The following is a 41075-nucleotide window of genomic DNA, read 5'->3' as shown; positions in this document are numbered from 1 at the left end:
GTATTAGGCACGCCGCCAGCGTTCATCCTGAGCCAGGATCAAACTCTCCAATAAAGTTAGTTTGTCTAGCATCTAAAATAAAAATTGACGTTTCACGTTGTTTGTTTCGTTTAGTTTTCAAAGTTCAATATCGCGTTTCAGCGACTTTTATAATATATCATAGTATATTATTTTCGTCAACAAGTTTTTTCGATAAGTTGTATCTCTCATTTGCTGACTCTGCCTATTATATAGGCTTTCTCTTCCCTATGCAAGTATTATTATAAAAAAATAAAGAGAGGGAAAATCCCCTCTCTTATTCTTCTGAAGAAACCTCTTCACTCGTTTCTTCCTCTTCATCTTTTTGTGCTTTTGCTACCGTCGCTACCTCTTGGTCTTCCTCTAATCGAATTAGACGAACACCTTGTGTATTACGTCCCATTTGAGAGATTTGATCAACTGGCATACGAATAATAACGCCTGCCGCTGTAATTAACATAATATCTTCTTCACCTGTAACAGACTTAACAGCTACTAATTTACCGTTCTTATCTGTAATGTTACAAGTTTTCAGACCTTTACCACCGCGACTTTGCAGACGGTATTCATCAATCGGTGTACGCTTTCCGTAACCATTTTTCGTTACAATTAGAACATTTACATCCTCTTCGACAATTTCCATACCTACAACTTGGTCTTCATCGCCCAACGTAATAGCTTTAACACCTGCAGCATTACGTCCCATAGAACGAACATCTTGTTCATTGAAACGAATTAGCATACCGTTACTTGTCCCGACAATAATATCCTTATCACCCGATGTTAAACGTACAGATATTACTTCATCCTCTTCACGAAGAGAAATTGCAATTAAACCATTTGTACGTATATTTGCAAATGATGAAAGTGGTGTTCTCTTAGAAACCCCTTGTTTTGTCGTAAAGAATAAGAACTGATCGTCACCAAATTCACGAATCGGAATAATAGCGTTAATCCACTCACCCTTATCTACCCCTAATAGGTTAATAATTGGTAGTCCTTTTGCAGTACGACTATACTCTGGAATTTCATATCCTTTCGTACGGTATACTTTACCCTTGTTTGTAAAGAATAAAATATGATCATGAGTAGACGTTGTTAATAAATGTTCAACAAAGTCATCATCATTCGTACCCATTCCTTGCACACCACGTCCCCCACGGTTCTGTGTTTTGTACGTAGAAGCCGGTAACCTCTTAATATAACCGTTATGAGTTAACGTAATCGCAATGTTTTGTTCAGGAATTAAATCTTCATCTTCAATAAATTCCATACCGCCAATTGTAATTTCTGTTCGTCTCTTATCATTGAAACGCTCTTTTACTTCTGTTAATTCTTCACGAATAATCTCAAGAACTTTTTCTTCATCTGCTAAAATCGCTTTTAATTCAGCAATTAACTTCATTAAGTCTTGATATTCTTGCTCAATTTTTTCACGTTCTAATCCAGTTAAGCGTTGCAGACGCATATCTAAAATCGCTTGCGCTTGTTTCTCACTTAAACCAAAACGTTCCATTAAGCCTTGCTTTGCAATATCTGCCGTTTTTGAACTACGAATTAACGTAATAACTTCATCAAGATGATCTAAAGCAATTCGTAATCCTTCTAAAATATGAGCACGTGCTTCTGCTTTTTCTAATTCATAAGCAGTACGTCTACGAATTACTACCTTCTGATGCTCTAAATAATGATATAGATTTTGTTTTAAATTTAGTACTTGTGGCTCCCCATTTACAAGAGACAACATATTAATACCGAAACTTGTTTGAAGCGCTGTATGTTTATATAGATTGTTTAATAGTACGTTTGCATTAGCATCACGACGTACTTCCATGACAATACGCATACCATTACGATCTGATTCATCACGTAAATCTGTAATACCTTCAATTTTCTTATCGCGAACTAATTCTGCGATTTTTTCAATTAATCGTGCCTTATTAACTTGATAAGGTAGTTCAGTTACGATAATAGATTGTTTACCGTTTGACTTCTCTTCAATTTCAACCTTAGCACGAAGCATAATGGAACCGCGACCTGTTTCATAAGCTCTTCGAATTCCACTTCTTCCTAAAATTAAACCTGCCGTCGGAAAGTCTGGACCTGGAATGTATTCCATTAATTCCGCGATAGTAATATCAGGATTATGACTTAATGCCAGCACACCATCAATTACTTCGCCAAGCTGATGCGGCGGTATATTTGTTGCCATACCAACAGCAATACCTGTTGTACCGTTTACTAATAAATTAGGGAAACGCGCTGGTAGTACTATCGGTTCTCTTTCGGAACCATCATAGTTATCTTGATAATCAATTGTATTTTTTGAAATATCACGTATTAATTCCATAGAAATCTTAGACATTCTTGCCTCTGTATAACGCATTGCAGCTGCTGAATCTCCATCTACAGAACCGAAGTTACCATGCCCATCTACAAGCATATAACGTTGACTAAAATCTTGCGCCATACGTACCATTGTTTCATAAACGGCTGAATCACCATGAGGGTGATACTTACCGATTACTTCACCGACAATACGTGCTGATTTCTTATACGCTTTATCAGCTGTAATTCCTAAATCATTCATCGCATATAAAACCCTACGATGCACAGGTTTTAATCCATCACGAACATCTGGTAATGCACGAGATACGATAACACTCATTGCGTAATCTAAAAATGAGGTACGCATTTCATGACTAATATTAATTTCTCGAATTCGTGCTTGTTGTTGATTGTCTGACATCAACGAGCACCTCCTCTTACATTTCCGTTACACATACATTGATTTATATGTAGAAGACAGGAATACTTAGATTCCTGTCATTACTCATTTAAATATCAAGGTTCTTCACGTATTTTGCATTCTCTTGGATAAAGTTACGACGTGGCTCTACTTTATCTCCCATTAAAATTTCAAATGTTTCGTCTGCTTCAATTGCACCTTGAAGGGAAACTTGAAGTAATGAACGTACTTCTGGATCCATTGTCGTCTCCCATAGCTGAGTTGGATTCATCTCCCCAAGACCTTTATAACGTTGAATTCCTGGTTTCGGCTGGGCTGGTAGCTCAGCTAAGATTTTTTCAAGTTCCTTATCGTTGTAAGCATATTGAATTTTTTTACCTTGTTGTATTTTAAACAATGGCGGCTGTGCAATATAGATATAACCACACTCAATTATTTGACGCATATAACGATAGAAGAACGTTAATAATAGGGTACGAATATGTGCACCATCAACATCGGCATCGGTCATAATAATAACTTTATGATAGCGTGCTTTTTCAATATCGAAGTCTCCACCAATATTTGTACCGATTGCCGTAATAATTGTACGAACTTCATCATTTGATAAAATCTTATCTAAGCGCGCCTTTTCCACATTAATAATTTTACCCTTCAGCGGTAAAATTGCTTGGAAATGACGATCGCGTCCTTGTTTTGCAGATCCACCCGCAGAGTCACCCTCTACGATGTAAATTTCACTAATTGCTGGATCTTTCGAAGAGCAATCAGCTAATTTACCAGGTAAACTTGAAACTTCTAACGCACTCTTTCGACGTGTCAATTCACGCGCTTTTTTCGCAGCTACACGTGCACGTGCAGCCATCGTACCTTTTTCTACAATTTTTCGCGCTACATTAGGATTTTCTAGTAAGAACTTTTCAAATGCCTCTGAGAATACAGACTCTGTAATTGTTCTCGCTTCACTATTCCCAAGTTTTGTCTTCGTTTGTCCTTCAAATTGTGGATTTGGATGCTTGATTGATACAATTGCTGTTAAACCTTCACGAACATCCTCACCAGTTAAATTACTGTCCGCATCTTTTAAAATGCTATTTTTACGACCATAGTCGTTGATTACACGAGTTAAAGCTGTTTTAAAACCTACCTCATGTGTACCACCTTCATACGTATGGATGTTATTCGTAAATGAGTAAATATTATTTGTGTATCCTTCGTTATATTGAAGAGAAACCTCAACCTGAATACCATCTTTTGAACCTTCTACGTACACAGGCTCTTCATGAATCGGTTGTTTTGAGCGATTTAAATGCTCAACGTATGATTTAATTCCACCTTCGTAATGGAATTCTTTCTTTTGCTTATGTTCACGTTTATCTTCAATTGTTAATTTAATATTACGATTTAAAAACGCTAATTCACGCATACGAGTTGCTAGCGTATCAAAATCGTATACTGTTGTTTCTTGGAAAATTTCCGGATCTGGTTTAAATCGAGTTATTGTTCCTGTTTGATCTGTGTCACCAATGACTTTTAAATCCGCAACCGGAATACCTCTTTCATATTTTTGGTAATGGATTTTACCTTCACGATGTACAAATACTTCTAATTCTGTTGATAGAGCATTTACAACCGATGCCCCAACACCATGTAAACCACCAGAAACTTTATAACCGCCACCGCCAAATTTACCACCGGCGTGGAGAACAGTCATAATAACTTCTACAGCTGGACGTCCCATTTTTTCTTGTATACCAACCGGAATACCACGCCCATTATCCGTTACACGAATACTATTATCTTCTTCGATACTAACATTAATTTCATCACAATAACCTGCAAGTGCTTCATCAATACTATTATCTACGATTTCCCAAACAAGATGGTGAAGCCCTTTTCCACTTGTAGATCCAATATACATACCAGGGCGTTTCCGAACTGCCTCTAGTCCTTCAAGCACCTGTATCTGACTTTCATCATATGCATTTTCTTGCATTTGCTTTTGTTCCATTGACACAAAGATCACCTACTTTTCCATTTAAACAGGGGTTATTCCCTATCTATTTCACAATCTACAGTGCCGTTCGTTACATGAATTGTTTTCGCTTCTTTTAATGTTTCGTGTTCAATTCCGTCGACACTCGTCGTTGTAACAAATGTTTGCACTTTTCCTTGAATTGTATTTAAAAGATGTGATTGACGATAATCATCTAATTCTGATAAAACATCATCCAACAAAAGGATTGGATATTCTTTAACCTCTGAATAAATCAATTCAATTTCAGCTAATTTTAGGGATAGTGCGGTCGTTCGTTGTTGTCCTTGCGAACCAAAGACTTGAACATTTTTACTATTAACGAAGAATTGTAAATCGTCACGATGAGGACCAATCAAAGTCGTACCACGGAAAATTTCACGTTGTTTCACAGATTGAAAACTTTCATAGTATACTTCTTTTATTTTCGACAAATCCATTGATTCTGATACATCTACACTTGGTTTATAGACAATTTCTAACTCTTCTAATCCACGGCTTATACCTCGATGAATTGGAGCTGCCCATTCCTGTAGCAAATGCAAAAATTCAAAACGTTTTTGCAGTATTTTCGCACCATGCTCAATTAGTTGAAGTGTAAATACATCCAACATCGTTTCCTCATTCTTACTATTCCCTTGCATTTTTTTCAACAAGTGATTTCGTTGCGTGAGCACCTTTTGATATTGACTTAATTCATACAAATATACAGGAGCTATTTGTCCTAATTCCATATCTAAAAAGCGTCTTCTTACTTGAGGGCTTCCTTTTACAAGATTTAAATCTTCTGGGGCAAACATGACAACGTTCATCACGCCAATATATTGACTTAACTTTTGTTGTTCAAGTTGATTTAATTTTGCCTTTTTACCTTTTTTCGAAATATTTAATTCCAAAGACAAAGAACTGTTTCTTTTTTGTAATTTCCCTTTTATTTGACCAAAATCTTCATCCCAGCGGATAAGTTCGCGATCATTAGAGGTTCTATGAGATTTCGCCATCGCTAAAACATAAATAGCTTCCATCAAATTTGTTTTCCCTTGCGCATTTTCGCCGATAATTACATTTACCTTATCTTCAAAGGAAAGCTCTAATTTTTCATAATTGCGATATTTTTTTAATTGTATTTCTGAAATAAACAAAGGGCTCCCCCTTTATGCCTGAACTTGGAAAGTTCCGCTTCCTGGAATTTCAATAACATCATTCGCATATAGTTTGCGACCTCTTCTATTTTCAAGTTCGTTGTTCACGTACACTTCATATTCTTGTAAAAACCATTTTACAGCGCCACCTGTATCAATTACATCAGCTAACTTTAAAAATTGTCCTAGTGTAATATACTCTGTTGAAATTTTAATACGTTTCATAAAATCGCTCACTTTCTGAAAGTGTTCATTCTTTCATTGTACTAAATAAACTAGCATTAGGAAAGTAATACCCAAAAATCAAATAAGGGCCACTAGCATCTTTAAACTAGCAACCCTTATTCCTTACCTAGTAAGTACGAACCGGTAAAATTAATTGAATAATTGAATCATCATTTACTGTACGAATTAAGAACGGTCTCATCGCCCCAGTAAAGCTAACTTTAATCTCTGTACTATCCAAAGCTTTCAATGCATCCATCATATATTTTGCACTAAAAGATATTTTTAACTCTTCTCCATCTACTTTTTCGCATTGTACTTCTTCGACAACTTTTCCGATTTCTGGTGAATTCGAAGAAATCTCTAGCATTTCTTGCTCTAAAGTTGATAATTTAACAACGTTATTGCGGCCATCTCTTGCTAATAGTGAAGCACGATCAATTGCTTGTAGGAATTCTTTTGTATTCACAAAAATATCCGTTTTACTCTCTGCCGGAATTAAACGTGTCGTATCAGGATAATTCCCTTCTAACAATCTTGAGAAGAATAATAAATGTTTTGTACGGAATAATACTTGATACTCCGTAATAACGATATCTACCATTTCTTCAGACTCATCTAAAATTTTACTTAATTCATTTAAGCTCTTACCTGGAATAACAACATTAGCTTGGAATTCATCTGCAATATTATGTCCTTCAATTTTTGCTTTTCGAAGTGCCAGCCTATGACTATCTGTTGCAATACAAGTTAACTCGCTGTTATATACCTTCCAGTTTACACCTGTCAAGATTGGTCTTGTTTCAGAAGTAGAAACTGCAAATACAGTTTGTCTGATCATATGTTTAAGTAAATCTGTTGGTATCTTAAATACATGATGTTCTTCAATCTGTGGCAATAACGGATATTCTGCAGAATCTAAACCATTTAAGTTAAACTCTGATTTTCCAGATTTTATTTTTGTCATAAAATGATTTTCTACAGAAATTTCGACAGTGTCTTTAGGTAGTTTTTTTACAATCTCACTAAAATATTTTGCCTGTAAAACAATGCTTCCTGATTGAGTTATTTCTACGATTTCTTTTCCAGCTTCTTCGACTGGAATAAACGATTCAATAGAAATATCAGCATCGCTTCCTGTTAATGTAACTCCTTCTTCAGTCGCTACAACTTTAATTCCCGTAAGAATTGGGATTGTTGTACGAGAAGAAACTGCCTTCATTACATCTTGTACACCTCTTACAAGATAATCTTTTTGTATTGTAAAACGCATAAAGAAAAACCTCCGGTAAGTATAAGATTTTATTTAATTAATAAAGATAAAAAATAGTAGTAATAGTAATAGGGCTTGTGGATATGTGGATAACTCCGCTAAAGGATGTAAAAACAGTCTATCTACATGTGGATAGACTGTGCGTAAAACAAGGTAAGTTATTCACACTATTCAGCTACTACTTTAAAATACCATTAATTTCTTCAACTTGCTTTTGTAATTGCGTATCGGTTTTTAGTAGTTTAGAGATTTTTTCATGGGCATGGATAACTGTTGTATGATCACGTCCACCAAATTCTTCACCTATTTTTGGTAAAGAGGAATCTGTAAGCTCGCGCGATAAATACATTGCAATTTGGCGAGGAAACGCAACTGATTTTGTACGTTTTTTCGCTTTAAAATCTTCTAATTTCACTTGATAAACGTCCCCGACAGCTTTTTGAATATCATAAATAGAGATAATTTTCGGCTTAGAATTTGGAATAATATCTTTAAGTGCTTCAGCTGCTAAATCAGCATTAATATCTTTATTAATTAAAGATGAATAAGCTACAACTCGGATAAGTGCACCTTCTAATTCACGAATATTTGAATCAATTTGATTTGCGATATAAAGCATAACTTCATTTGGTATATCAAGCCCTTCAGCTTTTGCTTTTTTGCGTAAAATCGCAATTCGTGTCTCTAAATCTGGCGGCGTAATGTCTGTAATAAGTCCCCATTCAAAGCGGGAACGAAGACGATCTTCTAAAGTTGGAATTTCTTTTGGTGGTCGGTCACTAGAAATTACAATTTGTTTACTTTCTTCGTGTAATGCATTAAATGTATGGAAAAACTCTTCTTGAGTCTGTTCTTTTCCAGCAAGAAATTGAATATCATCTATCAATAAAACATCTACGTTGCGATATTTATTACGAAAATCAACAGCTTTATTATCACGAATAGAGTTAATAAATTCATTTGTAAATTTTTCTGATGATAAATATACAACTTTTGCATTTGGATTATGTTCAATTACATAATGACCAATTGCATGCATTAAATGTGTCTTTCCAAGTCCAACTCCTCCATAAATAAAGAGTGGATTATACGCTTTAGCTGGCGCCTCAGCTACAGCTAATGAAGCTGCATGGGCAAAACGGTTACCAGAGCCAATAACAAATGTATCGAATGTATATTTTGGATTTAACATGCTCTGTGGTAAATGAGCTGAATCATCTTGTGCTGGATTCGGCTTAACTGGAGGCAGATCAATGTCCTCTTCAGCTTGACTTTGGGGAATAATAAAGCGAATTGCTAATTTTGCCCCTGTTAAATCGTATAGTGTTTCTGAAATTAGTTCGGAGTAATGAGATTCTAGCCAGTCACGAGCAAATTCATTCGGAGCTGTAATCGTTAATACGTCTTTCTTCAAGTTATGAGCGGTTGTGGATTTTAACCATGTCTCATAACTAGGCTTGCTTACCTTTTTTTCTAATTCTTTTAAGGCACTATTCCATAAATCAGAGATATTTTCCAAAGGTGTCCCTCCTTTACTAAGTTGGTAAAAGAATAAGGTTGCGCAACAAATGTACAACCTAATAAATATAAAATGTATATTTATACGAAACGTATTTTAAAACCTAAAAACGTCGTTTGTATATGAGATAGGGTTTTCGACAAAAAAAGCAAATGTGGACAACTATTTACCCACATGTGATTAAAACTGTCCACATGTTATACACAAATTGTGGATAAGATAAAGATGTGGAAAACTTATTCAAAGTGAAAACACAACTATAATATCAAAAAAAAGTGGCTATAGCAATGAATTTAAGAAAGTTATCCACAAAATCAATACCTTGTGGAATAAACTTGTCCACAACACGATATACTGTGTAAAAGTGTGAAAAAAGTTTGTGGATATAAAAAACGCGAAAAAATATTTATCCACAAGGAAATATAGGTGCTGTGAAAAAGTATGTGAATAGGTTCAAAATGAATATTTGATGAAAATTTCTAGAACCATTGACATTTTCCTAGTTAATTAACTATAATTTATAGGACTGTCTTTAACAGATATTCCTCAGGGAGGTGTCATATAATGAAAAGAACTTACCAACCAAATAAACGTAAGCGCAGCAAAGTACATGGTTTCCGCAGCCGTATGAGCACAGCGAACGGACGTAAAGTGCTAGCAGCTCGTCGTCGTAAAGGAAGAAAAGTATTATCTGCGTAGACCACTGATCGTTCAGTGGTCTTTTTTTCTAATAATAGTGAATTTCCGCTGATGAAATACAGGAGTGTCAATTGATATGAAGAAAAAACATCGTATAAAGAAGAATGATGAATTCCAGGCGGTTTTTCAAAAAGGAAAATCAAATGCAAATCGTCAGTTTGTTGTATACCAATTAGATAAAGAAGAACAGCCAAACTTTCGCATCGGCCTTTCTGTTAGCAAGAAAATAGGAAATGCAGTAGTTCGTAATCGAATTAAGCGCATGGTCCGTCAGGCTATTACAGAGTTAAAAGATGAGATAGATTCTGGAAAAGATTTTGTTATAATAGCAAGGAAGCCTTGTGCAGAGATGACATATGAAGAAGTAAAGAAAAGCTTAATTCATGTCTTTAAACGCTCTGGTATGAAAAGAATAAAAAAGTAGCGTAAGGAAATGAATTACACTATATACATACCGATACAAGGAGGAGTAGGCTTTGAAAAAGAAATTAGGTTTACTAGCCATGGTCGTTGCATTAATGGCGATTGCCACCGGTTGTAGTGAAACGGGTCAGCCGATTACATCGAAAAGTACTGGGATTTGGAATGAATATTTCGTATATCCGCTTTCTCAGTTAATCACGTATTTTGCCGACTTATTTAACAGTAATTACGGTTTAGCAATTGTTATTACAACTCTTATCATTCGTTTTGCATTATTACCATTAATGATTAAACAAACAAAGAGTACAAAGGCAATGCAAGCGTTACAACCAGAAATGGTGAAGTTAAAAGAGAAATATAGTTCTAAAGATCAAGCAACACAGCAAAAACTACAACAAGAAATGATGCAGTTATATCAAAAGAATGGTGTAAATCCATTGGCAGGATGTTTACCGATATTTGTTCAGATGCCTATTTTATTCGCGTTTTATCATGCGATTATGAGAACAGCTGAAATTAAACAACATAGTTTCTTATGGTTCGATTTAGGACATGCAGACCCGTTCTATATCTTACCAGTCGTTGCAGCAATTACGACATTTATTCAGCAAAAGCTTGCAATGGCAGGAACAGCTGGTCAAAATCCACAAATGGCAATGATGCTTTGGCTTATGCCGATTATGATTTTAATCTTTGCAATTAACTTCCCAGCTGCATTATCACTTTACTGGGTTGTTGGTAATATCTTTGGTATTGCTCAAATGTACTTTATTAAAGGGCCAGAGATTAAGGCTAGTAAGGCTGGTAAAGCTGGAGGCTCAAGCAAGTGAGTGTAATTACTGCTAAAGGACAAATAGTCGAGCTGGCAGTAGAGGATGCTTTAAGGAAATTAAATACATCAAAAGATCGAGTAGATATAAATATTGTCGATGAGGGTAAAAGGGGATTCTTAGGTTTATTTGGGAATCGCCCTGCAGTAGTAGAAGTTGTATTGAAGAAAGATCCAATTCAAGAATGTGAAGAATATTTAAGAAATGTTATTCACGATATGGGTGTGGAAGTCGAGATTAGTAAAATTGTAAAAGGACGCGAAATCGAATTCACAATTTCTGGTGATAATGTAGGTGTTTTAATTGGGAAAAGAGGTAATACATTGAACTCTTTACAGTATTTAACAAAACTTGTCGCGAATCGTAACACGAAGCAGTATATCGGTATTACACTAGATGCTGAAAATTATCGTAGTAAAAGAAAAAGTACGTTAGAATCACTTTCTTATCGATTAGCGAAACAAGTATTTAATACGAAAAAAAGAGTTATTTTAGAACCGATGCCATCTTTTGAACGAAAAATTATTCATCAGGCATTATCAAATCATCAAGGTATCAATACAACTTCTGAAGGAAATGAACCACATCGGCATGTTGTAATATCTCCTAAATGACCGGTTGCTCAAATGAGTGCCGGTTTTTTTGAGCGGAAAATAGATGTGGATAACTAAAAAACACTAAACTTATCCACTGTGAATAAGTTTAGTGTTTTTTACATGGGGATATAATAAAATGAGTTATTCTTCTTTTGTAGATAGGTTCGTTATGGTATCCTAATAATTTAGTGAAAGAAATAATCATGTTGAAATAGAGATAAATAAGCAAGTGAGGTGAAAGGACATGGAATTTGATACAATTGCTGCGATTTCCACAGCGCTTGGAGAGGGTGCAATTGCCATTGTTCGAGTAAGTGGGGATGATGCGGTTGAGAAAGTTGATCGTATTTTTAAGGGGAAGGATTTAACAGAGGTTCCTTCTCACACTATTCATTATGGTCATATTGTTGATTTAGATACAAATCAAGTTATTGAAGAAGTTATGGTGTCTATTATGCGCGCACCAAGGACTTTTACACGTGAAAATATAGTGGAAATTAACTGTCACGGTGGACTTGTTTCAGTAAATAAAGTATTGCAACTTATTCTAGCACAAGGAGTACGATTGGCAGAACCGGGCGAATTTACAAAACGTGCTTTTTTAAATGGACGTATCGACTTATCACAAGCAGAAGCTGTTATGGATTTGATTCGAGCAAAAACAGATCGTGCGATGAATGTAGCAATTAATCAAATGGAAGGGCGATTATCTAAATTAATTGGTCTTTTGCGTCAAGAAATATTAGAAACATTAGCTCATGTTGAGGTAAATATAGATTATCCAGAATACGATGATGTAGAAGAGATGACACATAATATTTTAATTGAGAAAGCGACGCATGTTCGTTCGGAAATCGAAAAAATATTAGAAACATCAAAACAAGGGAAAATTTTACGTGAAGGTATTGCTACAGCAATTATCGGTAGACCTAACGTTGGGAAATCATCGTTATTAAATAGTCTTGTTCAGGAGAAAAAGGCAATTGTAACTGATATTGCAGGAACAACTCGTGATGTTATTGAAGAGTACGTTAACGTGCGTGGTGTACCTCTTAAACTTATAGATACAGCCGGTATTCGGGAGACAGAAGATATTGTTGAACGAATTGGTGTGGAACGTTCAAAAGAAATGATGAGCCAAGCGGATTTAGTATTAGTTGTTGTCAACTATAGCGAGGCTTTAACAAATGAGGATAAAGATCTATTCCGTGCGGTACAAGGAAAAGACTTTATTGTTATTGTGAATAAGACTGATTTACCGCAAGCGATTGATATGGAACGTGTTACAGAGTTAGCCGCGGGAAATCGTGTTATTACAACATCCTTAATTGAGGAACAAGGAATAGATGAACTCGAAAAGGCAATAGCTGATTTATTCTTTGAAGGAACAATTGATTCTGCAGATATGACATATGTTTCTAATGCGAGACATATTGGATTATTAACACAAGCAGGAAAAACAATCGGTGATGCAGTTGAGGCGATTGAAAATGGTGTACCAATTGATATGGTACAAATTGATTTAACAAGAACGTGGGAAATACTTGGTGAAATTACTGGGGACACAGTGCATGAAAGCTTAATTGACCAGTTGTTCTCTCAATTTTGTTTAGGAAAATAATATAGTGAAGTTGTAGAAAGATAGAGATTATTAGGAGGAATAAACAATGGGATACAATGCCGGTTCATACGATGTCATAGTAATCGGTGCAGGTCATGCAGGATGTGAAGCTGGTCTTGCGGCAGCACGAATGGGCTCAAAAACATTAATGTTAACAATTAATTTGGATATGGTAGCATTCATGCCATGTAACCCTTCTGTTGGTGGACCAGCAAAAGGGATTGTTGTTCGTGAAATTGATGCATTAGGCGGAGAAATGGGACGTAATATTGATAAAACTCATATTCAAATGCGTATGCTAAATACAGGTAAGGGACCAGCCGTACGTGCACTTCGAGCGCAAGCTGATAAATTCGCTTACCAACATGAATTAAAGAAAACAATTGAAGAAACACCAAACTTAACGTTGTTCCAAGGAATGGTAGAGCGTTTAATCGTTGAAGAAGGTGTATGTAAAGGGGTAGTTACACAAGCTGGTGCAGAATATACAGCAAAAACCGTTGTAATTACAACTGGAACATTTTTACGCGGCGAGATTATCATGGGCGACTTAAAATATTCAAGCGGTCCAAATAATCAGCAACCGTCTATTACATTATCTGAGCATTTAGAAGAACTTGGATTTGATCTTGTTAGATTTAAAACAGGGACACCTCCGCGTGTAAACAGTAATACAATTGACTACAGTAAAACAGAAATTCAACCAGGTGATGATAAGCCACGTGCGTTCTCTTTTGAAACAACGAAATTTATTATGGATCAAATTCCATGTTGGTTGACATATACAAGTACAGAAACACACCGTTTAATAGATGAAAATTTACATCGTTCAGCTATGTATTCTGGTATGATTAAAGGAACAGGCCCTAGATACTGTCCTTCTATTGAAGACAAAGTAGTAAGATTTAATGATAAACCACGTCATCAAATTTTCTTAGAGCCAGAAGGGCGTAATACACAAGAAGTATATGTACAAGGTTTATCCACAAGCTTACCAGAAGATGTACAACGTGACATGCTTAGAACAATTCCAGGCCTAGAAAATGTTGAAATGATGCGTACAGGTTATGCAATTGAATATGATGCAATTGTGCCAACACAACTATGGCCAACACTTGAAACGAAAAAGATTAAAAATTTATATACAGCAGGACAAATTAATGGAACTTCTGGTTACGAAGAGGCGGCCGGACAAGGGCTTATGGCTGGAATTAATGCAGCATGCCGTTCTTTAGGTAAAAAAGAAGTTGTTTTAGGTCGCGAGGATGCTTATATTGGCGTCTTAATTGATGATCTTGTAACAAAAGGTACAAATGAACCATATCGTTTATTAACGTCTCGTGCAGAATACCGTCTATTATTACGCCACGATAATGCTGATCTTCGTTTAACTGAAGTTGGTCGTGAAATTGGACTAATTAAAGAAGAGCGCTATGAGCGATTTACAAATAAAAAATTACAAATTGAACAGGAAAAGGAACGTTTAAGCAGCATTATTATTAAACCACGTCCTGAAGTTCAAGAATTAATTCGCAATATTGGCGGAAGTGAATTGAAAGATGGAATACGTGCAAGTGACTTATTACGTCGTCCAGAGATGACATATGAGCATATTCATCTTTTAGTACCAAGTGAAGTAGAATTAAGTGATGAAGTTAAAGAACAAGTTGAAATTCAGATTAAGTATGAAGGGTATATTGAAAAATCTTTACAGCAAGTAGAGCGTATGAAGAAAATGGAGAGTAAAAAAATCCCTGTAGATATTGATTATGATGCGATTTCTAGCCTTGCTTCAGAAGCTAGACAGAAATTGAAAGATGTTCGTCCACTTTCAATGGGGCAGGCTTCACGTATTTCTGGCGTAAATCCAGCGGATATTTCCATTTTACTTGTGTATATAGAACAAGGAAAAATTGCACGCGTATCGAACCAATAAATAGTAAGGAGATATTGCTAGATGAACATAGAACAATTTCAATCTATGCTAGAAGAGAAGGGAATCACCCTCTCTTCTAGACAGTTAGAGCAGTTCAAAATCTACTTTGAAACATTAGTAGAGTGGAATGAAAAAATGAACTTAACGGCTATTACAGAAAAAGAAGAAGTATATTTAAAACACTTTTTTGATTCCATTACAGCTGCTTTTTATTATGATTTTTCAAAACCATTCTCAATTTGTGATGTTGGTGCAGGGGCTGGATTCCCAAGTATTCCTTTAAAAATCTGTTTCCCGCACTTAAAAGTAACAATTGTAGATTCATTGCAAAAACGTATTAATTTCTTAAATCACTTAGCCCAAAAGTTAGAATTAAGTGATGTTGCATTTTGTCACGATCGTGCTGAAACATTTGGGAAAAAAGAAGGTGTACGTGAATCATACGATATTGTAATGGCACGTGCAGTTGCGCGTCTTTCTGTATTAAGTGAGCTATGTTTACCACTTGTAAAAGTTGGAGGAACATTCATTGCAATGAAAGGTGCAGCAGCAAACGAAGAAATTGAAAATGGCAAGTATGCTTTAGAGGTGCTAGGCGGAGAGTTGAAAGAGATGTCTACTTTCCAATTACCATTTGAAGAGAGTGAACGTAATATTTTATTAATCGAGAAAAAGCGCAAGACACCAAAGAAATATCCACGCAAACCGGGAACACCCAATAAATTACCTATTGAAAAATAAATCTTATTAGACGTAAGATTAAATTATATAAATGAAAACGTAAATGTTTCATAGGAAACATTTTATGGAGAATAGTCAATAGGCCTAAAAGGTGGTGGAATATGTATGAAAAATACGTTTTCTCGTTTATTTGGCTTTGGAGATAAAGAGAGCGAATTCGAATTACAAGACGAAAGCCATGAAGAGATAGATAAAAAGGTATATGAAGAAATACAAGAAATTCCGATAGTAAATATTACCCCTAACCGTTATCAACCAAGAACAGTTTTTGATGATGCGCGTATTGATGAGTTAGCATTAACAATTCGTACACATGGACTTATTCAACCGATTGTTGTAAGGCAATATGAGGATGATAAGTACGAGATTATTGCTGGAGAAAGACGTTTTCGCGCGGTAACAAAGTTAGGTTGGGAAAAGGTTCCTGCAATTATAAAGAATTTAAATGATACAGAGACAGCTTCTGTAGCTTTAATTGAAAACTTGCAACGTGAGGAACTAACGGCAATCGAGGAAGCTGTGGCATATCAAAAGCTGATTGAGTTACATAATTTAACACAAGAAGCATTGGCACAACGACTTGGAAAAGGACAATCTACAATCGCAAATAAGTTGCGCTTGTTAAAGTTGCCTGAAGAAATAAAAAGTGCATTATTAGAAAAAAGCATTACAGAACGTCATGCTCGCGCTCTCATTCCTTTAAAAAATGAGGAATTACAACTGAAGGTTTTACAGGAAATTGTGGAGAAACAACTAAATGTAAAGCAAACAGAAGAACGAATTGCGAAGTTACTAGAGGAAGCGAAACCGAAGCGTAAGGCAAAGCAAAAAGCAGTAAGTCGAGATACGAGGATTGCTATGAATACAATTAGACAATCTTTACAAATGGTTACTGAAAGTGGTTTGAATGTTAATTCTGAGGAAGAAGAATTTGATGAGTACTATCAAATTACAATTAAAATTCCAAAGAAAAAATAATAATGACGTGCTAGAGACCTTATCCTATTGGAGAGGTCTCTTTTACTATATTTTCTTGTTAAATGAAGAAGGAGTTTAGAAATAAATTTTGAAGTTTAATAAAGGACGTAAAAGAAAAAGTTTTATTTCATGTTACAATAAACGTAATTGTTACTAGAATAAGATAGAAAGGTTGAAAGTAGGTGACATCATGGGAAAAATCATTGCTATTGCTAATCAAAAAGGCGGTGTTGGAAAAACAACAACATCTGTTAATTTAGGGGCTGGATTGGCGCAAGTAGGTAAAAAAGTCCTTCTTGTAGATATTGATGCTCAAGGAAATGCAACGACTGGTGTGGGAATTGAAAAATCTGAATTAGATCAATGTATTTACAACGTTCTTGTGGAAGATGCAGATGTTCAAGGGGTTATACAGAAAACCGCAACTGAAAACTTAGATGTTCTACCCGCTACAATTCAATTGGCTGGTGCTGAAATTGAATTGGTACCGACTATTTCCCGGGAAGTACGTTTGCAAAGAGCATTACAGCCAGTTCGTGATAAATATGACTATATTATTATCGACTGTCCCCCATCTTTAGGGTTATTAACGATTAATGCATTAACAGCAGCAGATTCTGTTATTATTCCTGTACAGTGTGAATATTACGCACTAGAAGGGTTAAGTCAGCTATTAAATACAGTTCGACTTGTACAAAAACATTTAAATAAAAATTTAGCAATTCAAGGTGTATTGTTAACAATGTTGGATGCCCGTACAAATTTAGGGATTCAAGTTATAGATGAAGTGAAAAAGTATTTTAGGGATAAAGTATATCGCTCGATTATTCCGCGTAATGTACGCTTGAGCGAGGCTCCAAGTCATGGGAAACCTATTATGCAGTATGACGCTAAATCAAGAGGAGCAGAAGTGTATATAGATTTAGCAGAGGAAGTGATTGCAGGTGGCTAAAGGATTAGGAAGAGGAATTAATGTGTTTTTTCCTGATTTAGATGTGAAAGAAGAGGAAACAATTCAGGAGATTCTTGTAACTGAATTAAGGCCGAATCCATATCAACCGCGTAAACACTTTAATAAAGAGGCGATTCAGGAATTAGCAATTTCGATTAAGGAACACGGTATTCTACAACCATTAATTGCTAGGAAGAGTATTAAAGGATATGAAATTGTTGCAGGTGAAAGACGATTTCGTGCTGCAAAAGAGGCTGGTTTAGAAAAAGTACCTGCGGTTGTAAGACAATTAACTGAACAGCAAATGATGGAATTTGCTTTGTTAGAAAACTTACAACGAGAAGATTTAAATCCTATGGAAGAGGCAATGGCATACCAGATGTTAATGAATGAGCTAAATGTAACGCAAGAACAATTAGCGAAACGTCTTGGTAAAAGCAGACCTTACATTGCAAATTATACTCGGTTATTAAGCCTACCTTCTTTCGTACAAGATATGATTGCAAATGGTCAACTTTCAATGGCTCATGGGAGAACTTTACTTACGATAAAAGATGAAGAACAATTGAAGTCCTTATTGAAACGCATTGAAAAAGAAGGATTAAATGTTCGTCAATTAGAGAAAATCGTCCAAGAGATTAATCAACACGTTTCACGTGAAACAAAAAAAGTGAAAAAAGAGCGAAATATATTTTTCGTAGAACGTGAAACGTTCTTAAGAGAAAAGTTTGGCACAGATGTGAAAATTAAAGAGACGAAAAAAGAAAAAGGTAAAATCGAAATTGAATTTTTTAATAAAGAAGATTTAAATCGTATTTTAGAACTATTAGCACAGAAAAATTAAAAAGCAAACCATCTTATTATTTATAGATGGTTTGCTTTTTTTAATGCGGATAATTTTTGATCCGTCTCTTTTATACTTTTTGCGATTACATCAGCCATTTTCATGACTAAACTTAATCTTGTATTTTGAAGAACGAAAAACTCCATAAACCCATTTAGATTGACGATACCGTGTATGTGCAAATCACCAACTGCGGGTAATTTCTTATTCATAGCAGCTCCAGGTTTACTAGGTCCCTTTCCAGTAGTGATTGATCCGATATTTTGGGACTTTCCTAAACATGCATCAACAGCAATTATAAATGCAGTAGGATATTCTTTCTGTATATTCTGAATTTTCTCTTCTAAATTTAGCGCATGTACTGGCTCATCTAGTGTACCGAATACTTGGAGGTTTTGGATGTCTATTTGTTCAAGTTTTGTACCAACTAATGGGCCGAGTGCGTCACCTGTAGAGCGATCTGTGCCGATACAAACGAGAATGAGTGGTATATTAGTTTTAATAGGAATATGGGTAAGTAAGAAATTACTGATTATCTCAGAGGCTTCTAGATCTTGGTGCATAACGTTTTGAGTTTCTTTCTCAAAAAATGGTAAGCGAAAACTTCCAATATTCATGAAGCACCCATCCTTTTAATAAATTTTCAATATATGTTATATGGTGAGGAAAATGGAAAGTTATAAGTGCGTAATTTTTGCAAAATGTGAATGAAAACGGAAATAATAGTACTAGTATATATATATTCGTTCCATTTTATACCTGGATGTCGGGGATAAAATAGGATTAAAATCATAAAATTTTTTCAGCAATTAGGGGACTTCTGATACAATAATAAGGGTAACTAAAAAGAAATTTTAGCTAGAGAGGTAGAGGTACATGGATTTATTAGCGAAGTGGTTTAATTCTATGAAACAGTATTTATTAGATGCTGATCGTTGGGCTCATATTGGAGTTGCGACATTAAAAATATGTATTATTTTAACAATTGGTGCAGTTGTTGTGCGAATTGCAAGGGCGGTTGTACGAAATGCGTTTCGTATGGGGAGTCGTTCTCCAATTCAAATTTCAGAACGTCGTACAGTTACAGTAGCGAAATTACTTGAAAATATTGTAGCGTACGTTGTTATGTTCATTATGCTAATTGCGATTTTAGGTGTGTTTGATATTAATGCATCAGGTTTATTAGCGGGTGCTGGGGTAATTGGTTTAGCAGTCGGATTTGGTGCTCAAAGTTTAGTGAAAGACGTTATTACAGGTTTATTTATTTTGTTAGAAGATCAGTTTTCAGTTGGCGATTATGTTAAAATCGGTCAATTTGAAGGAGTCGTTTTAGAAATTGGACTTCGTACAACGAAAGTAAAGAGTTGGACAGGTGAAATTCATACTTTACCAAATGGAAGTATTATTCAAGTTACTAACTACTCAGTTAGTAATAGTGTAGCGTTTGTTGATGTATCTATTTCATATGAGGCTGATATTGCGAAAGCAGAGCAAGTTATTGAAGATTTATTAGTAGAATTACCTTCAAAGTACGAAAAAATGGTAACAACGCCTCAATTATTAGGTGTGCAAACATTAGCAGCATCAGAAGTTATATTACGTGTTATTGCTGAAGTAGAACCGATGCAACATGCAGTTATTGCAAGGGCACTTCGTAAAGAGATTAAAAATCGTCTTGATTTACATGGAATTGAAATTCCATATCCACGTATGGTTTTATATAATCGTGAAGAATTAGTTAGTGGAAAAGCAATTTAGTATGGAGGGGAGTTTGGAGAATGGAGCAAAAGGAATATAACTTGTATGATGTTGTGGAAATGAAGAAAGCCCATCCATGTGGCGAGAATCGTTGGAAAATTATTCGTATGGGAATGGATATCCGCATTAAGTGCGAGGGGTGTGACCATTCAGTAATGATTCCTCGAAGAGAGTTTGATCGTAAGGTGAAAAAAATACTTGTGAAGCACGAAGAATAGAGGGAGAGTAACAGTTACAGTAGGTAACTGTTACTTTTTTTCGTTTGGCGGAAACTTGTCATTTTTTTCGTTACTATCTATAATGATGAAAGATTGAGACATAGGAGTGAAAAATATGGGATTAACGGCTGGGATTGTTGGATTACCTAACGTAGGGAAGTCCACTTTATTTAATGCAATTACACAAGCAGGAGCAGAATCTGCGAACTATCCATTCTGTACAATTGATCCAAACGTAGGGATTGTAGAAGTACCAGATGAGCGTTTAAATAAATTAACGGAATTAGTAGAACCGAAAAAGACTGTTCCGACTGTATTCGAGTTTACTGATATTGCAGGTATCGTAAAAGGTGCTAGTAAAGGTGAAGGTTTAGGAAATAAATTCTTATCTCACATTCGTCAAGTAGATGCAATTTGCCAAGTTGTTCGTTGTTTTGAAGACGAAAATATTACGCACGTTTCAGGGAAAGTAGATCCAATTGATGATATTGAAACAATCAATTTAGAGCTAATTTTAGCGGACTTAGAGTCTGTTGATAAGCGTATCGAGCGTGTTGCGAAATTAGCAAGACAAAAAGATAAAGAAGCGGTATATGAGCATGAAATTTTAGTTCGTTTAAAAGAAGCTTTTGAAGAGGGAAAACCAGCTCGTACTGTTGAATTTACAGAAGAGCAGATGAAGATTGTTAAAGGCCTTCATTTACTTACAACAAAAGAAATGTTATACGTAGCGAATGTAAGTGAAGACGATATTATCGATCCTTCGGAAAATAAATACGTACAAATGGTAAAAGAATTTGCAGCAAATGAAAATTCTCAAGTAATCGTTGTATGTGCAAAAATCGAATCAGAAATCGCTGAATTAGACGAAGAAGAGAAAAAAGTATTCCTTGAAGAATTAGGAATTGAAGAGTCTGGTTTAGATCAATTAATTCGTGCAGCATATGACCTATTAGGACTTGCTACTTACTTTACAGCTGGCGTTCAAGAAGTACGTGCTTGGACATTTAAACAAGGAATGAAGGCACCACAATGTGCTGGTGTTATTCATACAGACTTTGAGCGTGGATTTATTCGTGCAGAAACAGTTTCTTACGATGATTTAATGACAAACGGTTCTATGACAGCTGCAAAAGAAGCTGGAAAAGTACGTTTAGAAGGAAAAGAATATATCGTAAAAGACGGAGATGTTATGCACTTCCGTTTTAACGTTTAATTTAATATTTCCTAGGAAAAATAAAGATATGAGCTTGGCAAATATATTATATGTTTGCCAAGTTTTTTATGTATTGGTGAGTTGATTCATATAACTTACTATGATATAATCTAAACTCGTGAGTAATTACTATAAATTAATTGCTCCTTGCCCATTACGGGCCGTTTAGACCAAAAGGAGGTGAAAGTGTAATGAGAAAGTACGAAATTATGTACATCATTCGTCCTGGCGTTGAAGAAGAAGCTCAAAAAGCTTTAGTTGAACGTTTTGCAGGTGTTTTAACAAACAATGGTGCAGAAATCATTAACACGAAAGAGTGGGGTAAGCGTCGTTTAGCTTACGAAATCAACGACTTACGTGAAGGTTTCTACATGATCTTAAACGTGAAATCTAACGCAGAAGCGATTAACGAATTCGACCGTTTAGCTAAGATCAACGAAGACATCCTTCGTCATATCGTTGTTAAAGAAGAAGAAAAATAATTGATATATAAGGGAGAGTGGTTCGATTGATGAATCGTGTTATCCTCGTTGGTCGTTTAACTAAGGACCCTGACTTACGTTACACGCCCAATGGTGTCGCAGTAGCTACTTTTACGTTAGCTGTGAATCGCGCATTTGCCAATCAGCAAGGTGAGCGTGAAGCTGACTTTATTAATTGTGTAATATGGCGTAAACAAGCAGAAAACGTAGCAAATTATTTGAAAAAAGGTAGCTTAGCAGGCGTAGATGGACGTCTTCAAACTCGTAATTACGAGGGACAAGATGGTAAACGTGTATACGTAACAGAAGTTCTTGCGGAAAGCGTGCAATTTTTAGAGCCGCGTAATGGCGGTGGGGAGCAACGTGGTTCATTTAATCAGCAACCATCAGGAGCTGGTTTCGGTAACCAAGGCTCTAACCCATTTGGTCAATCTAGTAATTCAGGTAACCAAGGTAATTCTGGATTTACGAAGAATGACGATCCATTTTCAAATGTAGGTCAACCGATCGACATTTCCGACGACGATTTACCGTTCTAATACAGTAAATTTGTTAGTTTTAACAAAGAATGGAGGGAAATAGACATGGCAGGACGCAAAGGTGGACGTGCGAAACGTCGTAAGGTGTGTTTCTTCACAGCTAACGGCATCACTCGCATTGACTATAAAGATGTTGATTTATTAAAACGTTTCGTTTCTGAGCGTGGTAAAATTTTACCTCGTCGTGTAACAGGAACAAGCGCAAAATACCAACGCAAACTTACAGTTGCAATTAAACGTGCTCGTCAAATGGCACTTTTACCATATGTTGGTGAATAATAGCGTATGAAATGCACAGTAGAGTGGGACTCTACTGTGCATTTTGCTATGCTTTTCTTTTTGAAAGAGAGGTTAAAATGTGAAACAAACAAAGTTTATTACAGAAGGTGCAGCATTATTAGCTATATATGCAATTTTATTGCTTATATCTATGTATGTTCCGATTTTGGGTACAGTTGTAACTTTTGCGTTGCCGTTACCATTTATACTATTAATGATAAGACATAAACTATCTAATGTGCTCGTGATTTTTGTAGCGGCACTTTTTGTTACTATTATTGTGAGTCAACCGCTGAATTTAGTGAAGACAATTATGTTTGGATTGATAGGGATTGTTTTAGGATATATGTATAAAACAAGAAAAAAGCCAGTGGAAATCTTAATAGCGGGGACGCTTGCATACTTAATTGGTTTTGTACTTATTTATGTTGCGAGTATAAAGTTTTTCAACATAGATATAATGAAGCAAATGCAAAGTATGTTTAGTGAAAGTATGGCGAAAAGCGAAAAGATAGTAAGTGCTACAGGTATGCCGATTAGTAAGGAACAAAAAGAGTTACTTGCACAAATGAATGATATATTACAATCGTTACTTCCAAGTATACTTGTGCTAGTTTCAGTATGTTTTTCTTGGATTACAGTGATAATATCAGGTAGTGTTTTGAAAAAGTTAAAACATGAAGTTATATCTTGGCCTAAATTTAAAGATATACAATTACCAAAGAGTATCATTTGGTATTACGTTATATTTATTTTGTTAGCAACTTTTATAAAAGTAGAACCAACATCATATTTACATATGGTATTTTCTAACCTAAATGTCATATTTGCACTATTGCTTGTACTGCAAGGTCTGACATTTATCGCCTTTTTAGCGTATAGAAAAGGTTTTACTAAAGGGGTTCCTATTATTAGTTTTATTGCATGCATGTTTATTCCGATGCTGTTTCCTCTTGTGACAATCTTAGGTATAATTGACTTAGGGATTTCATTGCGTTCTAAAATAGGGGGATAAAATAATATTCCTTATACTATTTTAATCTGTTTAACTAACTGGAAGGTAAGTTAGTTTTACTTTATAGGAGTTGTATACATGCCTGAATTTGATAAGAAACAGTGGTTTTTATATCCTGTTTATGTATTGGCATTTTTTGTGTTTGTGCTCATTTCAATTCTCTGTTATTTTCATTTAATTATGGGTATAGCTGCTTTTGTCATTTTTTGTATCGTATTCTTTATCGTTATACGATTTGAACTTAATTTTCAAAGGAATTTCGAAAAGCATACGACAGATATGATTACAAGAGTAAAGAAAGTAAGTAATGAAGCATTTAACCAAATGCCGATTGGTATTTTGTTATACAATAAGGATTATGGGATTGATTGGGCAAATCCTTATTTATCTTCATGTCTGGGACAGCACGCATTAGCTGGATGGCACCTTTACGATGTATCAGAAACATTACTTCTTTTCATTAAAGGAGAAACTTCTGATGATATAGTCTCTTTAAATAATCGAAAGTTTCGCGTTTTTGTAAGGAAAGAAGAAAAGTTAATTTATTTCTTTGATGTAACGGAACAAACAGAAATCGAAAAGATGTACGAGGATCAAAGGACTGTTTTAGCTGTCATCTATTTGGATAATTATGATGAAGTTACACAAGGATTAGATGATCAATTACGTACGAATATAACAAGTCTTGTGACATCGCGACTAAATGAATGGGCACTTAAGTATGGTGCTTATTTAAAACGTGCATCTTCAGAAAGATTCTTCGTTGTGCTAAATGAAAGTATTTTGACGCAGATGGAGAAAGGGAAATTTAGCATTTTAGATCAGGTGCGTGAAGAAACATCTAAAAGGAATATACCACTTACATTAAGTGTGGGTGTCGGATCAGGTGATTTACCTTTATCAGAGCTTGGAGCAATGGCTCAATCTGGTTTAGATCTTGCGCTTGGGCGTGGGGGAGACCAAGTAGCTATTAAACAAGCGACAGGTAAAGTTAAGTTCTATGGAGGTAAGACAAATCCGGTTGAAAAACGTACCCGTGTACGCGCCAGGGTCATTTCGCATGCGTTAAAGGATTTAGTATTAGAAAGTAGTAATGTCATTATTATGGGGCATAGGGCTCCTGATATGGACGCAATTGGTGCTGCGATTGGTATTTTAAAAGTAGCTCAATTAAATGAGCGTAAAGGATATATTGTGTTAGATGAAAATGATTCCGATAAAGGAATTAAGCGTTTGATGGACAAAGTGAAACAAAATGAGGAGTTATGGTCTCATTTTATTACTCCAGAGCAAGCGATGGAATTTGCAAATGATGAGTCGTTACTTGTTGTTGTCGATACGCATAAACCTTCTATGGTGATGGAGCAAAAACTGTTACATAAAATTGAAAATGTGGTAGTTATTGATCATCATCGCCGTGGAGAAGATTTTATTGAAGACCCATTGCTAGTTTATATGGAACCATATGCTTCTTCAACAGCAGAATTGGTTACAGAATTACTTGAGTATCAACCTAAAAATTTAAAGATGACAATGTTAGAAGCGACGGCATTGTTAGCGGGTATTATTGTCGACACGAAAAGTTTCACATTCCGGACAGGGGCTCGTACATTTGATGCTGCTTCTTATTTACGCTCACATGGTGCAGATACTGTACTTGTACAAGAACTTTTAAAGGAAGATATGGATCAGTATTTACGGGTTGCAAAAGCTATAAAAAATGCGTACATTTATAAAAATGGAATTGCGATTGCTAAAGTTGATAGTGATGATTACTACGATCAAGTGCTTATTGCGCAATCGGCAGACACGTTATTAACGATGACAGGGATTATTGCATCATTTGTTGTTGCGAAACGTGGCGAGAACCTCATTGGAATTAGCAGCAGGTCTTTAGGTGAAGTGAATGTGCAGCTAATTATGGAAAACTTAGGCGGTGGCGGGCATTTGACGAATGCAGCCACACAGATGAAAAATGTTACAGTAGATGAAGCTGAGGAGAAGCTTCGATTTGTTATTGATGACTATTTACAGGGAGGCACACAATCATGAAAGTAATTTTTCTAAAAGACGTAAAAGGTAAAGGTAAAAAAGGAGAAGTAAAAAACGTACCAGATGGCTATGCAAATAACTTCTTACTGAAACAAGGATTAGCTGCTGAAGCAACAAATAGCAGTATGAAAACTTTAGAAGCTCAAAAGCGTAAAGAAGAAAAAGATGCAGCAGCAGAGCTTGAAAATGCAAAAGAGTTAAAAGAGACTTTAGAGAAATTAACTGTAGAATTAAAGGCGAAATCTGGAGAAGGTGGCCGTTTATTTGGTTCTATCACAAGCAAACAAATCGTAGATGCAATGCAAAAATCACACAAGATTAAACTTGATAAACGTAAATTTGAAATGGACGATGCAATCCGCGCGTTAGGTTATACAAACGTTACTGTGAAATTGCATCCACAAGTAACAGCAACAGTAAAAGTTCATGTTAGTGAACAATAAAAATAAATTAAGCAAGGAGGATTGCGTATGAGTGATGTACTTGCTGATCGTACCCCTCCGCATAATATAGAGGCTGAGCAGGCGGTTTTAGGGGCCATATTGATTGATCAAGATGCGTTAACTTCAGCATCAGAGTTATTGGTACCTGATTCGTTCTATCGAACGAAACATCAAAAGATTTTTGAAGTCATGCTTGGGCTATCTGATAAGGGAGAGCCGATTGACTTAGTAATGATGACATCAGCAATGGCTGATCAAGGATTACTAGAAGAGGTTGGTGGGGTTTCTTACTTAGCAGAGTTAGCAGAAGTTGTGCCAACTGCAGCTAACGTAGAATATTACGCACGCATCATCGCTGAAAAGGCGCTTTTACGTCGTTTAATTCGCACGGCGACTCATATTGTATCGGATGGATACGAGAGAGAAGATGATGTGGATGGTCTTTTAAACGAGGCTGAGAAAAAAATATTAGAAGTATCCCATCAAACGAATGCAAAAGCATTCCAAAACATTAAAGATGTTCTTGTAGATGCTTATGACAAAATTGAACTTTTGCATAATCAAAAGGGTGAAGTTACTGGGATACCAACTGGGTTTACTGAATTAGATAAGATGACAGCAGGTTTCCAACGAAATGATTTAATTATCGTGGCAGCACGTCCATCAGTAGGGAAAACGGCATTTTCATTAAATATTGCACAAAACGTAGCGACGAAAACGGATGAAAATGTAGCGATTTTTAGTTTGGAGATGGGTGCTGATCAGCTTGTTATGCGTATGCTTTGTGCAGAAGGGAATATTGATGCACAAAGACTTCGTACTGGTTCATTAACTTCCGATGATTGGGCAAAATTAACAATGGCAATGGGGAGTCTCTCAAATGCTGGTATATATATTGATGATACGCCAGGTATTAAAGTAAATGAGATTCGAGCAAAATGTCGTAGATTAAAGCAAGAACAAGGTCTTGGTATGATTTTGATTGACTATTTGCAGCTTATTCAAGGAAGTGGGAAATCAGGTGAGAACCGTCAGCAGGAAGTATCTGAGATTTCTCGTACCTTAAAAGGGATTGCGCGTGAATTGCAAGTGCCTGTTATTGCTTTATCACAGTTATCTCGTGGTGTAGAATCTCGTCAAGATAAACGCCCGATGATGTCTGATATTCGTGAATCTGGAAGTATTGAGCAGGATGCTGATATTGTAGCTTTCCTATATCGTGAAGACTACTATGATCGAGAAACGGAAAACAAAAATACAATTGAAATTATTATTGCAAAACAACGTAACGGTCCAGTAGGTTCAGTGGAACTTGCATTCGTCAAAGAGTTCAATAAGTTCGTTAACTTAGAACGTCGTTTTGAGGATGGACATGCTCCACCAGCATAAAGGCAGTATAAAAAAGAAACACATTTCTTATAATAAGATGTGTTTCTTTTTTTTTATAAGAAAGATAAGGCTTTCATAAGTTAAATATATAATTCTTACGAACGAAAATGTTTTTTTGTGAAAAAATGTTCGCTTTTCGGTTGACTTCTCTTTCGGTTTTGGTACAATTATATTGTTTGAATAGATCGTTTGAAAATTGCGGAGGTGCTTTAATAATGTCTTCAGTAGTAGTTGTAGGAACACAATGGGGCGACGAAGGAAAAGGTAAAATCACTGATTTTCTTTCTGAGCATGCGGAAGTAGTTGCAAGATATCAAGGTGGAAATAACGCGGGACATACAATTGTTTTCGGCGGAGTTAAATATAAATTACACTTAATTCCATCTGGTATTTTCTATAAAGAGAAAATTTGTGTAATCGGAAACGGATTAGTAGTAGATCCAAAAGCATTACTTGAAGAGTTAAAATACTTACACGATCGTGGTGTAAGTACTGATAATTTACGTGTAAGTAACCGTGCACATGTTATTTTACCTTACCACTTAAAACAAGATGAGTTAGAAGAAGCAAGTAAAGGTGATAACAAAATCGGTACAACGAAAAAAGGTATCGGTCCTGCATATATGGATAAAGCTGCTCGTATTGGTATTCGTATGGCTGATCTTTTAGACCGTGAAGCATTTAAAGAGAAGCTTGAGCGCAATTTAGTAGAAAAAAATCGTTTATTTGAAAAAATGTACGATACAGAAGGTTTCACTGTAGAAGAAATTTTTGAAGAGTACTTCGAGTACGGGCAACAAATCGCGCAATATGTATGTGATACGTCTGTTGTATTAAATGATGCATTAGATAATAATCACCGTGTATTATTTGAAGGTGCGCAAGGTGTTATGCTTGATATTGACCACGGTACGTACCCGTTCGTTACATCTTCTAACCCAATTGCTGGCGGTGTAACAGTTGGAACTGGAGTTGGTCCTGCGAAAGTTACTCGCGTTGTAGGTGTATGTAAAGCATATACAAGCCGCGTTGGTGATGGTCCATTCCCTACTGAGCTTCATGATGAAATTGGTCATCAAATTCGTGAAGTTGGTCGCGAGTATGGAACGACAACTGGTCGTCCACGCCGCGTAGGTTGGTTCGATAGCGTTGTTGTAAGACATGCACGTCGTGTTAGTGGTTTAACGGATCTATCATTAAATTCTATCGACGTTTTAACAGGTATTCCAACTCTTAAAATTTGTGTAGCTTACAAATACAATGGCGAAGTTATTGATGAAGTTCCAGCTAACTTAAACATTTTAGCGAAATGTGAGCCTGTATATGAAGAGCTTCCAGGTTGGGAAGAAGATATTACTGGTGTAAAATCATTAGATGAACTTCCTGAAAATGCACGAAAATACGTAGAACGTGTTTCTGAGTTAACAGGAATTCAAATATCTATGTTCTCAGTTGGACCAGATCGTAACCAAACAAATATTGTTCGTAACGTATACGAAGCTTAATTAACATTTTTTAGAAAAAACTCATGTCTGCATGAGTTTTTTCTTATTCTTTTATAAAAAAACAAAAAAAGTATTGCAATAAATACACAATACATGTTATGATACATCTTGTCGTCATGAAAATATGACGTTGGTGAGTATGAGCCATTAGCTCAGTTGGTAGAGCATCTGACTTTTAATCAGAGGGTCGAAGGTTCGAGTCCTTCATGGCTCACCATTTTATTTTTCGTGGCCCGTTGGTCAAGTGGTTAAGACACCGCCCTTTCACGGCGGTAACACGGGTTCGAATCCCGTACGGGTCATGTTTTTTTTTGCTTATTTTTGGTCCCGTGGTGTAGTGGTTAACATGCCTGCCTGTCACGCAGGAGATCGCCGGTTCGACCCCGGTCGGGACCGCCACTTTTGTTTATACCACCATTAGTGGTTTTATATATAGTTTTGGCTCGGTAGCTCAGTCGGTAGAGCAAAGGACTGAAAATCCTCGTGTCGGCGGTTCGATTCCGTCCCGAGCCACTCTCAGGATATTAAGTGGGCCCACTTAATATCCTTTTTATTTATGTAATTTTACAAAACTGAGTAGTTATTTTAAAATAGAACGAGGAGCCTCTAGCAGTTGAAGCTAGAGGTTTTTCTATAGATCGTATAGGATGCCGTGTAAAAGTGGATCATACATGAGTCTATGAGAATAGAGGAGAAAATACTTAAACAAAGGATGCGGTCATATAGGACATACTATGTAAACATCAATATGTTTAGGGATTATTGACCATATTTTTATAAGGAGGAAATAGACGATGATGGGAAAGAAAATTTTAGTAGTTGATGATGAAAAGCCGATTGCAGATATTTTGAAGTTTAACCTAGAAAAAGAAGGTTTTGAAATAGTAATGGCGCATGATGGTGATGAAGCAATTGAAAAGGCTAATGAAGAGCAACCAGATATGGTTTTATTAGATATTATGCTACCAGGTAAAGATGGCTTAGAGGTTTGCCGTGAAATACGTAAAAGCTCAGAAATGCCGATTATTATGCTTACAGCAAAGGACTCTGAGATTGATAAAGTATTAGGGCTTGAGCTTGGGGCAGATGATTATGTAACGAAGCCATTTAGTACAAGGGAATTACTTGCTCGTGTGAAGGCGAATTTACGCCGCCATCAACAAGGTGGTGCTGCGGAAAAAGAAGAAAATACAGAAATGGTTATTGGACCAATTGTGATTAATCCAAATGCATATAGTGTAACGAAGCGTGAGGAAAATATCGAGCTTACACATCGTGAATTTGAGTTGCTACATTATTTAGCGAAACATTTAGGACAAGTTATGACACGCGAACATTTATTACAAACAGTTTGGGGTTATGACTATTTTGGAGATGTGCGCACAGTAGACGTTACAGTACGTCGTTTGCGTGAAAAAATTGAAGATAATCCAAGCCATCCTACTTTAATTGTAACTAGACGTGGAGTAGGGTATTACTTGCGTGACCCAGAGCAGGAATAGTATATGAAGAAAGTTGGTTTTTTTCAATCTATTCATTTAAAATTTGTGCTTATATATATGCTATTAATATTAATAGCGATGCAAGTTATTGGAGTATATTTCGTAAGGGAATTAGAGAAGAGCTTAGTACAAGGTTTTAGGGATTCTTTAACGCAGCAAACAAACTTATTATCATATAATTTGAAGCAAGAGTTTAAAAAAAGTTATACAAAAGCAGAAACAGAGTCAACAGATGAAACGATTAAAACTTCAATTCGAAAATTTGCCTCTGATCAGAAGAAAGTTATACAAGAGGTAAGTGTATTTGATTCGCACAGAAAGTTACTGGCTATTTCAGATGAATCAAAGCAGAATAAGGTGAATCGAACATCAACTGATATAGCTGTTCAGCGAGTGTTAGTACAAAAAAAGCCGGAAGTGAAAATTGAGAAGGATGGTAGTACAGGTCATCGTGTTCAAGTTATGCTTACTCCGATTCTAGATGATAACGGTAAGGATGCGCTTGGTGTTATTTACATTGTGGCATCTATGGAAGATGTATATAAACAAATGAAGGATATAAATCAAATTTTTGCTACGGGAACAGTAATTGCTTTATTAGTAACGGCCGTACTTGGGATTTTATTGGCTCAAACAATTACAAGACCAATTTCAGATATGCGGAGACAAGCAATCGAAATGGCAAAAGGAAATTATTCGAGAAAAGTAAAAGTGCATAGCCATGATGAAATTGGACAACTGGCATTATCCTTCAATAATTTATCGAAAAAATTACAACAAGCTCGTTCTTCTACAGAAAGTGAAAGGCGTAAATTATCATCTGTTTTATCACATATGACAGATGGAGTAATTGCTACTGACCGAAAAGGGGATATTATTTTACTAAATGATCCTGCGGAAAAGATGTTAAATGTTTCTCGTGAAACAGCGCTCGATCAATCTGTTTTAGAGGTATTAGGAATACAGGAAGAATTTACGCTCGATCATTTATATGAAGAGCCAGATTCTGTTTTATTAGATTTTAGTACGAGAAACGAACCATATATTTTACGTGCTAGTTTCTCTGTTATTCAAAAAGAAACAGGGAAGGCAAATGGCTTAATTGCTGTACTATATGATGTAACAGAGCAGGAGCGTATAGAACGGGAACGCCGTGAGTTTGTAGCGAATGTCTCTCATGAATTAAGGACGCCATTAACGACGATGCGCAGTTATTTAGAGGCACTTACAGATGGAGCATGGCAGGATCCAAATATTGCACCACAATTTTTAACGGTTACACAAGAAGAAACAGAAAGAATGATTAGACTTGTAAATGCGTTGTTACAGCTATCTAAACTTGATAGTACAGAGCATCGTTTAATGAAAGAATGGGTCGACTTTACTGATTTCTTTAATAATATTATTGATCGCTTTGAAATGTCTAAAGAGCAAAATGTAAGTTTCAAACGATCTTTCTCTAAGAAATCTAGATTTATTGATATGGATACTGACAAAATTACTCAAGTGCTGTATAACATTATTTCTAACGCATTAAAGTATTCACCAGAAGGTGGAACAGTAACATATCGTTTACGTGATCGCGGTGATTTATTAGAAATTAGTGTAAGTGACCAAGGAATGGGTATTCCAAAAGAAAACGTTGATAAAATCTTTGAACGTTTTTATCGCGTAGATAAAGCTCGTTCAAGACAAATGGGTGGTACTGGGCTTGGATTAGCAATTGCAAAAGAAATGATTGAGGCACATGGTGGCTCTATTTGGGCGAAGAGTGAAGAAGGAAAAGGGACAACTATTTATTTCACGTTACCAATGGCAGCAGATGAAGAGGACGATTGGGAATGAGTATGGAAAACTTTAAAACAATAGTTTTAATTAACCTAGTTGTAATTAGCCTATTTCTTACTTTTAACCTATGGACGTATGTGCCAGACTCTACATCCATGCAAAACGCGAAATTTGTGCAGGGAAATGAAGGAATGAACCAAACTAAAATTTCCGATGTTGTCCGTCCTACTTCTATCATCGTGCATAAAGATAAAAATCATTATGGGAGCAGAAGAGAGGCAGATATAGAATCAATCTATAAGCCTCTGGAAGTAGGGGAACTACATGATTTTAAAGAGATATCAATCACTAAGGGTGATTTCCTTTCATATGTGCATGGTGAAGGGAAAGTTGAACTTGTTTTCCCTACCGATATCCCATTTGATGCAGTAAAATCCATGTTTAACATGAAAGAGAAGAGTACAGATAAGCCTAAACATTTTAATCGTATTCTCCTCGATCCTTCTCGAAGTAAGGATCAAGAAATTAAAATTAACTTTGTTTCTGATGGTGATAACTTTAAAATATACGAGGCAAAATTAAGTGGCGTGTATTTAAAAGATATTGTAAATGCCCAAAATCAATTTATAGTATCAGCAAAGCCTTATTTTGATTATCAACTTAATGATATGAAAAAGTTATTTTTACCAGATGGAACGACAGAGTTAAACAATATAACATATATTTCATCTAATTTAGCAGTTGATACGTTTAAGAATGCTCTGTTTAGTGATCCTCGTTATTTAAGTCCGATTACCGAGATGTCGAAAGAAACATTTACAGATGGTATTAGATCCATGGAAATTGAAAACGATCGTCACATGCTAAAGTATAAAAACTCTTCTGTCTTAACTGAGAAAACGATAGATAATTTAATGCTTTTACAAAAAAGCTTTGAATTCGTAAGTGGTCACAGTGGAAGTTTGGATTCATATCGTTTGGACTATATGAATAAAGGAGAGACAGTATTTCGTTTAAATGAAGATGGATATTCAGTATTCAATGAAGATGGATTAGCTGAATTGAGACAAATATGGGGATCAGAAGAAGTAATGGAATATGAAAGACCGTTGCTGTCTTTAAATACTAAAGGTATAGAACAGAAGGTTACTCTTCCGTCAGGGCATGTTGTAATAGCATCTCTAGAAAATAATCCAGAGATAAAGAAACAAGTAATTAAGGATATTGGTATTGGATACAAGTTATCACTAGATGGACAAGTAGTTCGATTACAACCAATTTGGTATGTAAAGCTTGTTGAAGATGAAACAGGTAAACAGAAAATCTATGAGTGGAGTGAGGGAGGACTAAATGGATTGGGATCGGATTAAAACCATATTTATTGTGACCTTTTTTGTTTTGGACCTCTTTCTCATTTTCCAATTCATTCAAAAGCAAGATAGTAATCAATTGGAGCTTATTGCAGAAACAAAGATAGATCAAGAATTAAAAGCAAACAAAATTACGATGGGAAATATCCCTAAAGAACCGAAAAAAGAGTCATTTATTAGAGCGGAAAATAAAGCTTTTAAAGAAGAAGATATACAGTCTTTGAAAAATCAAACAGTGCATATACAAAATATGTACAAGATAGAAAGTAAGCTAAAAGAGCCTTTTTTAAATACGAAATCATTATCAAAAGATAAGTATAATGAATTTTTGAAGAACTATGTATTGGATGGACAAAAGTATGAATTTGGAGCGGTGAAAGACTCTAAAATTTATTTCTTCCAAAAATATAAAGATAAGCCTATTTTCTATAATAATCAGGCGATGATTGTTGTGGAATTAAATGAAAAAAATGAACTTGTTTCATATACGCAGACAATGCTAACTGATTTAAAAGAAATGGGCGAAGGTGAAAAAACGAAAGAGCAAGAAATTATTACGGCTCAAACAGCTTTAGAAAATTTGTATTTAAAAAATAAAATTCATGGAAATACGCATGTTAAAGAAGCGCAAATTGGTTATGCCACTCTTACCGCATCTACTTCTAATAACCAAGTACTGGCTCCAACGTGGAATTTGAAAACGGAGCAGAAGCAGGACTTCTTTGTGAATGCAATTGAAGGACAAGTTATGGAATTAGGAGAAAAGGAAAATCAAGTGGTTGATGAACATACTGGAGTGAGAAAGAATGGGGTTGCATTTTAGCGTACTTGCAAGTGGAAGTACAGGAAATATGCTATACGTAGGAACCGATGAAAAAAAATTACTAGTCGACGCAGGTTTAAGTGGTAAAGCAACAGAGGCTTTATTTAAACAAGCAGAACTGAATATAAATGATGTATCAGGTATTCTTGTAACGCATGAGCATAGTGATCATATTAAAGGATTAGGTGTACTGGCACGTAAATATGATTTACCTGTTTATGCGAATGAGAAAACATGGAATGCAATGGAACATTTAATAGGAAATATCCCAACTGAACAAAAGTTTATTTTCTCAGTTGGTGATGTGAAAACCTTTGGTGATATTGAAGTCGAGTCATTTGGAGTTTCTCATGATGCGGCAGAACCGATGTTTTATGCTTTCCATAACAATAATAGGAAGTTAGCGCTTATTACAGATACGGGATACGTAAGTGACCGTATGAAAGGCGTTATTAAGGGAGCTAATGCTTTCGTATTTGAAAGTAATCATGATGTAGAAATGCTTCGTATGGGACGTTATCCATGGAGCATTAAACGACGTATTTTAAGTGACGTTGGGCATGTTTGTAATGAGGATGCTGCATTAGCGATGGCAGATGTAATTACAGATGAGACAAAGCATATTTATTTAGCCCATTTAAGCTTAGATAATAACATGAAAGAACTAGCGCGTATGTCAGTATCACAAGTACTAGAGGAAAAAGGATTTGGAGTGGGTGAATCCTTTGAAATTCACGATACAGATCCAAAAATGCCTACAAAAATTCAATACGTATAATTCTTCATTTTAGTAAACAATAAAGGTGAATATAGTTGTTTTCAGGAAGATAGGTGAACAAATATGTCCTTTATTGATGAAGAAAATTATCGTATGAAACGTGCAGGAAAAAAGAAGCACAAAGGTATAGTTCTTTCTAGTATAGCGGGAACAATTGTAGGAGCTTCTTTATTCGCGTTTGGAGCGCCTTTATTTTCAAATTCTGCTGATACGCTTCCGCAAGCTGAAGCAAGCGGAAGTAATATGGCCGAAGCTCAAGGGATTAAACAGATTAGCTTTGTAGATGCTGTTGATCGTGCATCTGAAGCTGTTGTGGGTGTTATTAACATTCAACGAGATAACTTTTCAGAGGCAGATTCAGAGGCCGGTACAGGATCAGGAGTAATTTATAAAAAGACAGATGGTCAAGCTTATATTGTAACGAATAATCATGTTGTAGCTGGAGCGAATCGTATTGAAGTAAGTCTAAGTGACGGTAAGAAGGTTCCTGGAAAAGTATTAGGAACCGATGTAGTCACAGACTTAGCTGTATTAGAAATAGATGCAAAGCATGTGAAAAAAATAATTGAAATTGGCGATTCTAATACTGTTCGCAGAGGAGAGCCAGTTATTGCGATTGGAAACCCACTTGGACTGCAATTTTCTGGAACAGTTACACAAGGTATTATTTCAGCTAATGAACGTATTGTCCCTGTAGATTTAGATCAAGATGGACATTATGATTGGCAAGTAGAAGTGTTACAAACAGATGCAGCAATTAATCCGGGGAATAGTGGCGGTGCGCTTGTAAATGCAGCAGGACAATTAATTGGTATTAATTCAATGAAAATTGCTGCAAAAGAAGTAGAAGGAATCGGCCTTGCTATTCCGGTGACTAGAGCTGTTCCGATTATGAATGAACTTGAGAAGTATGGAAAAGTAAGAAGACCATATGTTGGGATTGAACTTAGGTCATTAAATGAAATTCCAAACTATTATTGGTCAAAAACATTACATTTACCAGGTACTGTAACAGAGGGAGTTTGTATTTTGGATGTGAAAAGTCCTTCGCCAGGTGCGGATGCTGGTTTAAGAGAACATGATGTTATTGTGGCGGTAGATGGAAAACCGATTCGCGATATTATTGGATTCCGTACGGCCTTATATGATAAGGAAATTAATGATAAAATGACTCTTACGTTTTATCGTGGCACAAAAAGAGTAACAACAACAGTGAAATTAGGCATTCAAAAGTATTAAAAACAGGAGGGCCTACCTCCTGTTTTCTATTGTAGAAAAGTGAGGTGAAGAAAATGAATTTACCTTGTTGTTTAGAGCATGTTGAATTAGCGTTAGATATTATTGTGGATGAGTGTGAAGTTGCGCCAGTTATCAACAATGTGGATAACTCGGAAAAAGAGAAAAAAACATGTGAATTTTGTCAAAATGAGGCGACATATGTTGTATCGAACACAGATTCTCACACAATATGTGGGTAGTATTTGTGAATATGTGGATAAGTTTTGTGGATAACATGTTTGTAAGGTGGAGGATACGTGTGAATATCTCGATTATTTCAATTGGGAAATTAAAAGAAAAATATTTAAAACAAGGTATAGCAGAATACTTAAAACGATTATCTGCATACGCAAAAGTAGAAGTAATTGAATTGCCTGATGAAAAGGCGCCAGAAAATTTAAGTGAAGCAGAAATGTTAATTGTAAAGGAAAAAGAAGGTATACGTATACTGGATAAAATTTCTGATGACACGCATGTGATTGCATTAGCTATAGAAGGAAAGCAAAAGTCATCAGAAGAATTCGCGATAAGTCTAGATCGCCTTGCTACATACGGAAAGAGTAAAGTCGCATTTGTAATTGGTGGATCACTTGGACTAAGCTCAGAAGTGATGAAGCGTTCAAATGAATCACTTTCTTTTTCAAAGATGACATTACCACACCAATTAATGCGATTAGTGTTGCTTGAGCAAGTGTATAGAGCGTTTCGGATTAATCGTGGGGAACCGTATCATAAGTAATGTATTCTATATAAAACACTGATATTATCATATTTATTTTATTATGCCTATAACTGGAGGCTATGTGAATGGTAAGTGATCAGACGAGATATTCTAGGCTCGCGAATATAACAAAAATAATAAATACGAAATTAGAACTACGTGACGTATTGCAGCGTGTGACAATGGCGATATCAGAGGAGATTGTTAGGTGCGATGCTGTTGGAATTTATTTACCCCAGGAAGATGGAACATTTAGAGGGTTTGCAGGAAAACCAGAGACTATAAATGGTGTAACGCTCGATACTCAAGTAATTGATCCTGAAATAGACTTACTGGCAAAAGAAGTTATTGAAACGAAAAGAACCATCTATATTCCTGATACCTCAAAGGATCATCGACCAGATCCGAGACCGGTTAATGCATTCAAAATTAAGTCCTTATTAGCTCTGCCTATCTCATTTGGGCAAGAGTTATTTGGTCTAGTTTTTTTATTTGATTATGGAATTCCGATGAACTTAACAGATTCAGAAATTCAAAGTGTTGAAGCTTATGTAAATATGGCTGCGGTTGCAATTCAAAACGCAAATAATTTAAAACAAAAGGAAAACCTTATTGCTGAGAAACAACTGTTACTAAATGTTACACGTGATTTATCGATGTGTTCCTCGATACAGGAGAGTTTTGATAAATGCTTTTTTTACCTAGAACAGATTTTAGAGAGTAAAAATATGACTGCTCATCTTCTAGATCCGCTAGATAAAACAACAATTAAAACAACGAAATTAAGTAAGGACTGTCATTGGACAGAAGCGGATTGGACAGAGAAAAGCTATGAAGCCAAGATCCAAGAGGTTATTCAAACAAAAAATATAGATAGTAAGGGTCTATTGATGATTCCATTGGTTTCAATGGGAGAAGTATTAGGGGTAATCGTCGTTGGCAAAGAAGGAAAAGCTCACAATTATGATGATTCCCAACTTCAACTAGCAAAATCTATCGTTGATGCCACAGCCCCTACGTTTTCGAATTTGTTGTATATGGATCAACTAGAGAGCATAGTGGAAGAGCGAACGAGAGAGTTAGCTGCTGCTAATGAAAAAGTTACAAGTGTGATTGAATGTATTACGGATGGATTTTTTATTTTAAATAATAAATGGGAATTTACGTACGTAAATAAGTACCAATATTTTCCGCAAAGAAAAACAGCAAAAGATGTATTAGGAAAGAATATATGGAATGTTTTCCCGAGTGAAATTGACACAGTTATGTATAAGGAATTTCATCGTGCGATGTCAGAGCGAACTACAGTTCATTTCGAATTTCTTTCTACTGCAGATGAATATTGGCACGAAGTTATTGCATACCCATATGATGATGGTATTTGTTGTATTTTTAAAAACATAACGGAAAAAAAGAAATATGAACAGGAATTGAAAAGATTATCCAATATAGATTTAATAGGGCAAATGGCAGCAGGTATCAGCCATGAAATTAGAAATCCAATGACAACAGTACTGGGATTTTTACAGTTATTAAAAGAAGAGAATACCTATGAGAAACATAATAAGTACTTTTATTTAATGATTGAAGAACTTAACCGTGCCAATTCTATTATTACTGAATTTCTCTCAATGGGTAATACAAGGAAATTGGATTTGCAGATGTTAGATTTAAATTCAATTATCCGCGATATTATTCCTTTAATAAAGATTGATACGTACAATCAAAATAAATATATTCAAGTCGATACAAATGACATTCCAGAATTACTTTTAAATCGTAATGAGATACGGCAATTATTAATGAATCTATATCGTAATGGCTTAGAAGCGATGAATACAGGGAAAGTTCTAACCATTAGCACTTACAAGGAAGGTCAAAATTGTGTGGTGCTTGCAGTGCGGGATCAAGGAAAAGGTATCAGGCCTGAAGTATTAGAGAAACTGGGTACGCCGTTTTACACGACCAAAGATAATGGAACTGGATTGGGGTTAGGTGTATGTTATGCCATCGCTGCCCGCCATAATGCAAAAATAGAAATTCAAACAGGATCGGAAGGCACTACCTTTTTTGTTAAATTTAATTATGAAAATAATAAAAAATAACCTTATTTAGAATAGTTACGATGAACCGTATCATAAATAAATTTATTCTTTGTATATAAAAGGATAAAAAGACCATTGGACAAAAATTACCGATGGTCTTTTAAATATTATTAGATGGTATGTAGATTTCCTAAAATAAGTATGTTTCTATTTCCATAAAAATATGCTGTAATATGAAGAGGAAAAAGTATAAGTAGTTAGAGAAGTGAGGAATTAAAGGTGAAGAAGTTTAAGAAGTTTTACTTGGAGATTACGAGTGTATGTAATCTTGCGTGTAGCTTTTGTCCGCCGACGGAAAGGCAGAAGCAATTCATTTCTGTGGAGGATTTTGCTAAAAGATTAGACCAAATTAAACCTCACACAGACTACATTTATTTGCACGTGAAGGGTGAGCCGTTGCTCCATCCGAAAATAGATCAACTATTAGACTTAAGTCATGAAAAAGGGTTTAAAGTTAATATTACAACGAACGGAACGTTAATTAATAAGAGAAGACATAGGCTGTTAAATAAGCCTGCGTTAAGACAAATGAATTTTTCACTGCATAGTTTTGATGGACATCCAGGTTCGCAAGATAAAGAGGGCTATGTAAGGAGTATACTTTCCTTCATTAGGGAAGCGACAAGTCAATCAGATTTAATTGTATCGTTAAGGTTATGGAATTTAACTCAGGATAATAAAACAAATGCTGAAATCCAGAAAAATAGAGAGTTATTATCTATAATTGAAAATGAATTTGATCTATCTTATCAAATTGAAGAGAAGCTTACACCAGGAAAAGGTATAAAAATTGCAGAACGTGTCTTTATTAATCAAGACTATGAATTCCAGTGGCCAGCATTACATGAGGAAGAGGATGATGGGAAAGGATTCTGTCATGGACTTCGTAATCAAGCGGGTATTTTAGCGAATGGAACAGTTATTCCTTGTTGTTTAGATGGTGAAGGGATTATTAACCTTGGGAATATTAATAATGATTCATTTTCTAACATTATTGAAGGTGAAAGAGCAACAAACATTGTCGATGGATTTTCGAAAAGAGTTGCGGTTGAAGAACTTTGCAGGAAATGTGGATATCGCAAACGGTTTGGGAAGTAAATATGAAATAAGCCCTCATTAAAGTGATATGCTCCCCCTATAGTAGACAGAAAAAAGAAAGCTTTATATCCTGTCTACTATAAGGGGGATTTTTTTATGGGGAAAATTAGAAGAACATATGATGAAACATTTAAG

At 35.6% G+C, this 41075-nt stretch carries 38 protein-coding genes and 4 tRNA genes; 35 read left to right on the top strand and 7 right to left on the bottom strand.

Annotated features, from left to right (window positions below; genetic code table 11):
* Nucleotides 1–295: 295 nt before the first annotated feature.
* The 6 genes from gyrA to dnaA all read right to left on the bottom strand — a co-directional run bounded on the left by gyrA (nt 296) and on the right by dnaA (nt 8961).
* Nucleotides 296–2767: a DNA gyrase subunit A gene (gene gyrA / locus MR168_RS16140; RefSeq protein ID WP_001282864.1), complete on the bottom strand. Its 2472-nt coding sequence runs from the start codon at nt 2765–2767 to the stop codon at nt 296–298.
* A gap of 88 nt (nt 2768–2855) precedes the next feature.
* Entirely contained in the window at nt 2856–4778 is a 1923-nt protein-coding gene (gene gyrB / locus MR168_RS16135; protein ID WP_086412409.1) for a DNA topoisomerase (ATP-hydrolyzing) subunit B, read from the bottom strand.
* 38 nt (nt 4779–4816) lie between these two features.
* Nucleotides 4817–5944 (bottom strand): DNA replication/repair protein RecF, encoded by a 1128-nt coding sequence (gene recF, locus MR168_RS16130; RefSeq protein WP_086412408.1) that lies wholly within the window; start codon nt 5942–5944, stop codon nt 4817–4819.
* A 12-nt stretch (nt 5945–5956) separates the two neighbouring features.
* The gene (gene yaaA / locus MR168_RS16125; protein ID WP_000821364.1) at nt 5957–6169 is read right to left on the bottom strand and encodes a S4 domain-containing protein YaaA; all 213 of its coding nucleotides are present in this window, start codon (nt 6167–6169) and stop codon (nt 5957–5959) included.
* A gap of 127 nt (nt 6170–6296) precedes the next feature.
* Nucleotides 6297–7442: a DNA polymerase III subunit beta gene (dnaN, locus tag MR168_RS16120; RefSeq protein WP_016121496.1), complete on the bottom strand. Its 1146-nt coding sequence runs from the start codon at nt 7440–7442 to the stop codon at nt 6297–6299.
* A 178-nt stretch (nt 7443–7620) separates the two neighbouring features.
* Nucleotides 7621–8961: a chromosomal replication initiator protein DnaA gene (dnaA, locus tag MR168_RS16115; RefSeq protein ID WP_000428017.1), complete on the bottom strand. Its 1341-nt coding sequence runs from the start codon at nt 8959–8961 to the stop codon at nt 7621–7623.
* Nucleotides 8962–9525: 564 nt separating this feature from the next.
* On the opposite strand from dnaA, the gene rpmH reads away from it, so the two are divergent.
* The 10 genes from rpmH (at nt 9526) to spo0J (ending at nt 18581) form a co-directional block, all read left to right on the top strand.
* On the top strand, nt 9526–9660 hold the full coding sequence (gene rpmH / locus MR168_RS16110; protein WP_000831901.1) for a 50S ribosomal protein L34: 135 nt from the start codon (nt 9526–9528) through the stop codon (nt 9658–9660).
* Between the two features lie 76 nt (nt 9661–9736).
* Nucleotides 9737–10084: a ribonuclease P protein component gene (rnpA, locus tag MR168_RS16105; protein ID WP_000726621.1), complete on the top strand. Its 348-nt coding sequence runs from the start codon at nt 9737–9739 to the stop codon at nt 10082–10084.
* Between the two features lie 52 nt (nt 10085–10136).
* Entirely contained in the window at nt 10137–10913 is a 777-nt protein-coding gene (spoIIIJ, locus tag MR168_RS16100; RefSeq protein ID WP_000727738.1) for a YidC family membrane integrase SpoIIIJ, read from the top strand.
* Entirely contained in the window at nt 10910–11527 is a 618-nt protein-coding gene (jag, locus tag MR168_RS16095; protein WP_242291422.1) for an RNA-binding cell elongation regulator Jag/EloR, read from the top strand. The genes spoIIIJ and jag overlap by 4 nt, the downstream gene beginning before the upstream one ends.
* Nucleotides 11528–11753: 226 nt before the next feature.
* The gene (gene mnmE / locus MR168_RS16090) at nt 11754–13130 is read left to right on the top strand and encodes a tRNA uridine-5-carboxymethylaminomethyl(34) synthesis GTPase MnmE (RefSeq protein WP_086412406.1); all 1377 of its coding nucleotides are present in this window, start codon (nt 11754–11756) and stop codon (nt 13128–13130) included.
* A 46-nt stretch (nt 13131–13176) separates the two neighbouring features.
* Nucleotides 13177–15066 carry a tRNA uridine-5-carboxymethylaminomethyl(34) synthesis enzyme MnmG gene (gene mnmG, locus MR168_RS16085; RefSeq protein WP_000541031.1) on the top strand — a complete coding sequence of 630 codons (1890 nt, stop codon included), beginning with the start codon at nt 13177–13179 and terminating at the stop codon, nt 15064–15066.
* 21 nt (nt 15067–15087) lie between these two features.
* A complete protein-coding gene (gene rsmG / locus MR168_RS16080) occupies nt 15088–15807 on the top strand; it encodes a 16S rRNA (guanine(527)-N(7))-methyltransferase RsmG (protein WP_001019628.1) in 720 nt (239 codons plus the stop codon).
* A 105-nt stretch (nt 15808–15912) separates the two neighbouring features.
* Complete coding sequence (gene noc, locus MR168_RS16075) at nt 15913–16785, top strand: nucleoid occlusion protein (protein ID WP_086412405.1); 873 nt, start codon at nt 15913–15915, stop codon at nt 16783–16785.
* A 190-nt stretch (nt 16786–16975) separates the two neighbouring features.
* A complete protein-coding gene (soj, locus tag MR168_RS16070) occupies nt 16976–17737 on the top strand; it encodes a sporulation initiation inhibitor protein Soj (RefSeq protein ID WP_000516115.1) in 762 nt (253 codons plus the stop codon).
* Nucleotides 17730–18581: a stage 0 sporulation protein Spo0J gene (spo0J, locus tag MR168_RS16065; protein WP_001051832.1), complete on the top strand. Its 852-nt coding sequence runs from the start codon at nt 17730–17732 to the stop codon at nt 18579–18581. Before soj ends, spo0J begins: the two co-directional genes overlap by 8 nt.
* Nucleotides 18582–18601: 20 nt before the next feature.
* On the opposite strand, the gene yyaC is transcribed toward spo0J, so the two are convergent.
* Nucleotides 18602–19198 carry a spore protease YyaC gene (gene yyaC / locus MR168_RS16060; RefSeq protein WP_001020714.1) on the bottom strand — a complete coding sequence of 199 codons (597 nt, stop codon included), beginning with the start codon at nt 19196–19198 and terminating at the stop codon, nt 18602–18604.
* A gap of 259 nt (nt 19199–19457) precedes the next feature.
* Between yyaC and MR168_RS16055 the strand changes: the two genes are divergently transcribed.
* The 25 genes from MR168_RS16055 (at nt 19458) to MR168_RS15935 (ending at nt 40940) form a co-directional block, all read left to right on the top strand.
* Nucleotides 19458–20339, top strand: a complete 882-nt coding sequence (locus MR168_RS16055; RefSeq protein ID WP_000364814.1) for a mechanosensitive ion channel family protein — start codon at nt 19458–19460, stop codon at nt 20337–20339.
* 20 nt (nt 20340–20359) lie between these two features.
* Nucleotides 20360–20557, top strand: coding sequence for a DUF951 domain-containing protein (locus MR168_RS16050; protein WP_000435485.1), 198 nt, complete (start codon nt 20360–20362; stop codon nt 20555–20557).
* Nucleotides 20558–20672: 115 nt separating this feature from the next.
* On the top strand, nt 20673–21773 hold the full coding sequence (gene ychF, locus MR168_RS16045) for a redox-regulated ATPase YchF (RefSeq protein WP_000524657.1): 1101 nt from the start codon (nt 20673–20675) through the stop codon (nt 21771–21773).
* A gap of 191 nt (nt 21774–21964) precedes the next feature.
* Entirely contained in the window at nt 21965–22255 is a 291-nt protein-coding gene (gene rpsF / locus MR168_RS16040) for a 30S ribosomal protein S6 (protein WP_001233778.1), read from the top strand.
* Nucleotides 22256–22281: 26 nt separating this feature from the next.
* A complete protein-coding gene (gene ssb / locus MR168_RS16035; protein WP_000981966.1) occupies nt 22282–22794 on the top strand; it encodes a single-stranded DNA-binding protein in 513 nt (170 codons plus the stop codon).
* A 45-nt stretch (nt 22795–22839) separates the two neighbouring features.
* A complete protein-coding gene (rpsR, locus tag MR168_RS16030; RefSeq protein ID WP_000918873.1) occupies nt 22840–23073 on the top strand; it encodes a 30S ribosomal protein S18 in 234 nt (77 codons plus the stop codon).
* Nucleotides 23074–23152: 79 nt separating this feature from the next.
* Complete coding sequence (locus tag MR168_RS16025) at nt 23153–24088, top strand: YybS family protein (RefSeq protein WP_000814837.1); 936 nt, start codon at nt 23153–23155, stop codon at nt 24086–24088.
* Nucleotides 24089–24166: 78 nt separating this feature from the next.
* Complete coding sequence (locus MR168_RS16020; RefSeq protein WP_001113785.1) at nt 24167–26140, top strand: DHH family phosphoesterase; 1974 nt, start codon at nt 24167–24169, stop codon at nt 26138–26140.
* A complete protein-coding gene (gene rplI, locus MR168_RS16015) occupies nt 26137–26583 on the top strand; it encodes a 50S ribosomal protein L9 (RefSeq protein ID WP_000864228.1) in 447 nt (148 codons plus the stop codon). Before MR168_RS16020 ends, rplI begins: the two co-directional genes overlap by 4 nt.
* A gap of 27 nt (nt 26584–26610) precedes the next feature.
* On the top strand, nt 26611–27972 hold the full coding sequence (dnaB, locus tag MR168_RS16010; RefSeq protein WP_001286148.1) for a replicative DNA helicase: 1362 nt from the start codon (nt 26611–26613) through the stop codon (nt 27970–27972).
* A 215-nt stretch (nt 27973–28187) separates the two neighbouring features.
* Nucleotides 28188–29477, top strand: coding sequence for an adenylosuccinate synthase (locus tag MR168_RS16005; RefSeq protein ID WP_000100238.1), 1290 nt, complete (start codon nt 28188–28190; stop codon nt 29475–29477).
* A 141-nt stretch (nt 29478–29618) separates the two neighbouring features.
* Nucleotides 29619–29694, top strand: a tRNA-Lys gene (locus tag MR168_RS16000).
* 13 nt (nt 29695–29707) lie between these two features.
* Nucleotides 29708–29779 (top strand) — tRNA-Glu (locus tag MR168_RS15995).
* 21 nt (nt 29780–29800) lie between these two features.
* A tRNA-Asp gene (locus MR168_RS15990) sits at nt 29801–29876 on the top strand.
* Between the two features lie 41 nt (nt 29877–29917).
* A tRNA-Phe gene (locus MR168_RS15985) sits at nt 29918–29990 on the top strand.
* A gap of 281 nt (nt 29991–30271) precedes the next feature.
* Nucleotides 30272–30979: a cell wall metabolism DNA-binding response regulator WalR gene (gene walR / locus MR168_RS15980; RefSeq protein ID WP_000971865.1), complete on the top strand. Its 708-nt coding sequence runs from the start codon at nt 30272–30274 to the stop codon at nt 30977–30979.
* 3 nt (nt 30980–30982) lie between these two features.
* Nucleotides 30983–32824: a cell wall metabolism sensor histidine kinase WalK gene (gene walK / locus MR168_RS15975; RefSeq protein WP_000755367.1), complete on the top strand. Its 1842-nt coding sequence runs from the start codon at nt 30983–30985 to the stop codon at nt 32822–32824.
* Nucleotides 32821–34137 (top strand): YycH family regulatory protein, encoded by a 1317-nt coding sequence (locus MR168_RS15970; protein WP_000061560.1) that lies wholly within the window; start codon nt 32821–32823, stop codon nt 34135–34137. Before walK ends, MR168_RS15970 begins: the two co-directional genes overlap by 4 nt.
* Complete coding sequence (locus MR168_RS15965) at nt 34118–34960, top strand: two-component system regulatory protein YycI (protein WP_000383740.1); 843 nt, start codon at nt 34118–34120, stop codon at nt 34958–34960. The genes MR168_RS15970 and MR168_RS15965 overlap by 20 nt, the downstream gene beginning before the upstream one ends.
* Nucleotides 34944–35738 (top strand): MBL fold metallo-hydrolase, encoded by a 795-nt coding sequence (locus tag MR168_RS15960; protein ID WP_000522837.1) that lies wholly within the window; start codon nt 34944–34946, stop codon nt 35736–35738. Before MR168_RS15965 ends, MR168_RS15960 begins: the two co-directional genes overlap by 17 nt.
* 63 nt (nt 35739–35801) lie before the next feature.
* Nucleotides 35802–36977, top strand: coding sequence for a S1C family serine protease (locus tag MR168_RS15955; RefSeq protein ID WP_000008031.1), 1176 nt, complete (start codon nt 35802–35804; stop codon nt 36975–36977).
* 53 nt (nt 36978–37030) lie between these two features.
* Nucleotides 37031–37216 carry a CxxH/CxxC protein gene (locus tag MR168_RS15950; RefSeq protein ID WP_001052827.1) on the top strand — a complete coding sequence of 62 codons (186 nt, stop codon included), beginning with the start codon at nt 37031–37033 and terminating at the stop codon, nt 37214–37216.
* Between the two features lie 59 nt (nt 37217–37275).
* Complete coding sequence (gene rlmH / locus MR168_RS15945; protein ID WP_001027000.1) at nt 37276–37755, top strand: 23S rRNA (pseudouridine(1915)-N(3))-methyltransferase RlmH; 480 nt, start codon at nt 37276–37278, stop codon at nt 37753–37755.
* Between the two features lie 68 nt (nt 37756–37823).
* Nucleotides 37824–39842 (top strand): GAF domain-containing sensor histidine kinase, encoded by a 2019-nt coding sequence (locus MR168_RS15940; RefSeq protein WP_000253117.1) that lies wholly within the window; start codon nt 37824–37826, stop codon nt 39840–39842.
* 219 nt (nt 39843–40061) lie between these two features.
* On the top strand, nt 40062–40940 hold the full coding sequence (locus MR168_RS15935) for a radical SAM/SPASM domain-containing protein (protein WP_000713633.1): 879 nt from the start codon (nt 40062–40064) through the stop codon (nt 40938–40940).
* Nucleotides 40941–41075: the final 135 nt, after the last annotated feature.

The sequence above is a fragment of the Bacillus cereus group sp. BfR-BA-01356 genome, assembly GCF_022663635.1.
Taxonomy (GTDB): domain Bacteria; phylum Bacillota; class Bacilli; order Bacillales; family Bacillaceae_G; genus Bacillus_A; species Bacillus_A cereus.
The sequence above is the reverse complement of the archived record's forward strand: the minus strand, read 5'-3'. Positions and strand labels throughout refer to the sequence as shown.

Excerpts from the sequence above, each read along its gene's own strand:
- rpsF (WP_001233778.1), top strand. The coding sequence starts at position 21,965 with ATGAGAAAGTACGAAATTATGTACATCATTCGTCCTGGCGTTGAAGAA.
- MR168_RS16055 (WP_000364814.1), top strand. The coding sequence starts at position 19,458 with ATGGATTTATTAGCGAAGTGGTTTAATTCTATGAAACAGTATTTATTA.
- MR168_RS15960 (WP_000522837.1), top strand. The coding sequence starts at position 34,944 with ATGGGGTTGCATTTTAGCGTACTTGCAAGTGGAAGTACAGGAAATATG.
- MR168_RS16005 (WP_000100238.1), top strand. The coding sequence starts at position 28,188 with ATGTCTTCAGTAGTAGTTGTAGGAACACAATGGGGCGACGAAGGAAAA.
- rpmH (WP_000831901.1), top strand. The coding sequence starts at position 9,526 with ATGAAAAGAACTTACCAACCAAATAAACGTAAGCGCAGCAAAGTACAT.
- yaaA (WP_000821364.1), bottom strand. The coding sequence starts at position 6,169 with ATGAAACGTATTAAAATTTCAACAGAGTATATTACACTAGGACAATTT.
- walK (WP_000755367.1), top strand. The coding sequence starts at position 30,983 with ATGAAGAAAGTTGGTTTTTTTCAATCTATTCATTTAAAATTTGTGCTT.
- yyaC (WP_001020714.1), bottom strand. The coding sequence starts at position 19,198 with ATGAATATTGGAAGTTTTCGCTTACCATTTTTTGAGAAAGAAACTCAA.
- mnmG (WP_000541031.1), top strand. The coding sequence starts at position 13,177 with ATGGGATACAATGCCGGTTCATACGATGTCATAGTAATCGGTGCAGGT.
- MR168_RS16050 (WP_000435485.1), top strand. The coding sequence starts at position 20,360 with ATGGAGCAAAAGGAATATAACTTGTATGATGTTGTGGAAATGAAGAAA.
- MR168_RS16020 (WP_001113785.1), top strand. The coding sequence starts at position 24,167 with ATGCCTGAATTTGATAAGAAACAGTGGTTTTTATATCCTGTTTATGTA.
- rsmG (WP_001019628.1), top strand. The coding sequence starts at position 15,088 with ATGAACATAGAACAATTTCAATCTATGCTAGAAGAGAAGGGAATCACC.
- soj (WP_000516115.1), top strand. The coding sequence starts at position 16,976 with ATGGGAAAAATCATTGCTATTGCTAATCAAAAAGGCGGTGTTGGAAAA.
- dnaB (WP_001286148.1), top strand. The coding sequence starts at position 26,611 with ATGAGTGATGTACTTGCTGATCGTACCCCTCCGCATAATATAGAGGCT.
- ychF (WP_000524657.1), top strand. The coding sequence starts at position 20,673 with ATGGGATTAACGGCTGGGATTGTTGGATTACCTAACGTAGGGAAGTCC.
- MR168_RS15965 (WP_000383740.1), top strand. The coding sequence starts at position 34,118 with ATGGATTGGGATCGGATTAAAACCATATTTATTGTGACCTTTTTTGTT.
- MR168_RS15955 (WP_000008031.1), top strand. The coding sequence starts at position 35,802 with ATGTCCTTTATTGATGAAGAAAATTATCGTATGAAACGTGCAGGAAAA.
- dnaN (WP_016121496.1), bottom strand. The coding sequence starts at position 7,442 with ATGCGTTTTACAATACAAAAAGATTATCTTGTAAGAGGTGTACAAGAT.
- rpsR (WP_000918873.1), top strand. The coding sequence starts at position 22,840 with ATGGCAGGACGCAAAGGTGGACGTGCGAAACGTCGTAAGGTGTGTTTC.
- rnpA (WP_000726621.1), top strand. The coding sequence starts at position 9,737 with ATGAAGAAAAAACATCGTATAAAGAAGAATGATGAATTCCAGGCGGTT.
- gyrB (WP_086412409.1), bottom strand. The coding sequence starts at position 4,778 with ATGGAACAAAAGCAAATGCAAGAAAATGCATATGATGAAAGTCAGATA.
- mnmE (WP_086412406.1), top strand. The coding sequence starts at position 11,754 with ATGGAATTTGATACAATTGCTGCGATTTCCACAGCGCTTGGAGAGGGT.
- noc (WP_086412405.1), top strand. The coding sequence starts at position 15,913 with ATGAAAAATACGTTTTCTCGTTTATTTGGCTTTGGAGATAAAGAGAGC.
- MR168_RS15970 (WP_000061560.1), top strand. The coding sequence starts at position 32,821 with ATGAGTATGGAAAACTTTAAAACAATAGTTTTAATTAACCTAGTTGTA.
- MR168_RS15950 (WP_001052827.1), top strand. The coding sequence starts at position 37,031 with ATGAATTTACCTTGTTGTTTAGAGCATGTTGAATTAGCGTTAGATATT.
- rplI (WP_000864228.1), top strand. The coding sequence starts at position 26,137 with ATGAAAGTAATTTTTCTAAAAGACGTAAAAGGTAAAGGTAAAAAAGGA.
- MR168_RS15940 (WP_000253117.1), top strand. The coding sequence starts at position 37,824 with ATGGTAAGTGATCAGACGAGATATTCTAGGCTCGCGAATATAACAAAA.
- gyrA (WP_001282864.1), bottom strand. The coding sequence starts at position 2,767 with ATGTCAGACAATCAACAACAAGCACGAATTCGAGAAATTAATATTAGT.
- walR (WP_000971865.1), top strand. The coding sequence starts at position 30,272 with ATGATGGGAAAGAAAATTTTAGTAGTTGATGATGAAAAGCCGATTGCA.